Raw genomic sequence first — 41,168 nt, forward strand, 5'->3', positions numbered from 1 at the left:
GGCGCTCAGCGCGGCAGCCGCCGCCTCGCTCCTGCTGCCCTTCGCGCTCGGAGTGGGCGGGGGCAGCACCTCGACGCTCACGCTGCCGAGCACGGGCGGGCCCTCGGCGATGTGCTCGCCGGTGACGGCCGCCGCGCTCGCCCCGGCTCAGCTCGCGTTCCGCGCGGAGGTGCGCTCGATCGACAGGCGCACGGTCACGCTGCGCGTGCTCGAGCGCTTCGCGGGCGAGGTCGGCGACTCCGTGACGGTCGGCCAGGGCCGGGAGTCGGCCGTCGACGGCGCTCCGATCGCGTTTGAGACGGGCGTCGACTACCTGATCGCAGCCGACGGCGACACGATCCTGACCTGCGGGCTCAGCGGGCAGAGCTCCCCCGAGCTCGCCGCCCTCTACCGGGAGGCGTTCGCGCGGCAGTAGCGCGGACCACAGCCTGGCCCCGGACGCGGTTGTGGCGATCGCGACGCTGGTCGAGCCTCCGGACCCGCTGCCTCGATCGCCCGGGGCGCGCGCCGCGCCGCCAGGACCGCCACCCCTCGCCGACGGCTTGCCCCGGGGACGATCGGGAGACAGTATTGAAAGTCGATACGAAACGCATGTCTTTCGATACTTTGGAGCTCGCTATGCCACGAAACGTCCTCCGCGCCCTGCGCACTCTGCTCATCGTCCTCCTCCTCGGCTGCGTCCTCATCCAGGCCGGCGTCGGACCGATGGCGGCGAAGGTGCTGGAGGGCGGCCCGATGGACGCGGTGCTCGTGGCCGTCGCGATCGCGGGCGTCCTCTGTGTGGAGGCGGTGATCGTCGCGGTCTGGCGCCTGCTGACCCTCGCCTACGACGACGTGCTGTTCTCGGGCGACCGCCGCTCCGACATCTGGGTCGACGTCGCGATCGGCGCCTTCGCGTTCGGCGCCGTGTTCGCGGTGCTCGGCGCCGTCGCCTCGGCCGTCGTCGTCTCCGTCCCCCTCCTGGTGGTCGTCCTCCTGCTCGTGGCCGCCGCCTCCGGTGCCCTCGCGCTGCTCGTGGTGGTCATGCGGCGGCTCCTGCACCTCGCCGTCGCACAGCGCAGTGAACTCTCCGAGGTCGTCTGATGGCGATCGTCCTGCACCTCGACGTCGAACTCGCCAAGCGAAAGATGTCGGTCACCGACCTCGCGGCGGCGATCGGCATCACCACGGCGAACGTCTCGATCCTGAAGAACGGCCGCGCCAAGGCCGTGCGCTTCTCGACCCTCGATGCGATCTGCGAGGTCCTCGGCTGCCAGCCGGGCGACATCCTGAGCCGCGTGCCGGAGGAGGCCTCCTCGGCAGACCCGCGCCCGGTCGATCGCGTTCGCCACTCCGGATGACCGTCGGAGGAACGGCCTAGCCGCGCGGATCCCGGGACGTTCCGACGGATCCGTCCGGAGTGGTCGAGGCGGTCACACCTCAGCGGCGGCGGGGCGCGCGAGGCGGGGCGCCCAGGCCACCTCCCTCGCGGCGCAGGCCGGCGCGAGCCCCGCACGCCGGACCTCGGCCGAGAGCAGCCCTCGTCCACGACGGTGGAGTCCGAGTACTCCCAGCCGAGGTTCTCCGCACGAGTGGTGACGACTAGTGGCGGAACATCCGCGCCGTCGTCTCGAAGAGGCCTTTCACCGGCCGCTGCTGCTCGCCCTGCTGGGCGCCGAGGACGATGATGACGCCGGTGAGCAGCGGGATCGCCCACTGAGTGATCTTCTGCACCCGCAGGGCCGTGGTCAGCTCCTGCGAGTTCTGCGGGGACGCCTCGGTCACGCCGGGCGCGCCCTCGTCGGCGCGCTTGGCCTGCGTCGCTCCGGCGACCGCGGCGACCACCGAGGCGGTGCCGGCCAGGCCGGTGACGATGGTCTTCACGACAGTGTTAGTGCGGCTCTCGCGCTGGTTGGTGAGACGCGTCTTGTTCGCGAGGATCAGACCGATGCCGCCGACGCCGTGCGCGGTGATCGCGGCCAACTGCACCGGGGTCCAGCGTGCCCATCCGTTCGAGGAGAGGCGGAGACGCTCCGCCGGGTCTGCCGAGGTGGACGCGGCGCCGTTCAACCCGACAGCGCCCATCAGCGAGCCGCCGAACCAGGCGGCGGCTCCGAGGTCGTGGAGACTGCGGACGAGAGTGTTGCGGGAGGGCATGAAGACCTTTTCTCTGCCGGCGGCGAGTGCCGGCGCTGGTCGGCTGGTACGGACTCCTCCGACGCTACGCGCGCCGTCGGAGCACGCACGGGGCTTGACCTCTCCCTGTTCGGTCACGCTGCGACGGTGACGATCGATGCCCGCGCGGGGGCCCACTGACGCGCCGCCCACCCACGGCGAGAAGCTGACGACCTGCGACGCCGTCACCATGACCCCGAAGGAGCTGGAGCACCGGCTCGACACCGGCGAGTCGAAGGCGGGTGGGGCGGCAGAAGCCGGAGGGCGGCGGCGAGTCGGTCGGCCACGAGAGCGGAGACCGCATCGTCGCGCGCGTGGGCAGGAGGGAGGCCGGCTCGGCGACGACGATGACGCGCGCAGGACGACGGTCTCGGGCTGCGTTCACCGATGGGCGATGCAACGCCACTCGCGCGATGTGGCGGCGACACGGTGGCGGCATTCGGTGATCGACGTGGACACGATCCGACGTGACGAAGGGGCGCGACCAACGTCCGTCTCCCGCGTCGGCCCCGGCATGACCGACCAGGGCCGTTACTCGACACCGTTGCGGCGGTCACCGTCGATCGCCGCCGCGCTGTCGCACTGTCGCACTGTCGCCTACGACCGGCACGCCGAGCAGGCATCCGGCGGCGTCTGAGCCCCCAGGTGGGGCGGTCGAGCGCCGAGAGAGCCGAGAGAGCCACTCACATCTGCGGCAGGAAGACACGCGAGATAGCCAGCAGATTGCCTCAGTCACCGACGGACAACACCGACGCCGACCGGGCGATGAGGACGCGGTCTTCGTCCTGACCTGCTTGACTGCCCGCATGGATATCCTCACCGGAGCGCCCGTCCCGCTCAGCGGGCCGGCCGCCTCCGAGCTCGCCAGTGTCGCGGTGGTGATCGGAGGGCGGCAGGCGACGCCAGGCGAGGTCGAGGCGAGGTCGCCCCACCCCGAACCCGGCCAGGTGAACGTCGGCGAGCGGGTGCGCGATGTCGCAGCGCTGCCCGTCCGCCGCCGGGCGGCGAGGGCAGCCCCGTGACCCGCGACGTCGTCGTCGTCGGAGCCGGCCTGGTCGGAGCGGCGACGGCGCGCGCCCTCACCGAACGCGGCGATCGCGTGGTGCTGCTCGAGCAGTTCGAGCGGGGACACGACCGCGGCTCCTCGCACGGCGCGACGCGCATCTTCCGCCGCGGCTACGTCGAGGACGACTACCGCGCCCTCACCGGACTCGCTGGGCGGGCCTGGGCACGGCTCGAGGCCGAGACGGGGAGGCGACTGCTGAGCCCGGTGGGTGCGCTCGACCACGGCGACGCCTCCGTTCTGCGCGGCATCGAGGCGGCCCTGCTCCGCGACGGGATTCCAGTGGTGCGGCTCGCCGCCGCCGAGGCTCAGCGCCGCTGGCCCGGGCTGCGGTTCGAGACGGACGTGCTGCTGCACGCGGAGGGCGGTCGCCTGGACGCGGCGGCGGCGATCGACGCCATGCTCGACTCCGCTCTCGGGCGCGGCGCGCACCTCCGGACAGGGACACGGGTGCTCGGCCTCGAGGAGCGGGCGACTGGGGTCCGCGTGCTCACCGACGACGGCGATCTGACGGCCGATGCGGTGGTGGTCGCCGGTGGATCCTGGACGCCCGAGCTCGTTCGCGGCCTGGTCGCGGACGCTGGTCGGCGCCTCCCTCCCGTGCGGATCACCCAGGAGCAGCCCGCCCACTTCACGACGGTGCTCCCCCTCGACCCGTGGCCGAGCTTCGCGCACCACCGGGCCGGGCTGCCGGTGGTCTACGGGCTGTCGACGCCGGGAGTCGGCGTGAAGGTCGGCGAGCACGGCACCGGGCCGGTCGTCGATCCCGATCTGCGCAGCTTCGTCGCGGAGCCGGAAGCGCTCGCCCGCCTCGCCGCCTACGTCGCGGAATGGGTCCCCGGGGTCGACGCCGCGACTGCGGATCCGATCAGCTGCCTGTACGACAGCACGCCCACGGAGGACTTCGTGCTCGACCGGGTCGGGCGGATCACTCTCGCGACCGGATTCTCGGGGCACGGATTCAAGTTCGGGCCGGTCCTCGGCGAGTTGCTGGCCGATCTCGTCGACGGCGCGGAGGCGCACGAGCGGTTCCGGCTGCGGTGCGCCTGACGGTTCCGCGACCGGCAGCGGACCGGTCGCGGCGCCGCCGATCCGGTCGCGCCCGGGTTCGTGTGCGCGCTGGGTGGCGCGGCGCAAGCACGCTGATCCGCCCTCCTGGTCTCGAGCACAGGAATCGGTGGTGCTTCGTGCAGCGAACTCCGAGAGGATCGCCGCAGTCCCGCTCCCGCATCACGTCACCGAGGACGGTCCCGGTCATGATCCTGTCCCGCACCCACGCCAACCGCTGGGTCGCCCGCGCGAGGCGCAACGGTGCCGTGCTGGGGGTCATCACCCTTGTCCCTGACCTCCCGCGCCCGACCTATCGGACCGTCCGCCTCGATGCCGCGACTGGCGAGCGCGTGCTCCTGCGTGACACGGAGGCCCTCGAGGACGCGTTCGCTGTGCTGCTCGCCGGGTTGGAGCGGGCGCGTTTCGCGACTGCCGACGGGCCGGAGGACCGCGCCGAGCGGGGTGAGACGGACGAGCGTGAGTGTGCGGATCCGGCGGAGCACGCCGCTTGAGCGCGCGAACGGCCTGGTCCCGCGTCGACGCCCCGTCGGGCGGGTCTCTCCTCAGCTCGCCGGTGTGGTGAGAGCGACGCTGGCGAGGTACTCCTCCGACGCGACCTCTGTTCGGAACTCGACGATTTCGACCGAGTGCGCCTTGAGCTGCTCCAGAACCTCCTCGGGTGTGACGAAGAAGAACTCTCGGCGCAGATTGACGCGGTTGACGCGGCGGGATGCGAACGTCTGGTGGAGCATGGTCTCGATCCCGACCGCGTCGTCCGCGAAGAACAGCGCATGGACATCGAAGCGGAAGGGCACAGAGGCGCCGCCGAGTTCGTACACCCGGTCCATGGGTTCGAGGCGGCGCGTCATCCCGATCTTGACGATGCCACCGCCGAAGGCTCCTCTGTTCGAGATGACGTAGACGTAGCCGGCGCGGACGTTGGCGGCGCGGTGGTCCACGTCCGTGAGCGCTCGATCGACGTCCTCGATCCTCGCCCGGAGGCGCTCGGCTCCGGCGGTGTCGCCGTTGGCTTCGAGGGCCGAGAGGGTTGCGATGTAGTGGGCACGTTCCTTGTCGAGGCGCTCGTGTTCCCTGGCGAGTTCCTGTTCCGCTTTCCGTTGCTCCCTGAGCTCATCGCGTCGAGCACGCTCGAGTTCTCTCTCCCGTTGCAGAGCCTGGAGGTGGTCGTTGGCGAGCTGGATCTCCGTCAGGCGCATCCAGTGGTACTCCGGATCGATGGTGAGGGAGACCATCGATCCTTGGCGCTCGATCGTCTCGGCGGCCCTGCTCAGTCGCGCCTGGGCGGTGGCGAGATTGCCGGCACGCACCGTCTTCACGCAATTCTCCGCTTCTGCGTTGTAGGCGCGCAGGAGGAGCTTGGTCATATCACGCAGGAACGTGCGACCCTGGGTCTGCGAGTTGTTGAACGTGAAGGTGGCGGCCGAGTGTGCCGCCCTCTTCTCCCGTACGGCGGTCTTGATCTCGGATCGGAGTGCTTCCAAGCGGGTCGCGAGGTCCGCTGAGGATTCCGCTGGATGCTCGTAGTCGTACAGACCGAGTTCCTGGATCTCGAGAGAACCGCGGACACCGATGATCTCCTCCTGCAGTGCCGAGAGGTCTGATCGCCGCGCAGCGATATCTGCTTCGAGCGCCGCGAGCACGGCGCCGGAGGTGGCGAGGCGCGCAGTGGTCTCGGCGATGCGCTGCGCGGCGGCCGCCTCGCTCGCGGAGTGCTGAGCGGCGATCTCCGACGCCCGGCGTTCCTTCTCCGCGTCGAGCTCGATCAGCTCGAGCAGCCCGTACTTCTCGATCGACGCCTCCAGTTCGGCGACGCGGGCGGCCAGGTCCCTGGCGAACCTGCGGGCCCCGAAGAACGGGACGGTCACGGACGCCGACCCGGTGAGCGGCGGCTCCTCGGCTGGTCTGGTCAATTCGTCGAGCACGTCCGGTTCCTGGCTCAGGATCTCCGCTTCCTGAGACGCGGACGCCGCGGAGAGGGATCGAGACTGTGTGGGCACTTCCTGATCCGAATGGAGTACGGGCCGGGTCGGCGCCTCCTCCTCCACGGGGAGCGGCAGGTGCATTGGCGCACTCCATTCGGATCGGGACCGCACCGAGGCGGGCGAGTTCCTCTCCGAACGGGATGTGGACTCGGGACCCGATCGCCTCTCCGCACTTGCCTGCGCCTGAACATCGGCTTGTGCTTGCGCCTCCGCCTCCGCTTCTGCCGCCCGCCTTTCGCGTCGTGACATCGGCTGGGCCGCGAGGGGGGCTGCATTCTCTGAGCTGTTTCCCGCCTGCGGGACGGGATGCGTATGCTCCGTCCACACCTTCCCGTCCCAGTAGCGGAGAAGTGAGGGGACGGTCGGATCCGGATACCACGCGGCGGGAGCGCTCATTCCGAGAGGCTATGGCCCGGGGAGTCTTCTCGGAAGGCATTCCCCTCCCCCGGTCCCAGAAACGATCGCGGCTGAGAGCTATCCATCACATCCCTCAGCGACACCGGCGTCAGCCGGGCGGATGCCGGCGATCGGCGGATTCTACCCATCGAGAGGCGGCGGCCGGCGCCTCCGTCGACGCGAGGTCCCGCGGGCCGATCATCCGACGGAGCCAGTCCGCTCGTCGCGATCGCAGGAGCGCCCGATGCCAGCGCCGATCGGTGCGGGCGAGGAGCTCGGGGGCGACAGGTCGGAGCGCATCGCCGACGCGCTCCTCGATGAGGAGGACGCCGGGTGGACAGCGGTGAAGCCTCCGCGGGGGTTCGCGTTCCGGATGCCCGTGACCTGCACGGGTGCGCAGCTGCTGCTCCAGCTGCTCGGGGTCGCTCGCCCACCAGGTGCTGACCCCTCTCCGTCCGTCGGGAAGGGGGAAGCGCTCGGTGACACGGAGCGGGAGGTCGGCGTGAGTCATGCTGTGCTGCTTTCGGAGGAGATCGGGGGTCCCGGGCGGCGCTGCGACCGCCCGGGACCCGGAGTCGTTACTTCGCGCTCGTCGCGCGGAGTGCGCGACGACGGACGGCCGTCAGAACGCCCCCGCAGAGCAGGAGCAGACCCCCGCCCAGTGCGAGCGGACCGGCGACAGCTCCCGTCGAGGCGAGCACCGTGGGGACCATTCCGACGGGCGGCACCGTGACGAGGGCGCAACTGGAGGAGGCGTCGTCGTCGCAGGCGTGCGCCACCGAGGTCGGCGTGAAGCCCTCGGGCACGCCATCGATCCGCGCGCGGTTCGGGATCGTCCACGCGTCCACGCCTTCGGCGACCTGCCCGGTGACGGTGAACGTTGTCGAGGCACCCGGTGCCAGTGACAGTCCTTCGACGGAGAGGTCGGCCGACTCAGGGCCGCCGTCCTGCGAGATCGACACGCCGCTCAGGTGCTCGAGCTCGGGGACGTCGGTGAGGGTGAACCCTTCGGCCGGGCGGGTCCCCTCGTTGGTCACCACGATCCGGAAGCCGGCGCGCTGCCCGTGCTCGACGGTCTCGTCGATGGCCGTCTTGTCGATCGAGAGTCTCCCCTCGACGGGAGGCACCGGGATTTCGGCGCAGGAGAACGCGGCATCGTCGACGCAGGCGTTGTCTACCGTCGGCGGGTCGAAGCCCTCCGGCTGCTGAGTGATCGTCGCCCTGTTGGGTAGCGTCCAGGCGTCGACGCCCTCGGCCACTCGCCCGCTCACGTGCAGCGAGACCTGCCCGCCGGCCGGGATGTCGAGACCGGTGACGGGCTGCGCGGCCGGCTGGACGCCTCCGGAACCGGTGTCGATGGTCGGCTCGATCAGGTGATCGAGCGTGGGCACATCGGTGACGGTGACGTCGGTCGCGTCGACCGAGCCGGTGTTCGCCACGACGATGTCGAAGCCGGCAGTGCCGCCGTGCTCCGCGCTGGGCTGCGAGGGTGTCTTGCTCAGGCGGAGCGCGCCGTCGCCGACGGTGTGTGGAACGGTCGCGCAGGGATTGGCGTCGGTGCCCGTTCCGGACTCGGAGGGTGTGAACGGTGCTCCGGCGAGGCACGCCGTGTTGCTGAGCGCGTCGTCGCCCGCCCCGGTGACGACCACGTCGAAGGTCAGTTCGGCCGTCGTCCCGACGGGGAGCGTTCCCGCCGTCCAGCTGATCCGACCGGTGCTGGGGTCGACCGTCGCCGAGCCGTGCGAGGTGTGGATCGTCGTGGCGTCGAGGTCGGCGTCGTCGAGGACGCCCTCGTCGAGGTAGTCGACGACGGATGCATCGGCGTAGTCGCCGGACCCGTCGGAGGTGAGCGTCACCCGGTACGGGACCCTCGCCCCGGGCAGGAGCGGGGTGCCGGGATCGACGGTGGACGTCTTGGCGATCGTCACGTGCGGGGTGAGCGGCGCGAGGGTGGCGACGGCTTCAGCTCCATCCGAGCCGGAGGTCCAGTCGTCGATCGCGCGCAGGTCCCCGTAGGAGCCGTGCACCGAGTCGTTCTCATTCGGCGCGCGACCCTCGCCGGAGTCGTCACCCTCCCAGCGGTGGACTCCCCCCGTCGAGTCGCTGCCTCCCTCACCCGAGGTGGCAGCGGCGGTGCTCGAGTAGCGCTTCGCACCCGGATCCTGGAGGAGCGAATCGTCCCAGTGGATCGAGGACGGGCTGCTGTCGCCACCCGTCGACCGGACGATCGAGACTCCGCCCGCGGAGGACTCCGCATCGACCCGCGTGAAGTGGAACTCGTTCGTCCTCCCGACGGCAGCGCGGAACGTCACGTCGGGATCGGTGATGTCGACGGCTCCACCCTGCGCGTCGAGGCCGTCCCAGTCGACCGAGAACGGTCCGGTCTTCCCGGCGATCTTGGAGAGGTGGACGTCACGGGCACCGTCGTAGGCGCCGTCCCCGTCGACATCCACATCGACGACGACCGTGCCCGGCTGCGTACCGAGCGTGCCGGTCAACGAACCTGCGTTCGACCCCGCCGACGCCCTCCGGAAAGCGAGCCCCTCGATGGTCGGAGCGCGGTAGTCGGGGGCGATCGACTCGGGCAGATCCGGCGACGGCGGATCGAGGAAGAGCTTGTAGGTCTGCAAGCCGTCGATCCCCGAGCGGCCTGACGCCTGTACGTACTGCGAGCCCACTCCGCCTGCCTCGGACGACTGCGGCATGGGCACCGAGAGGTAGGAGGGGTCGGAGGAGCCGACCCGCACGTTCCCCTTGTTGGTGGCCTGCAGCGTCGACGCGACTCCGTCGTACCCGCGGAGGCCAAGTTCGTACCGCGCGCCCGTCTCGGTGATGGCGTGGAGCGTGAACGAGGAACGCCGCTCCTCCGGAGAGGAGTACGACTCGCGCGCTCCGGACTGGATCGCGTAGGAGTTCGACCACACACGACCCGCGAGCCCGGTGCCGCCCGCGTCAGCGACTCCGACGCTCCACAGCAGATTGACCGGAGCGGTCACATCGTCGTCGGCGACATCGATCCGGTAGACCCCCGTTTCGGGAGCGACGAAGGAGCCTCCTGCAGAGACCGACGGCGGCGCGCCCCGTGGGAAGACCTGCTCGTCGAGGACGGAGCCGTCGGGAGCGGTCACCTTGGCCGATCCTCCGCCGCTCTCGCCCTCGCCTGCGCCGGAGCCGGCCTTGAGCGGATGCAGGTCCACACGGAGCGTCTCGCCCGCACGGACCCACGCCGAAATCGTCGTGATTCCCGCGTTCGTCGCACCGCCGTGCAGCAGAGTGTTCTCGATCGTCGTATGCGGGGCGTCGGCGGCGACTGCAGGAGGCGGCGCCAATCCTCCACCTAGCAGGCCGCCGACGAGCACGCAGCCCGCCGTCGTCCCGACAAGTGCTCGCGCGGTTCGCGCTCGTGGTCGTCCGCGCTCGTCCCGCCCCGACTGTTCCGTTCGACTCATCCGATGTCCTCTCCTCAGCCGTCCGAACGCAACGCGTCGGCGGCGACTCTTCAGCCCCACGAAAAAAGAATATTGCTCAGGTCGATGTGACCGTCTCGCGGACGGCGTCATCTGGGGAGAACGGCGCGAGATGGCGTTTGGGGAGGAGGACAGCCAGGCGTGCCGGCGGTCCGGCGGCTCCTTTTCGCGAGCGGCAGGACGACTTTCCGCTCGCCGAGAGCGTCCACGCTCATCGACCGCCGCAGCACCAGATCCGCCGAGAAGCCCGAGCATCTCGCCGAGGCGGACCGCTCTGGCCTCTCTCCCCCGGTCGGCGGCCCCCTCCTCGACGACTCACGGCTGCGTCGCCCGGATCCGAGATGTTCGTCACACCGCGCGCAGATCAGGGGGTTCCGCTTCCGTTCCGCGGAACCACTGGAGGAGCGGCTCGGTCACGAGGTCAGCAGGACGTCCGTATCCGGTGAGTCGGGGGGCCGCCATCACCGTTGCGCCCCTGCTGCCACCACATCTCATTGCGGCGGAGGAGTCGATCGCCAACATGCGAAGGACCGCCGCCTCCCGCCGCGGGCACCACCGCCTGACACGGCACCTGGGGCGCCTGAACGCAGCAACCACGCCCGCGACCAGGGAGGCACCCCTGAAGCGCGCGAGAAGGAGAAACCCCAGATGAGCCCTAGGAAAAACGAGAACGGCCCGCCGAAGCGGGCCGTTCTGCTCTGTCTCAACCAGAGTGCGCCCGGAGGGATTCGAACCCCCAACCTTCTGATCCGTAGTCAGAGCCGGGGCGTCCACGGTCGTCCGCCGAGGCCGCTGGAGCCCGCGGCTTGCGTCCCCCGAGGCCGCCGAGACGACCACGCATGTGGACACGTTGCTGTCAGCGTTGCTGTCCGTGGTGGGGTGGTGCTCCGATGACCACCGCCGACTGGCACGACCTGTTCGTCCCGACGCTCATGCCCGATGCGCCGGCCGGTCACGTGCGCATGCGTGCCGATGTGCTCCCGCCCCAGGTCTTCGGGTCCAACGTCCGCAAGATCGCACGGGAGTCGGAGTGGGATCGGATCCGCCTGGGCGTCTCGGCCCGCGCCGGGAAGCTGTGCCAGATCTGCGGTGGCGAGTCGTACGGCCCGTATCGCAAAGTCCAGCATCCCGACTGCCACGAGATCTGGCGCTTCGAGGAGCGTAGCGACGGCCTGACTCAGGTCCTTGCTGGCCTCATCGCTCTGTGCAAGACGTGCCACAACACGCAGCACATCGGCCGGGCCCCGGACCTTGACCAGGTGATGGAGGTCCTGATGGGGCTCAACGGCTGGACAAGAGAGGAAGCGCGCGCCTACGTGCAGCGAGCCTTCGCACGCCTCAAGCTGCTCCGCGATGTCGAGATCCACCTCGACCTGTCACTGCTCGTGGGGCAGATCGTCGTGCCGAGCGCGCCTGACTTGCTCTTCACCTCAGCGGGCCGTGAAGCCCTAGGCCCCTCGTGGAAGCCTTCGGGACCTGCGACCAGGAGGTGCGCCTCGACGTAGCGCCGTCCCCCGGACCAGCAACGTGCCTCGCGATGGCGTCGGCACGCGGACCCGCCCCTCACACGTGGAGAGGCGGATCTTGCTGGTTAAGAGGGACCGGCATCATCGCGGCGGCCCGCCGAGGAGCGCCCGGACCGCAGCGGAGCGAGGACCGGACGCACCGCAGGTGGGGCACGCCGGGCGAAGCCCGGCGCTTGAACGAGTAAAGAAAGTTCTCACGGCATGGTTGGCACGGGGGCACCCACGTCGGATACAGTTGGAGTGTTAACTACGGCACGAGGAGACACCGATGGCCCGTTCTGATCTCCTACTCGATCTCATCGAAGCCGAACAGCGCGGTGATAAGTCTCGCTTCCGAGGTCTCGTCGAGACCATCATTGCCGAGGAGCGGGCGAATCAGCATCATCTTCTAGCGGATCGCCTTGCAGAGTTAATCACTACGCATGGGCATAGTGGCACCCCTCAGCGCGACAGCTACAGCTCCGCCGTCTCGGACCTGGTCCACGAGGTTATACCCCGCAAGCGAATTGACGACCTTAGACTCGCGCCGCTCGTACAGCAGAGCGTCCGCGAGTTGATCGAGGAGCACCACCGCGGAGATCTTCTGCGAAGCTACGGCATCGAACCCAGGAATCGCGTACTCTTCGAAGGCCCCCCCGGCAACGGAAAGACGTCTTTAGCTGAGGCCCTTGCCACGGAGTTAATGCTCCCGTTCTACACGGTTAGGTACGAGGGTGTTGTATCGAGCTTTCTTGGAGAAACCACGGCTCGATTGGACCAGGTGTTTGATTTCGCGCGGACGCGTCGCTGCGTCCTGTTCTTCGACGAGCTTGACACACTAGCGAAAGAAAGAGCAGACGCCCACGAAACGGGCGAAATTAAGCGCGTAGTTTCCACCCTGCTAATGCAGATAGACAGACTGCCGGCTCACGTCATCCTGGTTGGCGCAACCAATCACAGCGAACTGCTTGATAGGGCAGCGTGGCGACGTTTTCAATTACGCATAACACTTGAGAGCCCGTCTCGCACCAATATGACCGCTTATCTTGAGGGTCTCGTCAAGCAACTCGGGGGTCATTTAGGTTTCACCCCCCGCACCTTGGCTGACAAGCTAGCCGGCGCGAGCTATGCCGAGGTCGAAGAATTTGCAAAAGATATTCGCCGCAGAGTGATTTTGACAGGCCCTGGCGCCGATACGCCGACCATAGTGCGAGAACGAATCGCTATGTGGCGTAGCCAGGCATCGTCGTGAGCGACCCTCGCCCGTACTTAGCATTCCCTGCGGCAGCCACTGTGAGGCAGCCTAGCGGGACTGGCTTTCCCGGCCCCAAAGTAGTTGGACCACCGCCGGCAGAGCAGGCAGCACGCATCGGCCCTAAGCTCGATCGACTTCATAGCGCTCTAGAGGCGCGTCGGGTCAATGTGCACGAAGCAGCCGACGAGGGTGACCCCTCGCTCATTGTCGTCTTTGACCTCGCCGGAACAGTAGAGGATTTCCGCAAAGCGGCGGCAAAAGTGCCGGGCTTCGACTACCTGCTGGAAGTTGACGAGGAAAAGAGTCAACCGGATTCCCTTTTTCATCTAGAGGAACATTCCGTAGCAGTCAACAAGCCCGTGCCTCGCACACTTCACGTTGTCATGTCCGACGCAGCCGCCGCACGTCAACTCGTGTCTCTTTTCAAGCAGTGGGAAGAAAATCCACGCGTGACACTAAGGACGGGCTTCAATCCCCTTAAGCAAGTTTTCGCGCAACTACGAAATGTTCGACCTTGGAGTATTCAGGATAGAGTTCGAGAGACAGGCCTCCTGGAGGAGTGGAGCGAAGATCTCGAAGCAGCGGGCCCGTACAGAAGCAGTAAGCGCGTAGAGATTGAGTTATGGTTTCGAAGCGACGCGGACCTGCGAATAAGGGCAGAAGGTCACGTACGAAGAGTAGTTAGTGCAAGCGGTGGTCAGGTAGTCTCTTCAACAATAATTGCGGAGGCAAGCTACCATGCCCTCCTTGCCGACATTCCCATACAAGCCGTGGAGTCCGTCGTCAAAGATGGGGCGGAGTCTTTGGCCGTCTTGACGACCGATGCCGTTATGTTCGTGAGCCCATATCGGCCCATGTCCTTTGAAACAACCAGCGCATTTGAGCCACAAGAACTCCCCACCCCCACGGAAGCTGATACGTCGCCCCCTCGAGTTGCCCTACTCGATGGGTTGCCGATAGCCAATCACCCCCACCTTGCGGGCAAAGTCATAGTCGACGACCCCGATGACTTAGCGCAAGAGTATCCCATTTCGGCCCGCGCACATGGCACGGCGATGGCTTCTTTGATCATTAGAGGCGACCTCAGGGACGGATCGCAGCCCATCGCTGGTCGCATCTATGTTCGCCCCATACTTACGCCCCACGAATTCGGTGATCGAGAGGTTGCCAAGAGTGACCTGCTATTTCCCGACCTCCTCCATCGATCGATCAAACGGATAGTTGACGGTGACGACGGCTCCCCCGCCGCCGCACCAAGCGTGAGAGTTATCAATCTATCGATAGGTGACGATACTAAAGTATTCGTAAACCGCATGAGTCCGGCAGCGAGAGTCATCGACTGGCTGTCGGTGAACTACAACGTACTCATCATTGTAAGTGCCGGAAATCACGTAAGACTTCCTATTGAAATACCGGCGAGTGCCACCAGCAGTGCGGAGACTCTCCACTCCGCCGCGCGACAGGCGACTTACGCATCCGCGCGACACCGTGGCATGTTGTCTCCAGCCGAGTCTATTAACGCGATCTCGGTCGGCGCCCTCCATCAAGACAGCTCAGGAGCGCAAGCACCTGACACCGTTTTGGATGCCACGGCAGAGGGCGCACCCGCGCTGTACAGCGCCGTCGGGCTCGGTTTCCGTGGATCCGTGAAACCAGACCTATACATGTCTGCTGGGAGGGCGTTCTACTCCCGCCCGCCCCAGGATGGCAATTCTGTTCGCATCAAGCCAGGCCAGCCTGGAAACGAAGGACCCGGACACCTAGTGGCTGGCCCTCCGCACTCGGGACTGAAAACGGGCGTGGCGTACACTCATGGCTCGAGTAATGCTGCCGCACTGGCGACTCGCACCGCAGCTTCTATTTTTTCAACTCTAGAGGATCCTTCTCAAGTTGGAGACCCTTTTCCCTGGCCCGACGCCCAATATCACCCCGTTTTAGTCAAGGCCCTATTGGTGCATTCGGCACGATGGGGGATCAATAAAGACAGACTGATCGCAGAGCTTGGACCCTTGCATGAAACTCTTCGGGCTCGAAGAAACCTCACTAAACTTCTTGGCTATGGCAGCGTAGATTCGAATCGCGCAATGTCTGCCCTTACAAATCGTGCACTTATCGTGGGCGCTGGGACCCTTCGGGCCGGGGATCGGCAGCGCTTTGAGTTTCCCCTGCCGGCCGACCTTCGATCTTCTACGGCTTGGCGCCGCCTAACCGTGACGCTCGCATGGCTGACACCAATTGAGCCGAGCTCACGCAAGTACCGAGGAGTAAAGCTCACACTTAAGGATCCGGACACAAATATTATCGGGGCGAGCGCCTCACAAGCCGATTATTGGCCCAGCCTAAACGGCACCGTCCAACAACATGTACTGGACGGATCTGCGGGTGTGAACTTTGGCGAGAATGGAGTCATTCGGCTAGACGTTGACGCGCATTCAGACGCTATTAAAGATTCGACTCCAGTTCGCTTTGCGCTCGTTACCTCCCTTGAAGTGGCGCCCAGCACATCCGTCAATGTATTTGACCAAGTTCGTGCGGGCTTACGAATTCAGGCCTCGGCCCGGACCGCCGCTCAAGTTCGCACGCGGTAGACCACCACCCTCGACTATTGACACGCGTTCGAGCAAATGGTTGCCGTCAGTTTTTGAACCAAGTGAAAGCAGGGCGCCCGTTCGGCATTTCCTGACTTAGCTCCAGAAGCCAAAGCGGAATAGGTTGCCCTTTAGCGTGTAAAACGGAGACCCAGAGTTGCGCTGCTGCGACCTCATATTCTTCGGCCATGATTCACCTACACTCGATGCGGTTCACGCACGCCGTTAGTCTCTTGTGGGGTCGTACAGCTAGCCTCGGCGGCACTGTCTTACTATCCGCCGTAGTCCTGTTTGCGGATCGGAGAAAGCACGCCGTCAAGTTGTCTCTTGCGTTCTGCGCCTGCTCGACCCCGCTCCTCAGCCTTCAGTCGCGCTGCCGACCGAGGACGCACACCCTCGTCTCGCATCGCCTTCGCGGCTCGACCGACGGCCCCGCTGAAATCGGTGAGGTCGAGGAGCGCCAGCGATGGCAGACCGGCGAGGATCACCTCGATGTCCGGCTCGTCGCTTAGTAGCGCCGTCAACGCGTCGACGTTCGCCTGTCCGTACCTTCGCGGAATGCCCTGAGGCGTCGCCTCCTGCGCTCGCGCGAGATCAGCCATGACGGGGCGCGGCTGGTGGAAGCGATGGGCGTATGCGGTCAGCAAGGCCCGCAGATCAGTGCTCGCCCGAGCGACCTTGTGCGCGTCGGATACGGACATCCGCAGCAGGTCCTGAACGTCACGTGGCTTCTTCGGCCAGACGAGGCCGTCCAGATGCTGCCCGTTCCGCAGGATCTTGCGGTTCAGCGCATGCACGGCCTCCACGACAGGAACGGGAACAAGTCCCCACCCGCCGAGTGGCTCCGAGTCATCGAGGTCCGCCATGCCTCCAGTCTTGCGCACGCGCATCGGGTTCGCACATCGGATCTTGCTTCGCTCTTGCGCTTGACATACACAAATGTGTACGTTGGCCGCAGCGGCGACCCGGTTGGACGGCCTCGGATCCATGCGTGCCGCTGATCCTCGAAAATTTCCGGCGCTCGACCGGTCAATCAAGAGATCAATCAAGGGTCGCTGAGGATCGTCGATCCGGAACCCAGAGCGTGCGCACCCCGCGCACCGAGACCAGGAGGAACAACATGCCCGTCAAGAAGACCGGACTTCCCGTCATCAGCGAGACCTACTTCGGAGGACCCGCCTACGCCGTCGGCGAGGTCGAGCAGCTGATGGAGTTCGAGAACGGCCAGGCCGTCAAGCAGCAGCACGACCCGAGGACCAACAAGCCAATGTGGACCGTGCGCGTCTTCGATGCCGATCCCGAGGCACCGAAGGGCCAGGGCGAGGTCACCGTGAAGATCGTGTCGGCCACCCACCCGACACTCCCGCCCGAGCTGCCGGGGCTCCCCTTCCGCCCTGTCATCTTCGATGACTCGTGGTCGTCCCGTACGTGAAGGAGGGGGCCGGCCGCCCTCGCGTCGCCTACTCGCTCCGAGCCGGCGGGATCCGGCCCGCCATCGTGAAGAAGGCCGGCGACTCGTGATCGTCGCCGAGCTGCGCAACTACGCCTTGGCTCTCTGGGCACTGGTGCGGCGGCACAAGCGCATCACGCTGCTGCTCGCGGTCCTCGGGCTACTGCTCGGACAGTGGCGGCCGGTCCAGGGCCTCTTCGCGATCGTGGCCGTCGCACTTGTGAGTGCAGGACTCGTGTGGCGTTATCGCGACGGGAGGTCGCTCGAAGCCCACGAGTTCGGCAAGTGGCAGCGAAGGAGCCGTGCCTTCATCCGCTCCGCCTGGCCCGAACTCATGATCCGCCTCGGACTCTCGGTTCGGTCGGCAGCAGCGTCCTCGGAGATCCCCGCCATCAGCGCGGCCGAGTGGAACGGGTACTCCGTGTCGCTGCTGGTCCGCTTCCCGCTGGGCATGACGAGGGAGAACATCACCGCTGCTGGGCCCGCCATCGCGGAGTCCTTCGGCGCTGTGTCCGTCACCGTCGATGCTGCACCAGGTGGAGCGCTCGTCGTCGTGAACTACGCGGATCCTCTTCGCGAGCCGATCCCACTCGGAGATCCCGGGGATCACGTCGACCTCCGTGCCGTGCCCATGGGCGTGCAAGCGTCCGGCGCTCCGTGGGCCTTCCGTGTGGGGCCGCACACCCTCGTGGCCGGGTCCTCGGGCTCGGGCAAGGGCTCGATGCTGTGGAGCCTCCTCATCGGGCTGGGACCGGCGATCCGTAAGGGGCTCGTGGAGGTCCGTGGCATCGACCTCAAGGGCGGCATGGAGTTGGCGATGGGCGAGGGCCTCCTCACCCAGTACGCAACCGAGCCGGAGGCCGCGGTGATCCTGCTCGAGCGCGCCTGCTCGGACATGCGGGAGCGCGCCGCCCTCCTGGCGGGCAACGTTCGCGAACACACCGTGAGCATCGAGAGCCCCCACGTCCTCGTCGTCATCGACGAGCTGGCAGCACTGACGGCTTACCAGACGGACCGCGATCTCCAACGTCGAGCGAATGCGGCACTCGCGCTCCTGTGTTCGCAAGGTCGCTCTCCCGGCTTCACGGTCTTCGCGTGCTTGCAGGACCCCCGCAAGGAGACGTTGCCTGTTCGCGGACTCTTCACCCAGACCATCGGCCTCCGTCTTCGCGACGCATTGGAGACCTCGATGGTCCTCGGCGAGGGCATGCGAGAGAAGGGCGCGCTCTGCCATCAGATACCGGCGACGCTGCCCGGCGTGGCCTTCGTCGCACCCGAGGACGGCGGGGTCCCCATTCGCGTCCGCGCTGCTTATGCCTCCGACGACGTCATCCGATATGCCGCCGCCACATACGAGGCACCGCGGCATGAACTCATTCGGACTCCCGCCCCGGCAACCGCCGAGACGGACCACACGTCGCCGCGCTCGCCCCGAGCGCGACGCAACCGTAAGACAGGAGAGGAATCATGAAGATCTCGACCCGAACTCGTCTCACCGTTGGCATCGTCGGCGGAGTAGTCGCAGTCGCCGCCGCAGGAGCGGTCGGCTTCGAGGTAGCAAGCACGACAGGTGAACCGTTCTCGCGTGGATACGAGGCGGGCATCACCACGACCCGGTTGGACTTCTGCAACCTCCAGTTCAGAGGAAAAGCCGGGAAGCCAAGTGCAGACGATCCGCGCACCTATAGCGGCCTGCCCGCGAACCTCATCGTCGCGGATCGCGCATGCTCCCCGGAACTCGTGAGCGCCTGGAACCAGGGGCAGGAGGACGCCGGGTCAGACAAGCGCGCATGCACGCTCGATGACCAGCTCACCGCACTAGTCGGTGCCTACGTGTGCACCGTGACGACGACCACGAGCTACTGATGCCGACCCTCGCCGACACCGTCACCGACCGCGTGCGGCGCCCCGACTCGAGGAATGGATGAAGGGCGCAGCCGCCACCGGCTACTGCGCCAACCCCGTCCGCCTCGTCGGGTCGTCTCACGTGGTCGATGCGGTGTCCGGCGAGGTCGTCTCGTCGTACGAATCCGCGCGGCAGCCGGATGGAATCACCTACGTCCGTTGCGGCAACCGCCGCGCCGTCCGGTGCCCCTCGTGCAGCCACGAGTACAAGGGCGACATGTGGCACCTCGTGGTCGCCGGGGCTGCCGGTGGGTCCAAGGACGTTCCCGAGTCGGTGGGCACCCACCCGCTCGTGTTCTTGACCCTCACGGCTCCGTCCTTCGGAGCGGTCCATGCGTCGAAGAAGGCACGGGGATCCGGCTCGACGCGCTGCCGCCCCCGGTCGAAGAAGGAGCTGTGCCCGCACGGCCGACCGGGCGGATGCATGAGCGTGCACGATGCCGACTCGCCTCTCGTCGGAGAGCCGATCTGCCGTGAGTGCTACGACTACGTCGGGCACATCGTCTGGCAGTGGCACGCGCCTGAGCTGTGGCGGCGCTTCACCATCGCGCTCCGCCGTCGAATCGCCCAGTCGCTCGGTCTCAGTGAGTCAGCGACGCGGAAGCTCGTGCGGGTGCAGTTCGCGAAGGTGGCGGAGTTCCAGAAGCGCGGTCCCGTGCACTTCCACGCGCTGATCCGTCTCGACGGTGACGCTCGCCCGGATGATCCGTATCCGGTTCCGTCGGTGCTCATCTCCTCGTCCGATCTGTCGCGCATGGCCATCGAGAGCGCGGCAGCGGTCCAGGTGACGGCCGCCCCTGTCGTCCCCGGCGAATCCCCTCGCTCCCTCCGGTTCGGTCGCCAAGTCGATGCTCGCGCCGTCGTTCGCCACCACGCGGAGAACGATGGCGAGCTCACGGATCGAGCGGTCGCGGCCTACATCGCGAAGTACGCGACGAAGGCCACCGAGGAGGTGGATCCCTCGGCAGTCGCAAACGGCCCTCGCCCGCATGTCGCGCAGCTCAAGCAGACCATCGAGGACCTCGCACGGATCACGCGCCTCGGCCCCGAGGACGACTACGCGCTCCTCGGCAAATGGGTCGGGATGCTCGGATTCCGCGGCCACTTCGCCACCAAGTCCCGCCGCTACTCGACGACGCTCGGGAAGCTCCGCTCCGCCCGCCGTCTCTGGCAGAAGCGCATCTCCGCCAAGAGGGACGCGACCCATGGCGTGGAGAGCGACGAGGAAGACGACGAACTCGACGACGAGACGACCCTCGTCGTGGCCCAGTGGAGCTTCGCCGGGATGGGCTGGCTCACCAACGGCGACGCCGCTCTCGCAGCAGAGGCAGCCGCTCGCGCGCGCGAATGGAACGACCAGCGCCGCGAACAGATGAAGACCAACAAGAACAAGGAGAGGTGAATGTCATGGAGAAGCTCATGCTCACTCCGGAGGAAGTCGCGGACGCACTCGGTGTGGGTCGTTCGACCGTCTACGACCTGATGCGGCTCAAGATCCTGCCGAGCGTCCGCATCGGCCGCTCGCGTCGCGTCCGCGTAGAGGATCTGCGCGCCTACGTGGGCACGCTCATGGAAGCCCCGGTGCCGCAGTGAGCAAGCGCGCCAACGGCGAGGGATCCGTCTACCAGCGGAAGGACGGTCGGTGGAGTGGGGCGACGTACGTTCTGCAACCCGATGGAGGCCGCCGCCGTCGACAGGTCTACGGCGCCACTCGCACCGAGGTCTCCAAGCAGCTCGCGGAGTTGAAGGCCAAGACCGACCGGGGCATTCCGGCCTCGATCAGCACATGGACGGTCGAGAGCTACTCCGCGCACTGGCTCGCGAACACCGCGCACGGGTCGTTGAAGCCCGCGACCGTCGCGAACTACTCGTGGATGATGCGGAAGCACATCGTTCCCGCGCTCAGCCGCGTTCGTCTCGACAGCCTCACCCCTGCGCACGTCCGCGAGCTGCACACGAAGGTCGGCGCGGCCGGCGTCTCCTCCCGCACCGTCCAGCTCGCCCATGCGGTGCTCCGCACGATGCTCTCCGAGGCCATGCGCGAACAGGTCGTGGCGCGGAACGTGGCGTCGCTCGTCCGGACCCCACGCGTCGAGAGGACCGACGTGTCTCCGTGGACGCCCGACGAGGCCGCGGCCTTCCTCGATGCGAACCGCGGCGATCAGTACGTCCATCTGTACTCGACCGCCCTGGCTCTCGGGATGCGGAAGGGCGAGCTGCTGGCGCTCCGCTGGGCCGACGTGGACCTCGATGCCCGGGAACTCCGCGTGCGCCAGACCGTGCAGCGTCTCGGAGCCGGTCAGGGCATGGTCATCGGCACCCCCAAGACCGCCCGCTCACGCCGGACGATCCCTCTCCCCCAGCTCGCGATCGACTCCCTCATGGCTCGTCGACGAGCGCAGCTCGTCGATCAACAGCTCGCCGGTGACCGATGGACCGACAACGACCTCGTGTTCACGACCAGCATCGGCACCATCATCGAGCCGACCAACCTGCGACGGAGCTTCGATGCGGCCATCGCGCGGGCCGGCGTCCGCCGCATCCGCTTCCACGATCTGCGGCACACGTGCGCGTCGCTCCTGCTCGCCGAGGGTGTGCCCATGCGCGTGGTGATGGAGATCCTCGGGCACTCGGCGATGGCGATCACCTCCGACATCTACTCGCACGTGATGCCCTCGGCGCTGACGAACGCCGCGGCCGCCATCGACAAGGCGTTCACGAGGGCGGACTCATGACGGGACCCGGGCCCTACGAAGCTGCGGAGAGCTACCGATGCGGCGCAATCAGCCGCGAAGAACTCGTGCAGATCCTGACCACCTGGCGCTACGTCCCGGGCGAGCAACGCACCGCCGGGCTCCACGACGACCTGCTCAACTTCGTCCCGGGCTCCTTCGACGAGGTCGCGGCGGCCTTCGACGGCGAACTCATCGACGGAGAGCTCTACGACATCGCGCACGAAGCGCTGCGCTCCCAGAACGCGCCGCCGTGAGACGAGAACCGGGGGCGTTGCTGTCGCGGTTGCTGTCAGCGTCCCGCCACGACCGAGATCGGCAGGCCGACGCCGTCAGCTCGTCCCTCCCAGATCCACCCGCCAAGAGAGGAAAACCCCAGATGAAGCACCAGAAAAACGAAAACGGCCCGCTTTCGCGGACCGTTTCATTCTGTCTCAACCAGAGTGCGCCCGGAGGGATTCGAACCCCCAACCTTCTGATCCGTAGTCAGATGCTCTATCCGTTGAGCTACGGGCGCAGTGCATCGCGTGGCCTGGGAGGGCACGCAACGAGGTACGACTATACATGGCGCCGACCGCGTCCGCGAATCGCCGGGAGCGTCCGGCCGGCGCCGAGCGAGTCACCCGTCCGCGCCGGCTGGCCGTCCGAATCGGCCGGTCGACTCAGGCAGTCCGAAGAGCCGCACCGGCCCGGCGCGGTCACGGAAGCGACCCCCGCGGAGACGCGTACCGTTGCTCCCATGGAGGCCGCAGCGATCGAGCTCGAGCGATTCGTGGTCTCGCCACTGCACCGCTACGAGGGCCGACCCCCTGACGGGCCGATCACCTTCGAGGGCAACGAGCAGCCCGAGCGCATCGAGGTCCGTGCCGGCCTCGGGATCGTCGGCGACCGCTTCTTCGCCCAGCGCGCCCACCGCTCTGCAGCGATCACCCTCTTCGCGATCGAGACGCTCGAGCGCATGGCCACCGATCTGCGGACCGATCCGTTCGACCCCGCCGACACTCGGCGCAACATCATCGTTCGCGGCGCCGACATCGATGCCCTGGCCGGCAGAACCTTCGCGCTCGAGCAGGACGGAGAGCGGATCGAGTTCCAGGGCGGCCGGCCGGCCAACCCCTGCGCCTGGATGGACGTCGTGCTCGACCCCGGAGCGTTCCACGCGATGCGTCGTCACGGAGGCGTCCGGGCGGCACCGCTGACCAACGGCGTCCTCCACATCGGCCCTGCGCGTCTCCTCCTCCACAGATCCGACGACATGCTGATCTGACCCCGACGGCGAGCGCCTAGGCTCTGTGCGACCGACCACCCTGAACGAAGGAGGCCCCGTGCTCCGCCCGAGCGACCTCCTTCCCACCCTGGCGTCGACCCTGCGCCGCGGCCTGCGCGATGTGTTCGCAACCACACGCTCCCGCCGCCGCGATCCGCGCCGCCGCTACCGCAGCACCGACGTCTCGGTCCAGCGCGTGCATCATCGCGACGTCTGGGCCCGGGTCAGCACCGTCGGTCGCGAGGGCGAGCGCACGTTCGTCCTGGTGCCCGGCATCGGAGTCGCGGCGACCTACTTCGAGCGTCTCGCTCCAGCGCTCAACGAGTTCGGCCCGGTGCACGCCCTCGACCTTCCCGGCTTCGGCGGCGTACCGCACCCGGTCGACGCGCGGCGGATGGACATCGGCGACTACGCCGAGCTCGTCGGCGCTGTGATCGACGAGCTGAATCTCGACGACCCCGTCGTCCTCGGCCACTCGATGGGCACGCAGGTCGTCGCCGAACTCGCGTCCCGGCGTCCCGAGCTGACGACGATCGTCCTGCTGGGCCCGGTGATGAACCGCCACGAACGGCGCATCCCGATAGCGGCGCTCCGATTCGCCCAGTCGAGCGTGCGCGAACCCGTGAAGGTCGCCGTGATCGCCGCCGGCGCGTACCTTCTCTGCGGACCACGCTGGTTCTCGCGCGTCCTCCCCGAGATGATGCAGTACCGGATCGAGGACACCGTGCCCCGGATCCTCGCCTCGACGCTGATCATCCGCGGAGAGCACGACAGGCTCGTGCCGCGCGAGTGGGTGGAGGAGATCGCCGACGCCGTGCCGCATGCCCGCGCCTGGGAGATCCCCGACGCCTCCCACTCGGTGATGCACGCCCACGCCGAAGAGGTCGCCCGCCTCTGCGTCGAGCACGCACGCGCTCCGCGACCCGATCGAGAGGAGGCAGCCCTGCGCCGCTACCCCGACTCCGAGGTCGACCGATCCGAGGAGGATGCACCCGTCGAGGATCCGATCGGCGCCCTCCGCGGCCGCCTCACCGAGCTCGCCGGCATCCTCGTCGACGACGACTCCCTCATCGCCGAGGGCAAGACCCAGCACGCCGAAGCGAGCGACCCCGCAGCGCTGCGCGAGGTCGCTCCCGACCCGGGCGAGGGCGAGATCGTCGACGACGGGCGCACCGAGCACTAGACCCGGAAGAAGGAGGAGACGTACCGACGACGTCAGTGCCGAGGCCGTCGCGGTTCAGGACTCCTCGCCCAGAATCTCCTCGCGGATCCGCCGGAGGTCCTCCGCCAGGGCGCCCAGCAGGATCCAGTGCTCCGGATGCGGAGCGACGATCACCAACGGCGCGGTGAGGGCCGGCAGCTCGTCGGTGATCGCCTCCGGCTCGGGCACGGCGACGGAGGTCTGCACGAGCAGCCGCAGGTCGTGAGCTGCACGATGCAGCTGCACGGCGATGTCCGCGATGGTCGGCTCGCCGACCAGTTCGTCGTCGTAGAGGTCGTGCACCGTCCGGGTCATGCCGCGCACCCGGGTGACGATGCGCCCGAGGCGAGGCATCACGGAATCGAGCGCCAGCAGCCGATCGCGGTGACCGGAGCGGCGTGGATTGAAGCGCAGCGACTCCTCGCCGGTCGCGATCGCCTCCTCCGCCTTGCGCTGCATCGTCTGCAGGAGCCGCGCGTGATGAGCATCTCGTCGAGGCGCCGCCGCGGGACCGGGGACTGCAGCGCATCGGCGAGGTCGTCGAGACCGGCCGCGAGCTGCGCAGTGAGGTCGCCGACCGCCCGCTCGGCCGGGGCGAGCGCGACAGGGGGCACGATCGCAATGTTGACGACGACTCCCACCGCTGCGCCGACGAGCGTCTCGAGGATGCGGTCGAGCGCGTAGTTCGGGGTCACCGCGCCGACCGAGAGCACGAGCATCGCGCTGATCGGGATCTGCACAGCGGAGGCGGGAGTCAGCCGGACAACCCAGCCCACTGCGATCGCGGCGACGATAGCGAGCAGCACGATGAGGCTGTCACCGCCGAGGACCGTGCCGATCACCGACCCCACGATGACGCCGATGATCACGCCGACCGAACGCTCCATCGCCTTCGAGAACGACTGATTCACGCTCGGCGCGACGACCAGCAGCGCAGCGATCGCGCCGAAGACCGGCAGCGTCCCGGGAAAGATCAGGGCGGCGAGGAGCCAGGTGACGACCGTGGCCGCCGCCGTCTTCACCAGTTGCAGCACCGGCGGCCGCGAGGGCACGGTGAAGCTGGAGGTCAGGCGCATGCACCCACGGTAGCGATCCCGTCCGAGCTCACCGGTGCGCGGCCGTCTCGACGCTCGCGAGGACCGCGCGCAGCGAACGGGACGCCTCCGCGCCGCGTTCCTCGGACACGCCGGCCAGCAGCTCCCGTTCGATCGCGAGCACCTCGGGGAAAGCCCGGTCGACCAGCTCCTCCCCCGCCTCGGTAAGGGCGATGAGCGTGCTGCGGCCGTCGGCCGGATTCGCCGAGCGCCGCAGCAGACCACGTCGCTCCAGCGAGTGCACCCGCTTGGTGATCGCGGGGGCGGAGGCGAGAGCGATCGTCCGCAGAGACGTGGGCGATTGAGCGGTTCGGGCCCGGCGCAGGGTGGTGAGGATGTCGAACTCGCCGCGGGTCAGCCCGTGCTCCGCGAGAAGCGCTTCGGTCGCCCGCACGATCAGGGCCGATGCGCGGATCACCCGCCCGACGACGTCGATGGCGGAGGTGTCGAGCTCGGGCCGTAGCGCCGCCCAGCCAGCGCGGATCTCGTCGACGGCGTCCACCGGGCGACCCTCGGAGTCATTCATGGGTAAAGTATATCTGCTTCACGCGTGAAGCATGTTTCCGGCCAGAGCCGCTCGGATCGTCCGCCGATCAGAGGAACCGATGCCCGCCACCACCTTGCCGCACCCCCGCGAACTCGTCGCTTTCGGACCCCATGCGGGCGCCCACCGTGTCGCCGTCCGCGCTGGGATGTCGATCGCCGCGCCCCTCGTCGCCCTCTGGGCCGCCGACCGCACCGACCTCGCCCTCTACGCGACATTCGGCGCCTTCACCGCGCTCTACGGACGCCAGCACACACACCGGCCGCGCCTCGGGATGCAGCTCTCGGCCGCAGCTTTCCTCGTCGCGTCCGTGACGATCGGCTCGGCTGTCGCCCTGTCACCTCAGCGGGAGTGGCTGATCATCCCCGTGGTGGTCGCCGTGACGGTCGCCGCCGCCTATCTCAGCGACGCACTGCACTGGCACCCGCCCGGACCGCTCTTCCCCGTCTTCGCTGTCACGGCCTGCGCCTCGGTGCCGACCGAACCCGCGCGCATCCCGCTCGCCTTCGCACTCGCGGCCGGTTCCGCCGCGTTCGCCCTTCTCGTCGGAGCGAGCGGATCCGCGCTCCCCCGTGCGCGACGACTCACGCCGACTCCGTGGCGCACCTCCTTCCGCGCCGCCGCGACCCGCCCCGCCACCCGGTCCGCGATGCTCCGCTTCGGATCCGTCGTCCTCCTCGCCGGCACCATCCCGACGGCGACCGGCCTGGGCCACCCCTACTGGGCGATGGTCTCCGCCGTGGCTGCGGTCTCGGGAGTCGACGCAGGCGCCCGCCTCGTCCGCGCCGGGCAGCGGATGCTCGGCACCGTTGTCGGGGTCCTGATCGCGGCCGGACTCCTCGCCCTCCCCCTCCCGCCGCTCGCCGTCATCGTGGTCGTCGTGCTGCTTCAGATGACTGCCGAGCTCTTCGTGGGCCGAAACTACGGCCTGACCCTCGCGTTCGTCACCCCGCTCGCGATCCTGATGGTCGAACTCGCGCACCGCACCGACGAGCTGGTGCTGCTGCGCGACCGTGCCCTCGAGACCGCGCTGGGAGTACTCGTCGGAGTCGCATCGACCCTGATCGCACACTCGGCGTCGCGGAGAGGCCAGCGGATCGCTCACGGGGAGGCAGAGAAGCCCGGAGGACAGTGAGCGCCCCGGACGGATGGCGACCCGATATGAACGGGTGCAGCCAGCGACGGAGACGACACGACGTCGAGTCGGTGCCGCCGCTCGATGCCAGAACAGGTCCTCTCAGCACGAGCCGAGGCGGCGGTCCCGGAGGACAGCGAAGGCCCCCTGCTTCCACGAAAGCAGAGGGCCTTGTCACTGGCGGTACCGGTGGGATTTGAACCCACGGTGGACGCAAGCCCACACATGTTTTCGAGACATGCTCCTTCGGCCGCTCGGACACGGTACCGGGGTCGAGTGTACGCGACGGCCTGAGGTCGCGCCAATCGGCGGACGTCAGGCGGGCAGCAGGAAATCGAGCACGCGCCGCCACTCAGGGACGACCAGCAGGTGGCCGCGGCCGGGGACGAGTTCGAGGCGCGAATCCGGTAGACGCTCGGCGTACCACTCGGCGTGCCGGCGGCCGATGAGCGCGTCCTCGGCGCCGTAGAGGAGCAGCGCGGGCGATGCGACCGCCTCGACCGCGAATCCCCACTCCTGCACGCCGTAGCCCACGAGATCGGCGGCCAGGCCGAGAGTGCCCTGCTCGACCGAGCGTTCGAGCATCCGCTCGAGGCGCTCACGCGTTCCAGGCGTGTCGAGCACGGATGCGTCCGCCTCACCCGTCGAGAGCATCCCGAGCAGCGCATCGAGCTCCGGCGCGCCGCCGAACGCCGCATCGAGCGTGGTCGTCAGCGAGCGGACGGCCTCGCCGGGAGGAAGCCCGGCGAGCGCGTCATACGCGACGCGGTTGTCGCTGCCGACCCAGGGAACCGCGTCGTCGGGCGCAGGGGTGGCGATCACGGCCAGGCGCTCGACCAGCCCTGGGTAGTTGGCCGAGAGGGCGAGCGCGACGCGCCCCCCGGCCGACCAGCCGGCGGCGCTGACGGAGGCGATTCCGACGCTCGCGAGGTACTCGGCGATGTCGGCGGCGGCTTGCTCGGGATTCGCGCCGGCTCCGGCGCCGGCGGGATCGAGGTCGGTGAGGAGGGACGACGCACCGTAGCCCGGCCGGTCGAACGAGAGGAGGCGCACTCCGTCGCGTGCGGTGGTCAGCGGATCGGGATCGAAATCGGAGGAGCCGGGAGCCGGATGAGCGAGTACGACGGTGTGTTCTGCAACCTCGGCGCCCGACCAGCTCACGCCGAGCCTGCGACCGGACTTGAGGACGTGCACTGTCGAGGGCATGGCTCCAGTCTTGCTCAGACCACTGACACCGACGCGGCGGCACTCGGATCGAAACACTCTCCACAACCGACGCCTCGCCACATCTCTCCCCAGAGCTGGCGTGGCCGGACGTCGACGTCGGGGGTCGACGCTACAGTCGAAGACACGTTCGAACGAACACCCGTGTCGGGGGTCACCCGTAGCGTCTCGCTCATCGCCCCCTCCCGCCTCGAAAGGACCTCATGGCCTCCTCCAAGACGCGCACAGCCGCATACCGATGCTCGGAGTGCGGGTGGACGACCGCGAAGTGGGTCGGCCGCTGCGGCGAATGCCAGCAGTGGGGCAGCGTCGTCGAGAGCACCGAACGCACGGGGCTGGTGCGCGCGGTCGCCGCCGTCGCTCCTGCCGCCGGTCGGATCGCCCGGCCCATCACCCGGATCGAGACCACCTCCGCCGCGCACCGGCCTACAGGAGTCGGCGAGCTCGACCGGGTGCTCGGTGGAGGCATCGTCGCCGGTGCGGTCGTTCTGCTCTCGGGCGAGCCGGGAGTCGGCAAGTCCACACTGCTTCTCGAGGTCGCGAGCAGAGCTGCAGCCGAGGGCCAGCGCGTCCTCTACGTCAGCGCGGAGGAATCGGCTGCGCAAGTGCGCATGCGGGCCGAACGCACCGGCGCGATGCACGACAGCCTCTTCCTCGCGGCCGAGACCGACCTCGGCACGGTACTCGGCCAGATCGACGAGGTCCTGCCGGACCTCCTCATCGTCGACTCGGTGCAGACCGTCGCGAGCGACACGATCGATGGACTTCCCGGCGGTCCGAGCCAGGTCCGCGAGGTCGCGGCGACCCTCATCCGCGTCTGCAAGGAGCGCGGTCTGCCCCTCGTGCTCGTCGGCCACGTAACGAAGGACGGCTCGATCGCGGGCCCCCGGCTGCTGGAGCACCTGGTCGATGTGGTCTGTCACTTCGAAGGCGATCGTCAGACCGCCCTGCGCTTCGTCCGATCGCTCAAGAACCGCTTCGGCCCGACCGACGAGGTCGGCTGCTTCGAGATGACGGCCGAGGGCATCGCTGAGATCCCCGACCCCAGCGGTCTCTTCCTCAGCCGCACCCGCTTCCCCACTCCGGGGATCTGCGTCACGGTGGCTATGGAGGGGCGCCGCGCACTGCCCGTCGAGATCCAGGCGCTCGTGATCGCGAACGACGGCGAGCATCCGAGACGCGTCACGAACGGTGTCGATGCGTCCCGGGTCGCAATGATCCTCGCCGTCCTCGAACGCCAGGCGGGCATCCCCCTGCGCCGCTGCGATGTCTACGTCTCGACCGTGGGCGGGGTGAAGCTGATGGAGCCGGCGGCCGACCTCGCCATCGCGGTCGCCATCGCCTCCGCCCACGCCTACACGCCCCTCCGCCCCGGAATCGCGGCATTCGGAGAGATCAGCCTCTCCGGCGACATACGCCCCGCCTCCGGTGCGAAGCAGCGGGCGAGCGAGGCGACGCGGCTGGGGCATGCCTCACACCTCGACTCCAGCGCTTTCACACTCTCGAGCGCCATCACCCACGCGCTCGTCCCGGTGCCCGAGCGGATTCCCGCAGGCTGAGCATGCGGATTCGCACCGGCACCCGCCCGCTGACGCCGTCAGCGACCCCTTCATCACAGACCGAGCACTCCTTCGCGCGGCACGCTCAGACGCCGAGCCGGCCACAGGTTCCCAGCGGACGTCTACACGCCTCCACCACCGCCACCGCCTCCGCCACCGCCCGAGCTGCCGCCGCCCCCTGCGCCGCCGCTCGACGAACTCGCCGACGAGCATACGAAACCGGCTGCAGACGACGAGAACGACGACACACTCCCCGCGAAGACCGCTGCTTGGAAACCCCCGCTACCCGAGTACCAGACCGGCGCCTGCCCGGTCTGCTCGTAGGCGGTCGCGAGCGCCCGCGCCCACTCCTTCTCGAGCCCGAAGAGGACGGCCCACGGCAGCAGCCGTTCGGTGACCTCCACCACCTCGACCGAGCCGAGCATGCGCCGATCAGCCCCGCGGGGAGACTGCAGCATCGCGAGCCGGTCGGCTTCGGCGAGCCGGATGTAGAGCTCCAGGCCGCGGAGGTGATCGCGCAGCTCCGCGCCCGCGCGCGTCATCGGGACCTTCGCCACGAGCGCCACCGCGATGACCGCAGCAGCGAGCGCCATCAGCATCAGCAGCACCGGCAGCAACCCGCCGAAAGAGTTGCTGAGCAGCACGACACCTCCCACGAATGCCGCGGCGAAGCCGAGCAGTGCGGTGACGGCCACCGCCACACTGCCAACCACCGTGCCCGGCCGCGTGAGGCCCGCCTCCGCCACCCGCTTGCCGAGCCCCAGCTGGAACTCCGACACCAGCTTGCCGAAAGCCTTGTCCTTCGACGACAGCACCCGCACCGCGCCCGACTCCGTGCCGAAAGCGATGTCGAAGAATCGGCGGTCGTCGGAGGCGACCGGCCGGGGTCTACCCGCCCGATGCGGCGGTGCGGCGGCCGGGTCGAGCACTCGCACCGCGTAGTCCGGCTTGCCGTCGTCTCCCGTCTCCTCGATCCGGACGAGCCCGCGGACCGCAGCGTCCAAAAAGGCGGCGGCAGGGGCCTTCGGCGCCTTCCCGAGCAGAGCGGCCGAGAGGAACAGACCCTCCTCGGGCGGGTCGTACTCGGCGACCACCGCCGGTCGACCGGGGGCGTCACGGAGTACCGTCCGCCGCCGGAGCGAGGCCAGCACCAGCGCGATCAGCACGAGCACCGCGCCCGAAAGCTGCACCCAGGACCAGGCCGAGGCGGTGTAGCGATCGTCGCGCGGGGTGAAGGTGCCGGGGGCGAAGCCGATCGCGACCGTGACGTTGTCGCCCGGAGCCAGGGACTCGCCGGAAGCGGAGATGACCGCGCCGTCGCGGTCGATCGCGCACTCCTGCGTCGACGTCTCGGGGCCGCGATAGCACCTCATGGCACCCGTCGCCGCAGAGGACAGACCGGCCCCGAGCTCGACGCGGACGTCGTAGCGGTCGAACGGCTGCCCCCAGGCAGTGCCATTCGCGTCCCAGACGAACTCATCCTCGCCGCTCGTCGTGACGGAGCCGGGGAGCGTCACGTTGTGCTGCGTGTAGGTGAAGACGTAGGTCTGACTCCCGCTCACGAACCCGTCAGCGGCCGACGTGACGACGAGGAATCCGTCGTCGGTGTCGGTGTCGACCGGTCGCGGCGCACCGTCGCCGTCGGTGACCGACACCAGCTCGACGTCGGTCGGGTGGCCCTCGTAGTCGAGCGGGATCGCTCGCCGCATTCCGCGGTTCTGCTCGGGCGGGAACTCGGCGACGAACGTCTCGACGGTCGTCAATGTCGAGCGGCCCTCAGCGTCACGATCGAGCCGGAAGGCGGCAGAGTACCGCGAGAAGCGGTAGTCCTCGACGTCGATCCGCACCATCGCACGCGAGGCGAGGACGGCATCCGCAGCGTCCCCGGCGCCAAGACCTGCAGTGTCAGGACGGCCCCCTTCAGAACGGCGGGAGTCAGAAGCGCCAAGACCGGAATCCGCAGCTCCTCCCATGACCGCACCCGCACCGGCAGAGACCGCACCGGCACCGGGCATCGGCACGGACACTGCGGCGCCAGCTGCCGGCACCGGCAGCACGAGCACGGTCACCAGCGCCACCACCAGCGCAACGGCAACCCGGCGCCACCGCTTCACCACGTGCCACCCGCGAACCCCGAACACGGTCGAATCGTCCATCCCCACATCCCCGAGATGTTACGGGCGGGCCGCAGCCGGCGCGTCCTCCGAGCGGCTACTCCAGCACGAACTGCGTGGTCGAGCCCGACGCGATTCCCGCGACCGACACAGAGAGGTCATAGGCTGCGCCGCCGGCGGCGGCCGACTCCCGACCTCCCGAACAGGTGTCGGCGGAGGACCGGGTGCGGTCCCAGATCAGCGCGCTGCCGCTCACGGAGCTGCCCGCCTGGAGGAGGACGTCCAGATCGGCGGCGGCGGTCTGGCAGTCGGTCGAGGTCCAGATCCGATCGGAGCCGCTCGAGATGGTGAAGACCTGCTGGCCGGTGCCGGCGTTGATCACACAGTCGGCGCTAGAGGTGTTGGTCAGTGAGAGCGAGAGCTGCGGATCCACACCGCGCGCGTAGCTCGAGGCGTCCGCGACGGCGGTGACGGACACGGCCTCGGCGGTGCACCTCGGAGGAGCGTCCGGCGCGGAATCGGGCGACGTCGTCGGGTAGAGGGTCTGCAGCGCACTCGGTGTCGGCGTCGCGCTCGGAGCAGAATCGAAGGCCCCGGCCCACGGCTCCAGGGAGACCAGGGTCACGATCCCTGCGACGATGACCGCCAGCGCCAGAAGGAGCCCCGCTCGCCGGCGCCGGTAGACGCGGGGCGGCAGACGGGGCGGCGGAGTCACCCCGACAGGCTACGACGTACCGGCTGTCAGAGCATCTTGAGCATACGAGTGTTGCCGAGGGTGTTCGGCTTCACGCGCGCGAGGTCGAGGAACTCGGCCACACCCTCGTCGGGTGAGCGCAGCAACTCCGCGTACACCTCGGGATCGACGACCTTCTCGCCGATCGGGTGAAAGCCGTGCCGGGCGAAGAAGTCGATCTCGAAGGTCAAGCAGAACAGGCGGGACAGCCCGAGTTCACGGGCGTCGTTCTCGAGCCGTTCGAGGATGTGGTGACCGACCCCCTTGCCGAGCCACTCCTGGGCGACCGCGAGAGTACGCACCTCCGCGAGATCGTCCCACATCACATGCAGCGCGCCACAGCCGATGGCGTTGCCCTCGCCGTCCTCCGCGATGCGGAACTCCTGGACGGCCCCGTAGAGCACCACACGATCCTTGCCGAGGAGGACGCGCTCGTTGACGAGCGGCTCGCTCAGCTCCTGAATGAAGGGGACATCACTCGTGCGCGCCCGGCGCACCGGGTACTTCCAGTCAGTCACCCCACCACCCTAGGCCGCCGGGCAGACCGGAGCAGCACTACCCGTCGCGCAACGACCATCACGCCCTGCTCCGCCTGCCGGACGACCACGGCCCCGCCTCGAACGACAGCGTGCCCGCCCCTCCGAGGAGGGACGGGCACGCCGGGCAACGGACTGCTACGCCATCAGGTCGGGCGTCGCCGGGCCGGCCGTGGCCGCTCCCGACGTCGCGCCGGCGCTGATCGAGATCAACCGCGGCGTCGTCGTGAAGACGAAGGCGCCCTCGGCGAAGTCCACGTGGATGTGGTCTCCGGCGCCGAGCTCGCCGTGCAGGATCCGCTCGGACAGCTGGTCCTCGATCTCTCGCTGGATCGCGCGACGCAGCGGGCGTGCTCCGAGCGCCGGGTCGAACCCGACCTCGATGAGGCGCTCCTTCGCCGACTGCGTCAGCTCGACGGTCATGTCGCGATCGAGCAGACGGTCGCCCAGGCGCTTGATGAACAGGTCGACGATCTGGAGCAGCTCCGGCTTCGACAGCTGCGGGAAGACGATGACGTCGTCCACGCGGTTGAGGAACTCGGGCTTGAAGTGCTTCTTCAGCTCCTCGTTGACCTTGCCCTTCATGCGGTCGTAACCGGTGGCGTTGTCGCCCTCGATCTGGAACCCGACGGGGCCACCGGCGATGTCACGCGCACCGAGGTTGGTGGTCATGATGATGACGGTGTTCTTGAAGTCGACGACGCGCCCCTGGCCGTCGGTCAGACGACCCTCCTCGAGGATCTGGAGGAGCGAGTTGAAGATGTCCGGGTGGGCCTTCTCGATCTCGTCGAAGAGGACCACGCTGAACGGCTTGCGGCGCACCTTCTCGGTGAGCTGTCCGCCCTCCTCGAAGCCGACGAACCCGGGAGGGGCACCGAACAGCCGCGAGACCGTGTGCTTCTCGCCGTACTCCGACATGTCGAGCGAGATCATCGCGTTCTCGTCGTCGAAGAGGAACTCGGCGAGCGCCTTGGCCAGCTCGGTCTTGCCGACGCCCGTGGGGCCGGCGAAGATGAACGAGCCGGAGGGGCGCTTGGGGTCCTTGAGGCCCGCGCGGGTCCGGCGGATGGTGCGCGAGAGGGCCGCGATGGCCTCCTCCTGGCCGATGACGCGCTGATGAAGCGCCTTCTCCATGAAGACGAGCCGCGACGACTCCTCCTCGGTGAGCTTGAAGACCGGGATGCCGGTCGCCTGGGCGAGGACCTCGGCGATCAGGCCCTCGTCGACCACGCCGGTGGCCTTGACGTCTCCGGACTTCCACTGCTTCTCGAGGCGCAGGCGCTCACCGAGCAGCTGCTTCTCCTCGTCGCGGAGGGAGGCGGCCTTCTCGAAGTCCTGGTCCTCGATCGCGGCCTCCTTCGCTGCACGGACGACGGCGATGCGGTCGTCGAAGTCGCGGAGCTCCGGGGGCGCCGAGAGGATCGAGAGGCGCAGACGCGCGCCGGCCTCGTCGATCAGGTCGATCGCCTTGTCGGGGAGGAAGCGGTCGCTGATGTAGCGGTCGGCGAGGTTGGCCGCCGAGACGATCGCGCCGTCGGTGATGGACACCTTGTGGTGCGCCTCGTAGCGGTCGCGCAGCCCCTTGAGGATGTTGATCGTGTGGGGCAGCGACGGCTCCGCGACCTGGATCGGCTGGAAGCGGCGCTCGAGTGCGGCGTCCTTCTCGAAGTGCTTGCGGTACTCGTCGAGGGTCGTCGCACCGATGGTCTGGAGCTCGCCGCGGGCGAGCAGCGGCTTGAGGATCGACGCGGCGTCGATGGCGCCCTCCGCGGCCCCTGCGCCGACGAGGGTGTGGATCTCGTCGATGAAGGTGATGATGTCGCCGCGGGTGCGGATCTCCTTCGTCACCTTCTTCAGGCGCTCCTCGAAGTCTCCGCGGTAGCGCGAGCCGGCGATGAGCGACCCGAGGTCGAGCGTGTAGAGCTGCTTGTCCTTCAACGTCTCGGGCACGTCGCCGCGCACGATCGCCTGGGCGAGACCCTCGACGACGGCGGTCTTGCCGACGCCGGGCTCGCCGATCAGGACGGGGTTGTTCTTGGAGCGGCGGGAGAGGATCTGCATGACCCGCTCGATCTCCTTCTCGCGCCCGATGACCGGGTCGAGCTTGTTGTCGCGCGCCGCCTGCGTGAGGTTGCGTCCGAACTGGTCGAGGATCTGCGATCCCCCCTGAGGCTGCTGCTGCTCACCGCCCACCGCGACCTGCTCCTTGCCCTGGTAGCCGGAGAGCAGCTGGATGACCTGCTGGCGCACGCGGTTCAGGTCGGCGCCGAGCTTGACCAGCACCTGGGCCGCGACACCCTCGCCCTCGCGGATGAGGCCGAGCAGGATGTGCTCGGTCCCGATGTAGTTGTGGCCGAGCTGCAGCGCTTCGCGCAGGGACAGCTCGAGGACCTTCTTCGCCCGGGGCGTGAAGGGGATGTGGCCGGTCGGCTGCTGCTGCCCCTGGCCGATGATGTCCTGCACCTGCTCGCGGACGGCGTCGAGCGAGATGCCGAGGGACTCGAGCGCCTTGGCGGCTACTCCCTCGCCCTCGTGGATCAGACCGAGCAGGATGTGCTCCGTGCCGATGTAGTTGTGATTGAGCATCTTGGCCTCTTCCTGGGCCAGGACGACGACGCGCCGCGCGCGATCGGTGAATCTCTCGAACATGCTGTCACTCCCTACAGAACCCGCAGGGGTGGGCTCCGATACGACGACTGTAACCAGCGGTCACCCCGCTGCGGAGGCCTGTTCGCCCTGGGCGTGAGAGGGGATCGGACGAAGGCCGTCCGATGGTCGGGACCGTCGGGAGACGACTGGTGTGCGGAGCCAGGAGAGTCGGGGTCACGGACCCGCCGTCTCGTCGCCGCAGGCCGGAGCGGCTCCCGAGCCGGCCTGCGGCGTCCCCTGACCCGCCCCGACTTCATGCGAAGGCATACACTTCGCGCATGAGCAACCTGGAGGAGCACCCGGACGAGCTTCCCGTGACAGACGAGCCGCGTCCGCGCCCCCGGGGCGGCGTCGAGGTCCTGGAGGCGCGCCTCGTGCCGCTCGGCGGGCCACGCGCGCTCGAGGTGCGCCGCACTCTCCCTCAGCGCTCGCGCTCGACCATCGGGGCGTGGTGCTTCGTCGACCACTACGGTCCGGTCCGGGTCGACGAGGGGGCGCGGATGGACGTCCCTCCGCACCCGCACATCGGCCTGCAGACGGTGAGCTGGCTGTTCGAGGGAGAGATCGAGCACCGCGACAGCGTCGGCAGCCGGGCGCTGGTGCAGCCCGGCGAGCTGAACCTGATGACCGCCGGGCGCGGGATTTCGCACTCAGAGGTCTCGACCGGCTCGGTGCCGGTGCTGCACGGTGTGCAGCTGTGGGTCGCGCTGCCCGAGGAGGCGCGCCGTGCCGATCCGATCTTCGAGCATCACAGCGGGGTGCCGGTGCAGCTGCCCGGCGCGCTCGTGCGGGTGTTCGTCGGCGGCATGCTCGGCGCAGCCGTGCCCGCGAGCGTCTTCACTCCGCTGGTCGCCGCCCAGATCGACCTCGAGCCCGGAGCCCGGGTGGAGCTGCCGGTCGAAGCGGGGTGGGAGTACGGCGTGCTCGTCGACGCTGGGCCGGTGGACGTCGAGGGGCATCCTGTCGATCGTTTCGCGCTCGCCTTCCTCGCTCCGGGGAGGGAGCACATGGTGCTGACCGCGGGACCGGAGGGTGGACGCGTCGTGCTGCTGGGAGGTGAGCCGTTCGCCGAGGACCTGGTGATGTGGTGGAACTTCATCGGCCGCAGCCACGACGAGATCGAGGCAGCACGCGACCGGTGGCAGTCGGAGGTGATCGCGGGCGACGACGCGTCCGGACGATTCGGGACGGTCGTCGGCTACGACGGGCGCCCGCTGCCCGCTCCCGTGCTGCCGACCGTGCGCCTGCGCCCGCGCGGTCGCGGCTGACTCGCCTCCTCGGGGCTGACCGCGGCGAGTGCACAGAGGTCGCGGTGGTCGCGATCGACTGCCGCGACGTCTGAAGGCAGCGAGGCGGACGCACACAGGAGGGACCTCAGGCGGGGTCCTTCTCGGCAGCCGCAGCGGCGGCTCGATCGGTCGCTTCGGCCGTCTCGCGGAAGGCGCGACGCGGATCCTGGAGAGCGCTCATCGGCGAGAGGTCGCGCGGAGCGATAGCGTCGGCGAGCCAGCCCGTGATGACCCGCCACTTGCGGTCCAGGGTCGGCATCGCCGCTCCGTGGTAGGCGCGATGCGCGAGCCAGGCCGGGACCCCGCGCAGCTTCACGCCCTTGATCAGGCCGGCACCCTTGCCGATGCCGTACTCGGCGACCGTGCCGACGGAGGCGTGGCGGTACTCCTCCACCGTCCCGCCCGTGAGATCGGCGACGATGTTGCGCGCGAGCAGCTTGGCCTGCCGAACGGCGTTCTGAGCGTTCGGCGGGTAGTAGGCGGGCTGCCGGGCGGCGGTGAGGTCCGGCACCTGCGCACCGTCGCCCGCCGCCCACGCGCCGCCGACCGGCTCGCCGTCGTCGCCGACGACCCGGAGGCGAGCATCCGCCGTCACGTGGCCCTTCGGCCCGCGCGGCGCGTCGGTCTCGTCGAGGATCGGATTGGGCTTGACGCCGGCGGTCCAGACGATGGTGGCCGAGGGAATGCGCTCACCGGAGGAGAGCTCGACGACGCCGCCCTCGCACGAGGGCATCGTCGTCTCAGGTGCACGTGCACGCCGCGGGAGCGGAGGTGGTCGAGGGTCCACCTCGAGAGCTCGTGGCCGACCTCGGGCGCCACGCGGTCGAGAGCCTCGAGAGGTGCCAGGTGACATCTCCCATTGAGAGCGAGGACTGGGCCGCGAGGGTGCGCCGGCTGAGGTCGAGCAGCTCGCTCAACGCCTCGACTCCCGTGTAGCCGCCGCCGACGAAGACGAAGGTGAGCAGGCGGCGGCGTTCGGCGGAATCGCTGGTGAGCGCTGCCTTCGCAATGGTCTCGATGACGCGGTCGCGCAGGTGCGCCGCCTCCTCCACCGTCTTGAAGCCGATCCCGTGCTCGGCGAGCCCCGGAGTCGGGAAGGTGCGGGTGACGGCTCCGAGCGCGAAGACGACCTGGTCGAACCCGATCGTGCGAGTAGAGCCGTCCATCGCGGCGACCGTCGCGGTGCGTTCGGCGAGGCTCACTCCCGCGACGGATCCGCGGATGACCCGCGTGCGCTTCAGCGCCGAGACGAGCGGCACCGTCACGTGCCGCGGCTGGACGTGGCCGCCGGCGACCTCCGGGAGAAGCGGCTGGTAGGTCATGTAGGGGTTCGGCTCGACGAGGGTGACCTCCATCGGCGCCTCCCCCCGTCTCTTCTCGAGCCCCCAGGCGGTGTAGAGGCCGACGTAGCCGCCGCCGAGGATGAGGATGCGCGTCGCACGGGATGCCGTCATGTCCGTTCCCTTCTCGGACCCGGAGCCGCGCGGGCGGGACCGGGTGGTTCTGAGGACGGTCCGACGCTACGCGCGGCTCCGGCGTGCGACCAGGCCCTTGCGGGCCGCGGCCGAGGGCGCAAGCAGCACGGTCGGAGGAAAGGCCGGCGAGGCTGCTCAGCCTGCTTCGAGGGTGCCCGGATGCAGCCGGCGCCGGTACTCGGTGGGCGAGAGGCCGGTCTCGGCGGCGATCGCCCTCCGGAGCCGATCGGACGAGGAGAAGCCCGCACTGCGGGCGATGTCGGCGAGGGGGACCTCGGCGCCGGCAGCGGCGACCAGACGAAGCGCGTTCTGGGTGCGCACGGTCGCGATGAGATCGCGCAGCGTCGTCTGGCGCTCTTCGGCCATCGCCCGCTGGAGCGAGCGGAGGCTGACCCGGCAGCGGTCGGCGACGGCACCGGGGTCGAGCAGCGGGTCGGCGTAGTCGGCGAGGATCACCTGCACCGCCGCCTCGACCATGTCACGGATGCCGACCCGCGTGAGGCCGTCCTCCTCTCGCTCGGCCCCGAGCAGCCGGCCGAGGCGGAGCACCGTGCCCTGCAGGTACTCGGACTGCACAGGATGCTCGATGTCGAGATCGGCGAGGAACGCGCGGAGGACGGTGCGGGCGGTGGCGATGACCGAGGACGGCGGGAGGCGGCGCGAGATCTCGACGCGGTGCATCCGGTCTCCTCCGGAGGCGTCGATGCAGAGCAGGAGGAAGCGTGAGGGTCGTACCGACCGGACCACGACGGCCTCGTCGGCGGCGAGCGCCAACCCGCCGTCGGAGACGGTGAAGCAGCCTCGCGACGACTCGAGCGCGAGCGCCCCCTCCATCGGCAGGAGGAACACCGAGGAGTCGCCCGTGCACTCACCGGGCCAGCGCACGGCGAAGTCGGAGCTGACGACGTGCATCACCCGGACCCGGTCGGTCGAGCCGATCAGCAGGTCCATCCGGAAGCCGAGGGGGAGGTCGACGGAGAGATCGACCGTGCGGCGGACCGCCGCCAGACCGTTCGTCCCGCGCAGGCGGACCGAGCGCAGCCCGGCGATCAACGGAACGCTCACAGGATTGAGAAGGGTCGGGCGTAGGACCACGATGACGACTCCGTTCGAGACGCGGAGCGTCACGCCCCGTGGGCCGAGCTACAAGACGTGAGACATACTCGTAGGCACCTCGTTAGGGGGACAGCTACCGCAGGGGACGGCTACTGCAGCGCCGAGGTGAGCCGCGCCAGGTTGTCGAGCAGTGTCGAGCGGAATGGCTGCTGCCGCCACTCGCGCAGAGTCAGCTCACGGGAGTGCTCGCGGTAGTCCTGCTGCACCTGTCGCAGATCCTCGACGAACTCGGCCCCCCGCACCATCAGCGAGACCTCGAGATTGAGGGTGAACGAGCGCATGTCCATGTTGCTCGACCCGATCACGGCGACGTCGTCGTCGATCGTGAAGTGCTTCGCGTGCAGGATGGTGGGCGTGCGGTACATCCAGATCCGCACACCCGCCGTGAGCAGCGTCTCGTAGTACGAGCGCTGCGCGTGGTACACCACGGCCTGGTCGCCGATCTCGGAGACGAACAGCTCCACGTGCACCCCCCGCCGGGTCGCCGTCGTGATCGCGTAGAGCATCGCCTCATCCGGCACGAAATAGGGGCTCGTGATGATGATGGACTTCTGCGCGGAGTAGAGGAGCGTCAGAAACAGCCGCAGATTGTTCTCGCCGTCGAACCCGGGGCCGCTCGGCACGACCTGGCAGTCGATGGTGTCGCGCTGCTGCAACGCCTCCATCGGCTCCGATTCGCGCAGGAGCAGCTCGTCGGTCTCGCTGTACCAGTCGGTGATGAAGATGGCGTTGATGCCCTGCACGACGGGGCCCTCGAGGCGCACCATCAGGTCGTGCCAGTGCAAGCCGCGCCGGATGTTGCCGCGCTTGTTGTAGCTGGAGTCGACGACGTTCTGGGAGCCCATGAAGGCGGTGTTGCCGTCGACGATGAGCAGCTTGCGGTGATTGCGCAGATCGGGCCGCTGGTACTGGCCCCGCCAGGGCCGCACGGGCAGCATGTACGACCAGGACGCTCCGGCCTCCTCGAGCGCGCGGAGGCGACGGTGGGTGCCGTGGTAGTAACCCGGCACCCGGATCGACGCGATGTGGTCGAGGAGGATGCGCACCGTCACTCCCCGGCTGACGGCGCGGTCGAGAGCGTCGAAGAAGGGGGCCGTCGTCGTGTCGGCGGCAAGGATGTAGAACTCGCAGTGCACGTAACGCCGAGCGCGGTCGATCTCGGCGGCCATCGCATGGATCGTCTGCTCGTAGTCGCCCTGGAGACGTGCGTCGTTGCCTCCGACGAGCGGCATCGCGCCGAGGTTGCGGTTGAGGGTGACGACCGACTCCAGCCACTGCGGCCAGGAGTGCTCGCGGGCCACCCGCTCGACTCCATCGGTCGAGTCGAGAATGAAGCGGTTGATCTCCTGCTGCTTGCGACGGCGCTTGCGCGGCAGCCGGTTGCTCCCGATGAAGAGGAACAGGAGGATACCGACGTAGGGGATGAGGAAGATCGCCATCAGCCAGGCCAGGCCGGTGGTCGGTCGGCGGTTGCGCGGAACCACGATCACAGCGACGACGCGGATCACGAGCTCGACGACGACAGCCGCGATGGGCAGGATCACCGACCAGTCGGGCACCGCGCCTCCTCGTGCGTCGTGCGGGGCAGGCCGCCGCTCGAGCGGCCCTCCCTCGGGGCGGCGGTGGTCAGGAGGCGTCGCGCGGCGGCAGGCCGCGGCGCGCTC

39 protein-coding genes, 3 tRNA genes and 1 pseudogene are annotated in these 41,168 nt (G+C 68.6%); 22 read left to right on the top strand and 21 right to left on the bottom strand.

Annotated features, from left to right (window positions below; translation table 11 throughout):
* From ACH61_RS17210 to ACH61_RS02240, 3 genes are all read left to right on the top strand, one after another.
* A partial coding sequence (locus tag ACH61_RS17210) for a hypothetical protein (protein WP_161489620.1) occupies nt 1–415 on the top strand: 415 nt, incomplete at its 5' end.
* Nucleotides 416–618: 203 nt separating this feature from the next.
* The gene (locus ACH61_RS02235) at nt 619–1,083 is read left to right on the top strand and encodes a DUF2975 domain-containing protein (protein WP_068208042.1); all 465 of its coding nucleotides are present in this window, start codon (nt 619–621) and stop codon (nt 1,081–1,083) included.
* On the top strand, nt 1,083–1,340 hold the full coding sequence (locus ACH61_RS02240; RefSeq protein WP_068208045.1) for a helix-turn-helix domain-containing protein: 258 nt from the start codon (nt 1,083–1,085) through the stop codon (nt 1,338–1,340). Before ACH61_RS02235 ends, ACH61_RS02240 begins: the two co-directional genes overlap by 1 nt.
* Nucleotides 1,341–1,581: 241 nt before the next feature.
* On the opposite strand, the gene ACH61_RS02245 is transcribed toward ACH61_RS02240, so the two are convergent.
* Nucleotides 1,582–2,136 carry a hypothetical protein gene (locus ACH61_RS02245; RefSeq protein ID WP_068208140.1) on the bottom strand — a complete coding sequence of 185 codons (555 nt, stop codon included), beginning with the start codon at nt 2,134–2,136 and terminating at the stop codon, nt 1,582–1,584.
* A gap of 208 nt (nt 2,137–2,344) precedes the next feature.
* On the opposite strand from ACH61_RS02245, the gene ACH61_RS19220 reads away from it, so the two are divergent.
* The 4 genes from ACH61_RS19220 to ACH61_RS17795 all read left to right on the top strand — a co-directional run bounded on the left by ACH61_RS19220 (nt 2,345) and on the right by ACH61_RS17795 (nt 4,779).
* Nucleotides 2,345–2,791, top strand: coding sequence for a hypothetical protein (locus tag ACH61_RS19220; protein ID WP_158286095.1), 447 nt, complete (start codon nt 2,345–2,347; stop codon nt 2,789–2,791).
* A gap of 169 nt (nt 2,792–2,960) precedes the next feature.
* Nucleotides 2,961–3,176 carry a hypothetical protein gene (locus ACH61_RS02255; RefSeq protein WP_068208051.1) on the top strand — a complete coding sequence of 72 codons (216 nt, stop codon included), beginning with the start codon at nt 2,961–2,963 and terminating at the stop codon, nt 3,174–3,176.
* Entirely contained in the window at nt 3,173–4,267 is a 1,095-nt protein-coding gene (locus tag ACH61_RS02260) for an FAD-dependent oxidoreductase (protein WP_068208054.1), read from the top strand. The genes ACH61_RS02255 and ACH61_RS02260 overlap by 4 nt, the downstream gene beginning before the upstream one ends.
* 206 nt (nt 4,268–4,473) lie before the next feature.
* On the top strand, nt 4,474–4,779 hold the full coding sequence (locus ACH61_RS17795) for a hypothetical protein (RefSeq protein WP_068208056.1): 306 nt from the start codon (nt 4,474–4,476) through the stop codon (nt 4,777–4,779).
* A 51-nt stretch (nt 4,780–4,830) separates the two neighbouring features.
* Here the strand turns inward: ACH61_RS17795 and ACH61_RS02270 are convergent, their stop codons facing one another.
* From ACH61_RS02270 to ACH61_RS16695, 5 genes and pseudogenes are all read right to left on the bottom strand, one after another.
* Nucleotides 4,831–6,210 carry a DUF4041 domain-containing protein gene (locus ACH61_RS02270; protein WP_236713505.1) on the bottom strand — a complete coding sequence of 460 codons (1,380 nt, stop codon included), beginning with the start codon at nt 6,208–6,210 and terminating at the stop codon, nt 4,831–4,833.
* A 360-nt stretch (nt 6,211–6,570) separates the two neighbouring features.
* Nucleotides 6,571–6,666 (bottom strand): annotated as a pseudogene (locus ACH61_RS19225) (DUF2510 domain-containing protein); the annotation flags it as partial.
* A gap of 109 nt (nt 6,667–6,775) precedes the next feature.
* The gene (locus ACH61_RS16690) at nt 6,776–7,177 is read right to left on the bottom strand and encodes a hypothetical protein (RefSeq protein WP_132504810.1); all 402 of its coding nucleotides are present in this window, start codon (nt 7,175–7,177) and stop codon (nt 6,776–6,778) included.
* 67 nt (nt 7,178–7,244) lie between these two features.
* Nucleotides 7,245–9,995, bottom strand: a complete 2,751-nt coding sequence (locus ACH61_RS02280) for a DUF7927 domain-containing protein (protein WP_068208062.1) — start codon at nt 9,993–9,995, stop codon at nt 7,245–7,247.
* Between the two features lie 851 nt (nt 9,996–10,846).
* Nucleotides 10,847–10,936, bottom strand: a tRNA-Arg gene (locus ACH61_RS16695).
* 87 nt (nt 10,937–11,023) lie between these two features.
* On the opposite strand from ACH61_RS16695, the gene ACH61_RS02285 reads away from it, so the two are divergent.
* The 3 genes from ACH61_RS02285 to ACH61_RS16000 all read left to right on the top strand — a co-directional run bounded on the left by ACH61_RS02285 (nt 11,024) and on the right by ACH61_RS16000 (nt 15,481).
* Nucleotides 11,024–11,638, top strand: a complete 615-nt coding sequence (locus ACH61_RS02285; protein ID WP_068208064.1) for an HNH endonuclease family protein — start codon at nt 11,024–11,026, stop codon at nt 11,636–11,638.
* 289 nt (nt 11,639–11,927) lie between these two features.
* Nucleotides 11,928–12,890, top strand: a complete 963-nt coding sequence (locus ACH61_RS15995) for an AAA family ATPase (protein ID WP_082844947.1) — start codon at nt 11,928–11,930, stop codon at nt 12,888–12,890.
* Between the two features lie 170 nt (nt 12,891–13,060).
* Nucleotides 13,061–15,481: a S8 family peptidase gene (locus tag ACH61_RS16000; protein ID WP_132504812.1), complete on the top strand. Its 2,421-nt coding sequence runs from the start codon at nt 13,061–13,063 to the stop codon at nt 15,479–15,481.
* Between the two features lie 272 nt (nt 15,482–15,753).
* On the opposite strand, the gene ACH61_RS02295 is transcribed toward ACH61_RS16000, so the two are convergent.
* Nucleotides 15,754–16,347, bottom strand: coding sequence for a hypothetical protein (locus ACH61_RS02295; protein ID WP_068208070.1), 594 nt, complete (start codon nt 16,345–16,347; stop codon nt 15,754–15,756).
* Nucleotides 16,348–16,601: 254 nt separating this feature from the next.
* On the opposite strand from ACH61_RS02295, the gene ACH61_RS02300 reads away from it, so the two are divergent.
* The 7 genes from ACH61_RS02300 (at nt 16,602) to ACH61_RS02330 (ending at nt 21,825) form a co-directional block, all read left to right on the top strand.
* A complete protein-coding gene (locus ACH61_RS02300) occupies nt 16,602–16,913 on the top strand; it encodes a hypothetical protein (protein WP_082844948.1) in 312 nt (103 codons plus the stop codon).
* Nucleotides 16,914–16,998: 85 nt separating this feature from the next.
* Nucleotides 16,999–18,402 (top strand): FtsK/SpoIIIE domain-containing protein, encoded by a 1,404-nt coding sequence (locus ACH61_RS02305; RefSeq protein WP_068208073.1) that lies wholly within the window; start codon nt 16,999–17,001, stop codon nt 18,400–18,402.
* Nucleotides 18,399–18,797, top strand: coding sequence for a hypothetical protein (locus ACH61_RS02310; RefSeq protein ID WP_068208076.1), 399 nt, complete (start codon nt 18,399–18,401; stop codon nt 18,795–18,797). Before ACH61_RS02305 ends, ACH61_RS02310 begins: the two co-directional genes overlap by 4 nt.
* A 58-nt stretch (nt 18,798–18,855) precedes the next feature.
* The gene (locus ACH61_RS02315; RefSeq protein WP_068208079.1) at nt 18,856–20,238 is read left to right on the top strand and encodes a replication initiator; all 1,383 of its coding nucleotides are present in this window, start codon (nt 18,856–18,858) and stop codon (nt 20,236–20,238) included.
* A gap of 5 nt (nt 20,239–20,243) precedes the next feature.
* Entirely contained in the window at nt 20,244–20,429 is a 186-nt protein-coding gene (locus ACH61_RS02320) for a helix-turn-helix domain-containing protein (protein WP_068208082.1), read from the top strand.
* Nucleotides 20,426–21,571, top strand: coding sequence for a tyrosine-type recombinase/integrase (locus tag ACH61_RS02325; protein ID WP_068208086.1), 1,146 nt, complete (start codon nt 20,426–20,428; stop codon nt 21,569–21,571). The genes ACH61_RS02320 and ACH61_RS02325 overlap by 4 nt, the downstream gene beginning before the upstream one ends.
* A 65-nt stretch (nt 21,572–21,636) precedes the next feature.
* Nucleotides 21,637–21,825: a hypothetical protein gene (locus tag ACH61_RS02330; RefSeq protein WP_132504816.1), complete on the top strand. Its 189-nt coding sequence runs from the start codon at nt 21,637–21,639 to the stop codon at nt 21,823–21,825.
* 187 nt (nt 21,826–22,012) lie between these two features.
* Here the strand turns inward: ACH61_RS02330 and ACH61_RS02335 are convergent.
* Nucleotides 22,013–22,085 (bottom strand) — tRNA-Arg (locus ACH61_RS02335).
* A 222-nt stretch (nt 22,086–22,307) separates the two neighbouring features.
* Between ACH61_RS02335 and ACH61_RS02340 the strand changes: the two genes are divergently transcribed.
* Nucleotides 22,308–22,835: an MOSC domain-containing protein gene (locus ACH61_RS02340; RefSeq protein WP_068208092.1), complete on the top strand. Its 528-nt coding sequence runs from the start codon at nt 22,308–22,310 to the stop codon at nt 22,833–22,835.
* 58 nt (nt 22,836–22,893) lie between these two features.
* Nucleotides 22,894–24,018 carry an alpha/beta fold hydrolase gene (locus tag ACH61_RS02345; RefSeq protein WP_158286096.1) on the top strand — a complete coding sequence of 375 codons (1,125 nt, stop codon included), beginning with the start codon at nt 22,894–22,896 and terminating at the stop codon, nt 24,016–24,018.
* 54 nt (nt 24,019–24,072) lie between these two features.
* Here the strand turns inward: ACH61_RS02345 and ACH61_RS18085 are convergent, their stop codons facing one another.
* From ACH61_RS18085 to ACH61_RS02355, 3 genes are read right to left on the bottom strand one after another with little or no spacing between them, the layout of a single operon-like run.
* Entirely contained in the window at nt 24,073–24,393 is a 321-nt protein-coding gene (locus tag ACH61_RS18085; protein ID WP_236713507.1) for a hypothetical protein, read from the bottom strand.
* Complete coding sequence (locus ACH61_RS02350; RefSeq protein WP_236713508.1) at nt 24,390–25,112, bottom strand: FUSC family protein; 723 nt, start codon at nt 25,110–25,112, stop codon at nt 24,390–24,392. Before ACH61_RS02350 ends, ACH61_RS18085 begins: the two co-directional genes overlap by 4 nt.
* Before the next feature lie 28 nt (nt 25,113–25,140).
* Entirely contained in the window at nt 25,141–25,656 is a 516-nt protein-coding gene (locus ACH61_RS02355; RefSeq protein ID WP_068208095.1) for a MarR family winged helix-turn-helix transcriptional regulator, read from the bottom strand.
* Between the two features lie 79 nt (nt 25,657–25,735).
* Between ACH61_RS02355 and ACH61_RS02360 the strand changes: the two genes are divergently transcribed.
* The gene (locus ACH61_RS02360; protein ID WP_068208099.1) at nt 25,736–26,809 is read left to right on the top strand and encodes an FUSC family protein; all 1,074 of its coding nucleotides are present in this window, start codon (nt 25,736–25,738) and stop codon (nt 26,807–26,809) included.
* 178 nt (nt 26,810–26,987) lie between these two features.
* Here the strand turns inward: ACH61_RS02360 and ACH61_RS02365 are convergent.
* Both ACH61_RS02365 and ACH61_RS02370 read right to left on the bottom strand, forming a co-directional pair.
* Nucleotides 26,988–27,077, bottom strand: a tRNA-Ser gene (locus ACH61_RS02365).
* Nucleotides 27,078–27,124: 47 nt separating this feature from the next.
* Nucleotides 27,125–28,015 carry an alpha/beta fold hydrolase gene (locus ACH61_RS02370; RefSeq protein WP_068208101.1) on the bottom strand — a complete coding sequence of 297 codons (891 nt, stop codon included), beginning with the start codon at nt 28,013–28,015 and terminating at the stop codon, nt 27,125–27,127.
* Nucleotides 28,016–28,236: 221 nt separating this feature from the next.
* On the opposite strand from ACH61_RS02370, the gene radA reads away from it, so the two are divergent.
* The gene (gene radA, locus ACH61_RS02375) at nt 28,237–29,592 is read left to right on the top strand and encodes a DNA repair protein RadA (RefSeq protein ID WP_068208104.1); all 1,356 of its coding nucleotides are present in this window, start codon (nt 28,237–28,239) and stop codon (nt 29,590–29,592) included.
* A 122-nt stretch (nt 29,593–29,714) separates the two neighbouring features.
* On the opposite strand, the gene ACH61_RS02380 is transcribed toward radA, so the two are convergent.
* The 4 genes from ACH61_RS02380 to ACH61_RS02395 form a co-directional block, all read right to left on the bottom strand.
* Nucleotides 29,715–31,442 carry a DUF2207 family protein gene (locus ACH61_RS02380; RefSeq protein ID WP_158286097.1) on the bottom strand — a complete coding sequence of 576 codons (1,728 nt, stop codon included), beginning with the start codon at nt 31,440–31,442 and terminating at the stop codon, nt 29,715–29,717.
* Between the two features lie 361 nt (nt 31,443–31,803).
* Nucleotides 31,804–32,421: a hypothetical protein gene (locus ACH61_RS02385; RefSeq protein ID WP_068208107.1), complete on the bottom strand. Its 618-nt coding sequence runs from the start codon at nt 32,419–32,421 to the stop codon at nt 31,804–31,806.
* Between the two features lie 26 nt (nt 32,422–32,447).
* Nucleotides 32,448–32,957, bottom strand: a complete 510-nt coding sequence (locus tag ACH61_RS02390; RefSeq protein WP_068208110.1) for an amino-acid N-acetyltransferase — start codon at nt 32,955–32,957, stop codon at nt 32,448–32,450.
* A 156-nt stretch (nt 32,958–33,113) separates the two neighbouring features.
* On the bottom strand, nt 33,114–35,624 hold the full coding sequence (locus tag ACH61_RS02395; RefSeq protein WP_068208112.1) for an ATP-dependent Clp protease ATP-binding subunit: 2,511 nt from the start codon (nt 35,622–35,624) through the stop codon (nt 33,114–33,116).
* Nucleotides 35,625–35,902: 278 nt separating this feature from the next.
* On the opposite strand from ACH61_RS02395, the gene ACH61_RS02400 reads away from it, so the two are divergent.
* Nucleotides 35,903–36,892: a pirin family protein gene (locus tag ACH61_RS02400; protein WP_068208114.1), complete on the top strand. Its 990-nt coding sequence runs from the start codon at nt 35,903–35,905 to the stop codon at nt 36,890–36,892.
* A gap of 106 nt (nt 36,893–36,998) precedes the next feature.
* On the opposite strand, the gene ACH61_RS18090 is transcribed toward ACH61_RS02400, so the two are convergent.
* From ACH61_RS18090 to cls, 4 genes are all read right to left on the bottom strand, one after another.
* On the bottom strand, nt 36,999–37,646 hold the full coding sequence (locus ACH61_RS18090; RefSeq protein ID WP_236713509.1) for an NAD(P)/FAD-dependent oxidoreductase: 648 nt from the start codon (nt 37,644–37,646) through the stop codon (nt 36,999–37,001).
* Nucleotides 37,647–37,653: 7 nt separating this feature from the next.
* Nucleotides 37,654–38,367, bottom strand: a complete 714-nt coding sequence (locus ACH61_RS18095) for an NAD(P)/FAD-dependent oxidoreductase (RefSeq protein WP_236713510.1) — start codon at nt 38,365–38,367, stop codon at nt 37,654–37,656.
* Between the two features lie 156 nt (nt 38,368–38,523).
* Complete coding sequence (locus tag ACH61_RS02410) at nt 38,524–39,516, bottom strand: AraC family transcriptional regulator (protein ID WP_068208126.1); 993 nt, start codon at nt 39,514–39,516, stop codon at nt 38,524–38,526.
* Nucleotides 39,517–39,593: 77 nt separating this feature from the next.
* A complete protein-coding gene (gene cls / locus ACH61_RS02415) occupies nt 39,594–41,063 on the bottom strand; it encodes a cardiolipin synthase (RefSeq protein WP_068208138.1) in 1,470 nt (489 codons plus the stop codon).
* Nucleotides 41,064–41,168: the final 105 nt, after the last annotated feature.

It is taken from the genome of Rathayibacter tanaceti (assembly GCF_001634385.1).
Classification (GTDB): domain Bacteria; phylum Actinomycetota; class Actinomycetes; order Actinomycetales; family Microbacteriaceae; genus Rathayibacter; species Rathayibacter tanaceti.

Bases quoted from the DNA above. Each gene is read 5' to 3' on its own strand.
- ACH61_RS02400 (WP_068208114.1), top strand. From the start codon at position 35,903: ATGAGCAACCTGGAGGAGCACCCGGACGAGCTTCCCGTGACAGACGAG.
- radA (WP_068208104.1), top strand. From the start codon at position 28,237: ATGGCCTCCTCCAAGACGCGCACAGCCGCATACCGATGCTCGGAGTGC.
- ACH61_RS02340 (WP_068208092.1), top strand. From the start codon at position 22,308: ATGGAGGCCGCAGCGATCGAGCTCGAGCGATTCGTGGTCTCGCCACTG.
- ACH61_RS18095 (WP_236713510.1), bottom strand. From the start codon at position 38,367: ATGACGGCATCCCGTGCGACGCGCATCCTCATCCTCGGCGGCGGCTAC.
- ACH61_RS02320 (WP_068208082.1), top strand. From the start codon at position 20,244: ATGGAGAAGCTCATGCTCACTCCGGAGGAAGTCGCGGACGCACTCGGT.
- ACH61_RS17795 (WP_068208056.1), top strand. From the start codon at position 4,474: ATGATCCTGTCCCGCACCCACGCCAACCGCTGGGTCGCCCGCGCGAGG.
- ACH61_RS02285 (WP_068208064.1), top strand. From the start codon at position 11,024: ATGACCACCGCCGACTGGCACGACCTGTTCGTCCCGACGCTCATGCCC.
- ACH61_RS02370 (WP_068208101.1), bottom strand. From the start codon at position 28,015: ATGCCCTCGACAGTGCACGTCCTCAAGTCCGGTCGCAGGCTCGGCGTG.
- ACH61_RS02360 (WP_068208099.1), top strand. From the start codon at position 25,736: ATGCCCGCCACCACCTTGCCGCACCCCCGCGAACTCGTCGCTTTCGGA.
- ACH61_RS02255 (WP_068208051.1), top strand. From the start codon at position 2,961: ATGGATATCCTCACCGGAGCGCCCGTCCCGCTCAGCGGGCCGGCCGCC.
- ACH61_RS18090 (WP_236713509.1), bottom strand. From the start codon at position 37,646: ATGCCCTCGTGCGAGGGCGGCGTCGTCGAGCTCTCCTCCGGTGAGCGC.
- ACH61_RS02300 (WP_082844948.1), top strand. From the start codon at position 16,602: ATGCCCGTCAAGAAGACCGGACTTCCCGTCATCAGCGAGACCTACTTC.
- ACH61_RS02395 (WP_068208112.1), bottom strand. From the start codon at position 35,624: ATGTTCGAGAGATTCACCGATCGCGCGCGGCGCGTCGTCGTCCTGGCC.
- ACH61_RS02350 (WP_236713508.1), bottom strand. From the start codon at position 25,112: ATGCGCCTGACCTCCAGCTTCACCGTGCCCTCGCGGCCGCCGGTGCTG.
- ACH61_RS15995 (WP_082844947.1), top strand. From the start codon at position 11,928: ATGGCCCGTTCTGATCTCCTACTCGATCTCATCGAAGCCGAACAGCGC.
- ACH61_RS02310 (WP_068208076.1), top strand. From the start codon at position 18,399: ATGAAGATCTCGACCCGAACTCGTCTCACCGTTGGCATCGTCGGCGGA.
- ACH61_RS02355 (WP_068208095.1), bottom strand. From the start codon at position 25,656: ATGAATGACTCCGAGGGTCGCCCGGTGGACGCCGTCGACGAGATCCGC.
- ACH61_RS02295 (WP_068208070.1), bottom strand. From the start codon at position 16,347: ATGGCGGACCTCGATGACTCGGAGCCACTCGGCGGGTGGGGACTTGTT.
- ACH61_RS02380 (WP_158286097.1), bottom strand. From the start codon at position 31,442: ATGGTGCGGATCGACGTCGAGGACTACCGCTTCTCGCGGTACTCTGCC.
- ACH61_RS19220 (WP_158286095.1), top strand. From the start codon at position 2,345: ATGACCCCGAAGGAGCTGGAGCACCGGCTCGACACCGGCGAGTCGAAG.
- ACH61_RS16690 (WP_132504810.1), bottom strand. From the start codon at position 7,177: ATGACTCACGCCGACCTCCCGCTCCGTGTCACCGAGCGCTTCCCCCTT.
- ACH61_RS02240 (WP_068208045.1), top strand. From the start codon at position 1,083: ATGGCGATCGTCCTGCACCTCGACGTCGAACTCGCCAAGCGAAAGATG.
- ACH61_RS02235 (WP_068208042.1), top strand. From the start codon at position 619: ATGCCACGAAACGTCCTCCGCGCCCTGCGCACTCTGCTCATCGTCCTC.
- ACH61_RS02315 (WP_068208079.1), top strand. From the start codon at position 18,856: ATGAAGGGCGCAGCCGCCACCGGCTACTGCGCCAACCCCGTCCGCCTC.
- ACH61_RS02245 (WP_068208140.1), bottom strand. From the start codon at position 2,136: ATGCCCTCCCGCAACACTCTCGTCCGCAGTCTCCACGACCTCGGAGCC.